The following is a 56,551-nucleotide window of genomic DNA, read 5'->3' as shown; positions in this document are numbered from 1 at the left end:
AATCCGCGAGCAAGCCTTCGAATAAAGAAACCATTTCCATTTCTTTATTGAGCACATATTGCAATGCGTCTTTCGGCAGCGATTTCGATTCCTGGTACATGACCACGAATTCATCCTGCATGTCGTCGATCAGCCCGTAATAATGGCCGATGGCTGTGACCAGCACTTCGAGTGATCCTTTTTCGATATCGAGTGCGTCGAAGCGCGCATGCACTTCGTCGTAAATCGAGTCACAGACGAGATACAGAACGTCTTCTTTGGTGCGGATGTATTCGTATAATGTCCCAATGCTGAAACCTGAAGCTTTTGCGATTTCTCTTGTCGTCGTCCGGTGAAAGCCCTTTTCTTTAAAAAGCGTGACAGCACCCCGGATCATCTGTGCCCGGCGCTTCGCAATCAGGCTTTCGTCTTTCACGGAGGACTGGACTTCACGCTTTCTGTTCATGAGCGATCCCTCCGCTTACTTCGTGACCATACGGGAAATGACCAAACGCTGGATTTCCTGTGTGCCTTCGTAGATTTGTGTGATTTTTGCGTCACGCATGAAACGCTCAACCGGATAATCTTTCGTGTAGCCGTAACCGCCGAATACTTGAACCGCTTCAACTGTGACTTTCATCGCTGTATCGCCCGCCATCAATTTCGCCATTGCCGATTCTTTGCTGTAGGACATTTTGTTCGACTCCAGCCAAGCCGCTTGATACGTCAACAAACGTGAAGCTTCGATCGAAGTCGCCATGTCTGCCAATTTGAATGAAATCCCTTGGTTGGCTGCAATCGGCTTGCCGAATTGCTCACGCTCTTTTGCGTAAGTGATTGACGCGTCCATTGCGCCTTGTGCGATGCCGACTGCTTGCGCTGCGATGCCGTTGCGTCCGCCGTCAAGCGTTTGCATAGCGATTTTGAAGCCTTGGCCAAGTTCGCCAAGCATATTCTCTTTCGGTACGCGGCAATTGTCGAAAATGATTTCTGTTGTCGGGCTTGAACGGATCCCGAGTTTCTTTTCTTTTTTGCCGACTGAGAAGCCTTCAAAGTCTTTTTCGACGATGAACGCAGTCGTGCCTTTATGCTTCGATTCCGGATCCGTTACTGCGAAGACGATGTAGATGTCCGCAATGCCGCCATTTGTGATGAAGATCTTTGAACCGTTCAAAATGTAATGGTCGCCGTCTTCTTTGGCGTTCGTTTTCATGCCGCCAGCATCCGACCCTGAAGCAGGTTCTGTCAGGCCGTAAGCGCCGATTTTCGTTCCTTCAGCCATCGGGCGCAAGTATTTCTGTTTCTGCTCTTCTGTACCGAATGTGTATACCGGCCAGCCAGCAAGTGACGTATGTGCGGAAAGTGTTACGCCTGTAGATGCGCAGACGCGGGACAATTCTTCAACAGCGATGCAATAAGCCAAGTAATCCGAACCGATGCCGCCGTATTCTTCCGGCCACGGAATGCCTGTCAGGCCAAGTTCCGCCATCTTGTCGAAAATTTCGCGGTCAAAACGCTCTTCTTCGTCGCGTTCTTCAGCCGTCGGCGCCACTTCTTTGTTCGCGAAGTCGCGCACCATTTTGCGGATCATTTCATGATCTTCACTCAATTGAAAATTCATTGTCAAATTCCTCCAATTAATTGTTTTATAAGCTATTTATTTTATCAATTGCTTGCTGATGACCATGCGTTGGATTTCGCTTGTGCCTTCGTAGATTTCCGTGATTTTCGCGTCGCGGAATAATCTTTCCACCGGATAATCTTCCGTGTAGCCGTAGCCGCCGAATACTTGGACCGCTTCGATTGCCACGTCCATCGCCGCTTTTGAAGCGAATAGCTTCGCAATTGACGCTTCTTTATTGCAATCTTTGCCGCGGGCGTAAAGGTCTGCTGCGTTGTAGACCAGCAATTTCGCTGCTTCGACTTGCGTCGCCATATCCGCTAATTTAAAGCCGATGCCTTGCTGCTGCGCAATCGGTTTGCCGAATTGGACGCGTTCTTTGGCGTAAGCGACGGAATGCTCATAAGCCGCTTCTGCAATACCAAGCGCTTGTGCAGCGATGCCGATGCGTCCGACGTTCAAGTTTGCCATAGCGATGCTGAATCCTTTGTTTTCTTGTCCTAATAGATTTTCAACCGGCACTTTCATATTTTCGAAAGTCAGCTGGACCGTGCGTGAGCCATGCATGCCCATTTTCTTTTCGTCTTTGCCGATGATCAAGCCCGGGTAATCCTTTTCAACAATAAAAGCAGAAATGCCGCGTGAACCGGCTTCCGGTTTAGTCGATGCGAAAACGATGTATGTATCGGCTTCGCCTCCGTTGGTGATGAACACTTTTGAGCCATTCAACACGTAATGGTCGCCCTGGAGCACGGCTTTCGTTTTCAAGCTTGCCGCATCCGAACCGGCTGATGGTTCAGTCAAAGCGAACGCACCCAGGTATTCGCCAGAAGCAAGCTTCGGCACGTATTTCTGGATTTGTTCTTCTGTGCCGAAGTTCAGGATCGGGTTTGTGCCGACTGAAGTATGGACAGAAAGAATAACGCCTATGACGCCGCTGACTTTCGATAATTCGTGGATGGCGATGATGTATGACGTAAAGTCCATTTCAGAGCCGCCTAATTTTTCAGGAGCCGTGATGCCCATCAAGCCGAGTTCCGCCATTTTTTTCAGGACTTCCCTCGGGAAATGTCCTTCTTCCATTTTTTCGATATACGGTGTGATTTCTTCTTTCGCGAAATCGCGCACCATGTTTCTCATCATCAATTGTTCTTCTGTAAATCGCAAATCCATTGCGGTTCCCCCTAAAGTTAGCTGTATTCGTAGAATCCGCGGCCAGTTTTCTTGCCGAGCCATCCCGCTTTAACGTATTGGCGCAGCAACGGGCTTGGGCGGTATTTGCTATCGCCGAAACCTTCGTGCAGCACTTCCATGATGTAAAGGCATGTATCAAGGCCGATAAAATCAGCTAGTTGCAGCGGGCCCATCGGATGGTTCATTCCAAGGCGCATAATGTCGTCGATTGCTTCTTTTGACGCGACACCATCTTGCAGAGTGAAAATCGCTTCGTTGATCATTGGCATCAAGATGCGGTTGGAGACGAAACCAGGAAAGTCATTGCATTCCACTGGCGTTTTTGACAATTTGACAGTCATTTCTTCGACCGTTTTATAAACTTCATCCGTTGTCGCAAGGCCGCGGATGATTTCCACCAACTTCATCACCGGTACCGGGTTCATGAAATGCATGCCGATTACTTGTTCCGGGCGGTTTGTCGCTGCCGCGATTTCAGTGATTGGCAATGATGATGTGTTCGATGCCAAAATCGCATGTTTCGGAGCCACTTCATCAAGCGTTTTGAAGATGGTGTGCTTGATTTCCATGTTTTCGACTGCTGCTTCGATAACGATGTCCGCATCGTGTGCGTCGTTCAAATCTAAGGATGGCGTGATGCGCCCGAGAATTGCCGTTTTTTCTTCTTCAGACAAACGGCCTTTTTCGACGTTGCGCGCCAAGTTTTTTGTGATGGCCGCGATGCCGCGGTCAAATGCTTCTTGCTTCATATCATTCAATTTCACGTTGAATCCTGCTTGTGCACATACTTGTGCGATGCCGGAACCCATTTGCCCGGCTCCGATTACCATTACGTTTTGAATCGCCATTATCAGTTTGCCTCCTGTTTTGGAACTTCGATCATGATTGCATCGCCTTGTCCGCCGCCTGAACAGATGGCTGCGATGCCGATGCCGCCTCCGCGGCGTCTCAATTCATAGGCAAGCGTCAAAATGATGCGTGCGCCGCTCGCGCCGATTGGGTGGCCGAGTGCAACTGAACCGCCATTGACGTTGACTTTTTCTGCATCCAATCCGGCAATTTTCGAACTTGCCAATGCCACTGCCGCAAACGCTTCATTAATTTCGAATAAATCGATTTCTTCCAGCTTTTTACCAGTTTTCTTCAGGATTTCATTGATGACAATGCCTGGTGTTTCCGGGAAACGGTGCGGCTCAATCGCCACTTCCGCGTGGGAAAGCACGTAAGCCAATGCTTTTTTGCCTTCTTTTTCCGCACGCTCTTCGCTCATCAGCACAAGCGCAGCTGCACCGTCATTGATGCCAGGTGCGTTGCCGGCTGTGATGGTGCCGTCTTTACCGAATGCCGGGCGCAATTTCGCCAAGGTATCCGTTGTCGTGTCTTCGCGCGGCGCTTCGTCTTGATCGACTTTGATTGCGTCGCCTTTGCGCTGTGGAATTTCAAGAACAGCAATTTCTTCTGCAAAATGGGCACGGGCGATGATTGCGCGTTCGTGTGAACGGGCTGACCAAGCGTCCTGCTGCTCGCGCGACAAGTCAAAGTCGGTTGCTGTCGAGTTGCCGTATGTTCCCATATGGACTTTGTCGGGATGGAACGAGCAAGAAAGTCCGTCATGCACCATGCCGTCGACGACTTGTGCGTCGCCCATGCGAAGGCCCCAACGAGCTTTCGGCAGATAATAAGGCGCATTCGACATCGATTCCATGCCGCCAGCGACGATCAATTCCTCATCGCCCAAGCGGATGAGCTGATCCGCCAAGGTTACTGAACGCATGCCTGACGCACAGACTTTATTGATTGTTTCCGTTTTTACGTGATACGGGATGCCTGCTTTTTTCGCTGCTTGGCGTGAAGGGATTTGTCCCTGCCCAGCCTGCAAAACGTTGCCCATAATGACTTCCTGGATATCTTCCGGATTGACGCCGGCACGGTTCATCGCTTCTTTGATCGCCGCTGCCCCTAAATCACTGGCGCTCATCGAACTCAAGCTGCCTCCGAATTTCCCGAATGCTGTACGTGCTCCATCAATAATCACTGTTTTTGCCATTTGTGTTTTCCTCCTTTTGAGTTGTAAACGTTTACAAAAAACGAAAAAAGATATGGGTTTTGCTTTAAATAAATCGTTATATCTTTAAGAAGATTTAAATCTGCTTCGTCGCAAAACATTGCCTCTGCTTCTGCATCGCTTCGCTAGCTTCGAAGCATTAAAGGGCGTTGCATCGCTGCGCTAGCTTCAGTGCCAAAATCCATTGTGTCACATAATACGTTTGCCTCTGCATCGCTTCGCTAGCTTCGAGGCAAACCATAATGCGCCATGATGTGGCGCATTATGGTTGACTGAACGCTCGCTCGGTTTGATTCCGAACAAAAAGGGAGTTTTTAGACTCCCTTTCATTTTTCTTGCTTTATGCTATTATCTTATACAATTTTCGCGCTTTTGGCAATTCTTATTGAACGATTGTTTCTTCCACTACTGGTGCCTGTTTGCCGATGACTGCCATTTCGAGCAGTTCTGCGACGTCGTATGTGCCGACTTCGTCTTCGACTTCTTTCGCTTTCGTGCCGTCGGACAGCATTGTCAGGCAGTACGGGCAGCCGGAAGAGATGATTGTCGGGCTGACTTCAAGTGCTTGTTCGGTACGGGCCACGTTGACACGGTGGCCTGCATCTTCTTCCATCCACATCAAGCCGCCGCCTGCTCCACAGCACATGCCGTCTTGGCGGTTGCGGACCATTTCGACAAGCTCGACGCCTTCGATCGCTTTCAGGATTTCACGCGGCGCGTCATAAACGTCGTTATAGCGGCCGAGGTAGCATGAATCATGGAAAGTGATTTTTTCATTGACCGGGAATTGCGGTTTCAAACGGCCATCCTGCACCAGTTCGAACAGCATTTCGGTATGGTGGTAGACTTCCGCTTTAAAGCCGAAATCCGGGTATTCGTTTTTAAAGATGTTATAAGCATGCGGATCAATCGTAACGATTTTCTTGATTTCCGCTTTTTCGAATTCTTTGATGTTTGCTGTCGCCAGTTCCTGGAACAGGAATTCGTTCCCTAGGCGGCGCGGTGTATCACCGGAGTTCTTTTCTTTATTGCCGAGAATCGCGAATTTCACTCCTGCTTCGTTCATCAGGCGGGCAAACGACAACGCGATTTTCTGCGAACGGCTGTCGAATGAACCCATTGAACCTACCCAGAAAAGGAACTCGAATTCTTCGCCGGCTTTGTCCATTTCTTTTACTGTTGGGATGTGTACGTCTTCACGTGCGTCTCTCCAGTTTTCTTTTTCTTTGCGGTTAAGGCCCCATGGATTGCCCTGCTTTTCGATGTTTGTCATCGCGCGCTGTGCATCTTTATCCATTTTCCCTTCCGTCATAACCAGGTAACGGCGAAGGTCGATGATTTTATCAACGTGTTCGTTCATGACCGGACATTGGTCTTCACAGTTCCGGCAAGTTGTGCACGCCCAGATTTCTTCTTCTGTGATGACATCGCCAATCAGGCTTGGGCTGTAAAGTTCATCGATTGAAATGCCTTCTGCTCCTGCAGCCATAGCGAGCTGGTTGCCTTGCGAATTATTGAATGCCATTGCCGGCACCCAAGGTTTCTGGCGCGTGACAACTGCTCCCGTATTCGTCAAGTTATCGCGCAGTTTCGTGATCAAGTCCATCGGCGACAGCATTTTCCCTGTGCCGGTTGCCGGACACATATTCGTGCAGCGTCCGCATTCCACGCAAGCGTAGAAGTCGATCATTTGGGATTGTGTAAAGTCGGTGATTTTGCCGACGCCGAATGACGGCATGGCGTCCTCGTCTTCTTCGTCTTCCATTTCTTCAAAATTAATCGGCTTCAAACGCCCGACATGATCGACGCGGTGGAACCATGTATTGACCGGCCCGAAAATCAAGTGGGCGTGTTTTGATTGCGGTACGTAAACCAGGAATGTTAATAGGAACAAGAGATGCGCCCACCACATAACATAGAAAATGGCAGCGGCTGCTGTTTCAGGAAGGCCTGAAAATAGGGTTGCAAATAACGAAGCGACTGGCTCTGTCCAGGCTCTGTCGTGATCCAACCAAACCATGGACGCGCCGTTTCCGACTAGCACTGACACCATCAAGCCGCCGATAAAAATCAGCACCAATCCGGATTTCCAGCCGCGTTTCAAGCGGACCAATTTTTCGATGTATCTTCTATAGAATGCCCAGACAACTGCGACAAGAATCGTCAGCGTAACGATTTCCTGGAAAAACGTGAATGCCGGGTAAAGCGGACCAAGCGGCAAATGTGCTCCAGGCACTAGCCCTTTGATGATGAAATCAATGGCGCTTGCCTGCACGAGCAGGAAACCATAAAAGAACATGACGTGGATTGTTCCGCTCTTCTTGTCTTTCATCAACTTCTTCTGGCCAAAGACATTGACCATGACTTTGCGCAGGCGTTCGTTGAAATTGTCTTCGAACTCCACTTTTTTGCCGAGCTTGATGAAGTCATAGCGCGTTTTCAGCAAATAGATGAATAAGTAAACTGCGTAGCCCGTGATTGCCAAAAACAGAATCCAGTTAGCAATAAGCAATGGTTCCATTGCGAAATCCCCCTTTTATATATATATTCCAAAAATTCCTTAAATAAATACTACGTGACAGCTGTTATAATGTCGATTGTTATTTCTATATTAGAATATGAATGAGCATTCAGTCAACCCAAAACTTGAAAGGGTTTTCATTTATTATTATACACATCGCCTTTAATTAATATAGCCCCTATATTGACGAAGAAATTGTGGATGTAAAAAAAGCATCGCGGCAAGGCGATGCGTTCAGTCTTTCCGTATTAATGGATACAGACAGGGGCCGAAATGTATTTCCAATGGCTTTCTTTCTTTAGAAGAAACGCCGATCAGCACGCAGCTGGCCGGTCCCGCAGAAGCTGCGGTGTCCACGATTTCCGAAACGTTCACTTTCTGTCCGAAAAGCAATTCTGCTTCCCGTGCGATTCCTTTAGAGCCGACGGGCCAAACACGCTGGATCAGCCCATTCGATAAAGCATCAGCAATCTTTTTCAATTCTGCCACCTGTTCACTTTGCTCAAGAACATCCTTGCCGACGAGCGGCTGGCCATAAATATACCAGGAAAGCCTGCTTGGCTGATCGAGTGCTGCCTTCCGCTTTCCAAACATTGTCACGGCAATACCGGATTGCAGCGTTGCCATATTGCTTTCAGAACTTCCCGCACATTGCGGCATCGCCCGGCTGATTTCTGCAAATAATTCCTCAATCCCTTGCACATAACGTTCCCACTGATCTTCCCCGCTGAAATTGTGAAGGAGAAGTGCTTCCGGCTCACTGCCGGCTGCCCATTGTTCGAGCAAGGCGACGCGTGCCGCGAATTTCGCCGTGATTGCATCAGGGGCAAAGACATTGTCCGCAGGCTTTTCGCCGATGGCTGCACTATTGTCCGAAGTCACAATCCAGTCGCCCAGCTCCAATTCGTGTCTCATAAGAGCACCTTTTCTTTAATGGCTGCCAGGACTGGCATGACTACGCTCGCTGCAGCGGCATTCAGCGAAGACGCGATTAACAGGCCTGGAACAGTTGCATAGAAAAATGCCGGCGACAGCAAAAAATAGAATGGAACGGCTGCCACTAGACCGTTAACCGCAATAAACGCAAGCCATTTACTTTTCCGCCAGCCTGCGTTATGCAGCGTGGCAAACAGCCAAACAGCCGCAAACATTTCAAGGGCAATCAGGCTGTGGAATGGCCCCAGAGGAAAGCCGCCCAGCATCGCTGACAGCAAATGGCCAATCGCCGCGATGAGCCCCGCGCCCCGTGCAGAGAAAAACAGCACCGCTGCAAGCGCCGGCATCGAATCCATCGCAATGGACGCAATGCCCAGCGGAATTTTAATCATGCCGCCGACTGCCGATAAACTGATAAACAACGCAAACAGCGCAATTTTTTTCGCCGGCATGTTATTCACTCTTTTTTCCGCGTCCGCCGTTCTTAAACACTTTTGCACTGCGGACGTATTCATTGTCAGGAACACCGGCGCGGCAATTGGCCACACGTGCAGCGGCAAATAAATAATCCGACAAGCGGTTTAAATAACGCTGGACGACCGGCGGAAAATCCTCACCTTTTTTCATCAGCGTTACAGTTTGGCGTTCCGCCCGGCGCGTGATGGTCCGTGCAATATGCAAAGTCGCCGCTGCTGGCGAACCACCCGGTAAGATAAAACGTTCCAGCAACGGGGGCTCATCCATCAAATCATCGATGCGCGATTCAAGAATAGCGACTGGCTGTTCGGTCATTTTAAATTGCGGTTCTTTTCGCACATCCGCTAAATCGCCGCCGCAATCGAATAATTCATTTTGAATCGCTTCGAGGTCTGCAAGCAGATCTGCATAGATTTCCGGATCCAATTCCGTCATCGCTTTGCCGATGAACGAATTCGCTTCATCGATCGTGCCGTATGCTTCGACGCGCGCATCGTCTTTATCCGCACGCGCACCAATCAAACCTGTCTGTCCTTTATCGCCCGTTCTTGTGTAAATTCTCATGCAAATCCGCTCCTTTTAAAGTTTCTGGTATGCCGTACCAAATCCGCGTAACCGATGCTGCCTGCAAAAATAATTGCTGGTACAAACGGCCAAGCACATCACGCAATTCCCGTTCGAGCGGGTCTGCCGGCACGATGCCCCGGTTGATGTCCGTTAAAATCCAGATTTGGCGGGGTCTCTGATGCGCTATGGCATCTTGTACCAATCGATTGAGCTCCCTTTCATCCGTACCATTTTCCAATTGCCTTTTCACCCAAAGTTCCAATCCGGCTACGACGGTTCCTGGAACAGCATCGCGAGGCAATTCTCCTTCGAACCAAGCTGCCTCATTGCATCCCGGAAGCCCTCTTACAAATTGGCGTTTGCCGTTAAAGGCGCCGCCGAATACGATATGCATTGTTGCCCCTCCTCATAAGCTTTCCTGCTTTGCCAAGTGATGCTATAGCGATGGCCATGAAGCGCAGTCTGCTGATTAAAAGCATGGCCGGTCGCTTTTGCTGCCAGATAGCGAAGCGGCCCACCGTGCGTCACGATCGTGAATTCATTTCCTTCCGGAAGCGAACGGACCGCTCTGTCAATGCGGATGGCGAGCTGCTTCAGGCTCTCGCCTTCCGGCGGCGCGGTTTCTTGCGGATCATCAATCCAATCCCGGTAGGTTTGGCAGTATTGCAATTGCTTATAGGTTTTCCGCTCCCATTTGCCGAAATGGCATTCCCGCCAGTCCGGATCGGCATGGTAAACCGCATTTGGAAAGAGTACTTTGGCGGTCTGCCGGCAGCGCATCAAATCGCTGCCCCACACGTTCCGGACAAAAGGATTGTTTTCGCCTTCAAATGGCAGCACCGGTTCATCCGTCCAGCCGATGTAACGCTTTTCTTTGTTGCCGGCTGTTGGTGCATGGCGAATCAGATGAAGAATAAACACATTGTCCATAACAAGATTTCGGCTCCTTCCACGTAAGCTCCGAACAGATCTCCCGTCATGCCGCCAAAGTTCCGCAAGCACCAGCGCCTGTATAATAATAGGAAAAGAAGAAAAACCGCCAAAACGGCAAATGCCACGGACCAGCCGCCCGCATACAAAAGCAATGCGGCTACAAGGAGCAGATAACTGGCGGAAGCCACTGAAAGCCATCGTTTTTCTGCTCGTTGTTGGAAGAAAGCAGCCAATCCATCTTTTTTAGCACTTTTCGTCCAATTGAATAAAATCAGCAAGCCGGTTCGGGAAAGCAGCGGAACAATCACCAGCCATATCAGCGGCAGATCTGAAAAAACTTCTGCAAGCACGATAATCTTTGCTGTGACTGCAAAGATAAGGACCATCGTTCCAAACGCCCCGATTCTCGGATCTCCCATAATTTCCAGCCGTTTTTCCCGTTTCTGATACGAAAAGTAGGCATCGGCCGTATCGGCCAGCCCATCCAAATGGAGGCCGCCGGTTGCCGCAAAGAAAAAGAATACGAGCAAAAATGCACCCAGCAATGGGCTGGCATCGGTGTATTCCTGAAACAAAAATGCCAGTGCCAGTGCAGCTGCCCCCATCACCGCCCCTAAAAGCGGCAACGCCATGTACATGACTGTAATGTCCCGCTTTTCCATGAGCAACGCTTTTTTCACCGGAACCACCGAAAAAAATTGAAAGGCGAGCGCAATTCCTGAACCGATATGCCCCCTCATTTGAACACCTCAATCAATTGCCTTACCGCTGGCCAATCAATATGGGCCTTTACATGCTCAGCCCACCGACCATAACGGTCGACTTCCACTGCAGCTTCCGGTTCCGGTAAATTTCTGCTCTTCCGGATCTGCGCCAAAAACGCATTCCGGCATTCCGCATGTGCAAAAAATCCGTGGAGATGCGTGCCGAGAATCTTGCCTGAAAGATAACCTTCTGTCCCGTTTTCGAAATAGATCAGCGGCGATGACGATTCTGCCGTTCTGCCGGCATGGATTTCATAGCCCTCCACGGCTGCTTCTTGACCGGAAAACCGCACTTTTCCGCTGCGCCTTTCGACGAGCTTCTCTTCCATGAAGACGGTCTCCATGCCAGCTATCAAACCCAATCCAACCTCAAGTTCGACAGCCGTGCCATCAATGCCGCTCGGATCGCACAAGAATTCCCCCATCATTTGATAACCTCCGCATAAGCCGACAATCCAGCATTCATGCTGAAGAGATTGCAACTTTTCTGCAAGCCCCTGCTGCTTCCAATGGCGCAAATCGGCAATTGTGCTTTTCGTGCCTGGAATGACCAAAATATCGGGTTGCCCGATGTCCTCCACCTTTTCAATCCACCGCAAGGCAACATCCAGTTCCATGAACAACGGCTCGAGGTCAGTGAAATTCGATAAATATGGATGTTTCAATACCGCGACATCCACTGCATTTTCACGGGTTTGCCTCACTAGCTCACGCACGCCAAGCGAATCTTCCTGTTCGATCCGGTGATCCGGCAAATACGGGATGACACCGAGCACCGGCAAACCAGTATATTCTTCCAAAAATCGGATTCCATCTTCAAATAACCGGATATCGCCCCGGAATTTATTGATGAGCAAACCTTTCACCCGCTCTGGATTCGGGACAAGTGCCAGCGTGCCGATGATGGACGCAAAGACGCCGCCCCGTTCGATGTCGGCAACAAGGATCACCGGCACATCGGCATATTCAGCCACAGCCATATTCACCAGGTCGCGGTCATTCAGATTGACTTCCGCCGGGCTGCCTGCGCCTTCAATGACCACATGGGTGAACGTTTTTTCCAAATTGGCAAGTGCCTGGGCAATCGCCGCTTGTCCTTGTTCGTAAAAACGCTGCCGGTAATCCATCCCATCCAGAACCAGCGTTTTTTTGCCGAACAAGACCACTTGCGACTTCATGCTGCTCTCCGGCTTCAGCAAAATCGGATTCATGTCCACCGTCGCAATTATCCCTGCAGCTTCCGCTTGAACGCCTTGAGCGCGCCCGATTTCTTCGCCTAACACAGTAACGTAAGAGTTATTGGACATGTTCTGCGACTTGAAAGGTGCCGCTTTCCTGCCTTCATCGGCAAGAATACGGCACAAGGCGGTGCAAATCATGCTTTTCCCGACATCTGATGAAGTTCCTTGGATCATTATGCCCTTCATGCGGTCACTTCCTTTTATAAGCAAATCCATTTTCCATTTCAAAAGCTTCCTCTGACTCAGCAACGAGCCACAGATGGATTCGTCCGAGCCAGCGCTGATAGGGTTCATCGCGTATAAAATCGTCCATGACTTCGTTCGATACCACAACCAGCACTTCAGAAACTGCTCGAATCTCTTTCAGCGTTTCTTGCAGCGCTGCCCATTTTTTCTCCATGCAGCCGGGCTGTGCCGCACAAGGCGTGCCGGTTTCCCAGCCTGCGTATAATTCATTGGCCAGCCAAGTCGTCACGCAATCCCAAAGGACCGCGTCTCCTGCTTTCAATCGGGGCAATGCAGCTTCAAGATGCAGCGGCTGTTCGATGGTTATCCAGCCACCATCGACGCGGTCTTGGCGATGCCGCTCGATCCGCTCTTCCATTTCTTTATCGTAGGCTCTTCCACTGGCAAGATAAATATTTCTTCGGGCTTTGGCGTGGAGAATCTTTTTCTCCGCCCATGCACTTTTGCCGCTGCGGACGCCGCCGCTGATAAAAATCATTTTGTTTCCAGCCATGCGCTGATCGCCTCCCGCAGCTGAATCATCTGTTTCGGCGCTTTCATGCCGATTCGGAACCACTCGCCTTCCATGCCGCGGAACGATTTTGTATGCCTTAGCACCAATCCCTTTGCCAGCATGTCCATGAAAAACTGTTCAGCATCCATTCCTTGCGGCAGCCGAAACGACAAGAAATTAACGGCCGAATCAGTCGCCTCACAGCCATGCTCCCGTAAAAATCGCTCCATTTGCTGCCGTTCCCGGTCTGCTGCTTCAACCACTTGCTTACGGTATTCCGCCTCTTCGAAGCAGCGGGATCCAAGATTTGCTGAAATCGCATTGACGTTCCAATGGGCAGCGCCTTGCTTGAGTTCCGCTATGATGGCCGGATCTGCCATGACATATCCGAGGCGCAGGCCGGGAATCGCATACATCTTCGTCATTGACCGGACAATAATCAGATTCGAAAACACTTTTTGCTGCCCGATAAAAGAGTGCTGCTCCCCCGCAAAGTCAATAAAGGCTTCATCCAATACCAGTTCACAGTTTTCTGCCTTGCATGCTTCTGCCAGAAAAACCAGCTCAGGATGTGTAAGCATCCTGCCGGTTGGGTTATGCGGGTTGCATAGATAAAGCGCTGCGCTGCCTGCGAGCTCTTTCGCCACTTTTTCCAGCTCCATGCGCCAGCCATTGTCTGCTGTTAATTGCACTGTGGCGATGTCAGCGCCTTCTGCCTCCAAGGTTTTCCGGTATTCGGAAAAAGCCGGCTCAATCAATACAACCCGTTTGCCACGATAACGGCGCGAGAGCCAAGTGAAAATCTCTGCAGCGCCATTTCCTGCCGCTAAGCAATGCGTTTCAAGTTCATGGTACGCTGCTGCCGCACTGCTAAACGGTTCCCCCTCCGGATCCGGGTAGCGGCGAATCTGTTCGAGCAGATCCGGCCAGGCTTGTTCCACAAAAGCTGGCGGCCCAAAAGGATGGACATTTTCGCTGAAATCCACAATCGAATGCGGCTGCTCCACTCCTGCTTGTTCAAATAGTTTGTGCGGATTTGCACCATGGTCAGGCAATTTCAATGAGAATTCCTCCTAATGCAAAAAGAATGAAAAACCAAATGGCCGCTGTTTGCATATGGCTGACGGCATCACGGATATGGGCAGCTTCCAGCCGATAAACTGGCGTCCCCATGCGAGCCCGTTCCGAAACGATGCCTTTATATGTATTGAAGCCGCCCAGTTCAATCCCCAATTGAATCGCTGTTGCTGCTTCCAACCAGCCGCTGTTCGGACTGGGATGCTTTTTGGCATCTGTGCGCCATTCGGTAAAACGTTGCCGTAGCGTCATGTTTCTTTTATTCTCCGTCAAAACCAAGATCAATGCTCCGGTAATCCGGCTCGGAATGAAGTTTAAAAGATCGTCCAGACGTGCTGAGGCAAAACCGAATTTCTCAAACTCCTGGTTTTTATAGCCCACCATCGAATCACATGTATTTGCCGCTTTGTAAAGCCACAATCCGGGAGCGCCAAGAAGGAAGGCCCAAAACAACGGAGCCGTCACGCCATCGCTCGTATTTTCCGAAACCGTTTCGACTACTGCCCGCGTAATTTCACTTTCATCCAATGCGTCCGTATCCCGGCCGACAATCCAAGACAGCTTTTCTCTAGCAAGTGTCCAATTTTCTTCAACCAAAGGTTTGTAGACTTCTTCTGCAGCGTCCTTTAAACTTTTTTGCGCCAACCCGGAAGCGATCAAGACGCCTTCTACGAAAATTCCCAGCACCCAATGAAATGCATAAGCACTTTTCACAAGCAGAAAAACGCTGCCGAATGTGATCGCTACAATAAGCGCTGTCATCAGGAAACCGTTGCGGAACGCGTGAGGCTCCTGGTTCCAGCGTTTCGTGAACCAGGTTATCCCTTTGCCGATCCAACGCACCGGATGCGGCCACGTTGGCGGATCACCCACAAGCCGGTCAATCACCATTCCAAGCGCGATCGCAGAAAGATGGCCGATCATTGCATTTTCGCCTTTCTGTAAAGCGCGATTGCTTCAATCGTGCATTGGTATACGCCCGATCCGATCAACCCGCCAAGCTCTGTAATCGGTCCGGCATAAGGAAGGATCGAGCCTTGCTGAGTCGCCGCCACCAGACAGCTGTCTGTGGATGTACCAGTCGCAATCGTTCCTGTCAGCGGATCTTTGACGCCTTCTTGATGCAGCGCTTTTGTTTTCGCTTCAGTAGCCGTAATCATCGCTTGGATGAATGCTTCATCCGACAAGGCACCATTGACCAAAATCCAGGTGTTGATTGTTCCGACTCCGAGTGGCCTTTCGATCGCTTTTGATACATCCACTGCATTGCCGACGCCAGCTGTCACGGCAATGACGACAGAACCGAACGAAGAAGGAAATTGTTTGATGATGACATGCTCCGTCTTTATAGCGGTCATCATGCCGACAGTATCGGTCGGCTTAAAGCCGCGCTCCTCGATAAAGCGGGTCATCTCGCCCACGCTGTCATCGATGTTGTAATCCATGTCCACATGGCGGTTAATAAAGGTCCGGTACCAGCCTGCTCCTGCGTTAATGACAGCGGAAGATACGGTTTTCAATGGCACATCGCTTTCGAACAGCACCATTTCCGCTGAAACAGAAAAGTCTTCTGCCCGGATCGCCGATGCCGCTCTCGGCCGTTCCACTCCCGGAAGCAGCGTAATCTGGGGTTTTGGCAATTCTGGGTGCGGATGGTTGCTGACTCGAGCTTGATAAACCTTTTCAATATCTTGTTCCCGCACTACTTCATGGGGTTCCCCGATGCGCATTACATGCCCTTTGTCGAGAAGCAACAATTGATCACAATACATGGAAGCGAGATTGATGTCGTGGAAAATGGAGATAATTGTCAAGTCTTTTTCAATTGCCTGCCGTTTGATCGTATCCAGCAATTCCCGCTGATGATTAATATCGAGGTGATTGGTCGGTTCATCCAATAACAGGATTTTGGCATTCTGTGCAAGCGCCTGGGCGACGAACACCCGCTGCTGTTCTCCGCCGGACAGCTGGTCAATCGGTGTGTGTTCATAATGCTGGATATCCATCAAGCGCAACGCCTCGGCAACCGCCGCTTCGTCTTCATGAGACCACGATGCAAACCAGCCGCTTTGGTGCGGATACCTGCCGAGCGACACGGTTTCCCGGACAGTATGGGCAAATGCGTGTGCATGCAGCTGCGGCAGAACAGCCATTTTCTTCGCCAATTCTTTCGCTCCGAATTCGCGGATAGCTCGCCCTTCAATTTCAACCATTCCACTTTTGGCCGGCAGCACACCGCTGATCAATTTCATCATAGTGGATTTTCCGCTGCCGTTCGGACCTAAAATACCCAGCATCTTGCCTTTCGGCACTTCGAAAGTAACGCCTTTAACAATGGTCTTGTCTCCATAGCCGCCGGTAAGTTCCGTTATTTTCAGCATGTTAAGCCACTCCTTTGCGCTGCCGGAAAAAGATGAAGGCAAAGACCGGCGCGCCAATAAATGCAGTAATTACGCCAATTGGCAATTCTGTAGGGGAAATGATCGTCCGCGATACAAGATCACAGACGATGAGCAACGCTGCTCCATTGATAAAAGACAGCGGCAGCACATGGCGGTGGTCCGAGCCCCATACGAGGCGCACCATATGCGGTACGACGAGGCCGACAAAACCGATGGTGCCCGAGACAGCGACAGCTGCTCCTGTCAGCACCGAACCGCTGATCAAAATCATCATCTTGCGCTTTTTCACATCGACTCCGAGGTGCTGCGCCCGTTCTTCTCCGAACAGCATGGCATTCAACTCCCTGCGGTTGAGCCACAGGATAAACGAGCCGATCAAGATGAATGGCAACGCCATTTGGACAAACGGCCAGCCGCGCATCGAAACGCTGCCGAGGAGCCATCCGATAATCTGGCGCAGCTCTTCACCGGTCAAAGCAATCATCAGCGAGATGAGCGAACCGAGAAATGAACTGAAAATGATGCCGGTCAAAATAACAGTTTCCATTTTCATTGCCTTGTCCACCAGCTTCGCAAACGCCATCACGGCGAGCATCGTCAAAAGTGCTCCTAACATGCTCATGACAGGCAATGTGTAAATGCCGAGAAAAGGGATGGAAATGCCGAAAAAGAGTGTCATCACGGCGCCGACTGAGGCACCGGAAGACACTCCTAACGTGTAGGGATCGGCCAATGGATTTTTGAGAAGCCCTTGGAATGCTGCACCCGCAATGGCCAGCGCGGCGCCGACAAGACCTGCCAGCACCACACGGGGCATGCGGATATTCCATAATATATTAGCTGCTCCTTCATCCGATGCCGGATTCCAAATGACAACCGGCGATATCGACACCGTCCCGACCGTTACTCCCAGCACCACGGCGCCTCCCAAAAGAAAAAGAGAGACGAAATAGGCAATTACTTTTTTACTCACTGAAAACCTCTGGATAAACCGTTTTTGCCAATTCCATCAAACCTGCCGTCAATCGCGGGCCTGAACGGGTTACTTGGTCTGAATCCACGTTATAAACTTCTTCTTCTTTCACTGCGGCTACTTCGGCAAAGCCGCTGCGTGCTTTAATTTTTTCTACAGCATCGGGCACATAGGCACCTTCTGTTGAGATGATCACTTCAGGATTCGCATCAACAATCGCTTCTGGATCCATGCTGACCCATCCTTCCTGATCGGCAGCGATGTTTTCAGCATTGATGATATCCAGCATTTCGTCGATGAACGTCCCGCTGCCCGTTGTGTAAATATCCGGTGTGCTTCCGACTTCGACAAATACGGATTTCGGTTCTTCAACCGCGCTTGCTTGTTCTTTTACTTCCGCTACTTCTGCTTCCATGTCAGACACCAATGTTTCCGCTTCTTCTGTTGCGCCAGTCGCTTGGCCGATGATCGAGATCGTTTCATACACTTCATCAAAACTGGTCGCTTCTTGCACCACATAAACCGGAATACCCGCGTCGCGAACTTGCTGAAGCCCCGCTTCTCCTACAGCAACTCCGGACTCATGCGCCAATACCACGTCCGGATTCAAGCTGATGATTTTTTCAACATTGAATTCCTGCCCGCCGATTTTCTCAACTTCTGCAGTTTCTTTCGGATAATTATCAAAATCAGACACGCCGACCATTTTGTCGCCAAGCCCAAGTTCATAAGCAATTTCTGTATTTGAAGGAATCATCGAGACAATCGCCTTCGGCTCTTCTTCAATTATCACTTCTTCGCCAACTGCGTCCGTCAATGTCACCGGGAATTCAGCTTCTCCCGCTGCCGGTGTTTCTGCCGGTGCAGTTTCTTCCTGTGCCGGTGCCGCTTCTTCTCCGCACCCTGCCAATAATAATGCCGCCAAACCTGTACTTAATCCAACTTGCCAAATCTTCTTCATCTGTGAAATCCTCCGTTTCTATTTTGAAAAGCGCAAGCGCCTGTCCAGTCCCGACAGGCTTAAGGCGAATCGCCGAAGCGGCGTATTTTGCCGCACAGGCGAGGCGGCTTAAGACCCCGAGGGACTAGGCGCTGCGTTTTTCAACAAAAAAATAAATCCCCCGCATATTCTGCGAGGGATTGAAAGGACGACATAAAAAAGCATGTACATCCAGCCGGTCCTCGCAGGCTATGTGGGCGTTGTCATAAAGGCAGGTCTCCTGGCTTGTGATCATCGCTTGCTGCGCCTTCCCAAAGTTTTGCTTCAGTGGCTTTGTTGCAGCTTGCTCTCACTTACAGTGGCGGGACCGCGCCGGAATCGAACCGGCTTCCCTTTTAACTCATGTTCTTAGACATAAGCACCTTTATGAATGAATATTCGATTGCCTTACACCAATAGTATACACGAAAAACTTTTCGTGTCGCTTACATTTTTTCCGGAGCGGAGACGCCGACAAGCTTCAAAGCATTGGCAATTGTCGTTTTCACTGCCGTAATGAGCGCCAATCGTGCACGTGTCATGTCTTCGTCTGAAGTGTCGAGGACTTTATTGGCATTATAGAAGCTGTGGAAGTTTGCCGCCAGCTCATGGATATACGTTGTGACGCGGTGCGGAGCACGCTGTTTCGCAGCATCTGCCACGACTTGCGGGAAATCACCGATTTTCTTCAGAACATCGATTTCTTTTTCCGAAGCCAAGAGGCTCAAATTGTCAGTTGATGCGGTGAAGCCTTGTTCTTCCGCTTGGCGCAGGATCGAGTTGATGCGCGCGTGCGCATATTGCGAGTAATAGACCGGGTTCTCGTTGGATTGCGAAACAGCCAAATCCAAGTCAAAGTCCATATGCGAATCGCCTGAGCGCATCGCGAAGAAATAACGGACAGCATCCAAGCCGACCAATTCCACCAATTCACGCATCGTCACCGCTTTGCCGGTACGTTTGCTCATCTTCATCTTTTCGCCGTCTTTGTACAATTGCACCATCTGGATGATGCTCACTTCAAGCGTGTCGCGGTCGTAGCCCAATGCTTCAATCGCCGCTTTCATGCGTGGGATATAGCCATGATGGTCCGCTCCCCAAATGTTGATCAGCTTATCGAAGCCGCGCGACAATTTGTCTTCGTGGTAAGCGATATCCGGCAATAGATACGTGAATGAGCCGTCGTTTTTGATCAATACACGGTCTTTGTCATCGCCGAATGTAGTCGAACGGAACCAAGTTGCCCCGCCTTCTTCAAAAATGTGGCCATTAGCGCGCAGCTTGTCCAATGCGATTTCGATTTCGCCTTTTTCATACAAAGACGTTTCCGAGAACCAGACGTCGAATTCGACGCGGAAATCAGCCAAATCTTTCTGCAATTTCGCAAGTTCCACTTTTAAGCCATGCTTGCGGAACGCTTCGAAACGGTCTTCTTTCGACAAGGACACGAATTTATCGCCGTGTTCTTTGACCAATTCTTCTGCGATGTCTTTGATATCCTGCCCGCGGTAGCCGTCTTCCGGCATGTTCAGCTCTTGGCCAAGCGCTTCAAAATAACGCGCTTCGATCGACCACGCCAAATTGTTGATTTGGTTGCCTGCATCGTTTATGTAGTATTCGCGTGACACGTCATAGCCGGCCATATCCAAAACGTTGCATAACGAATCGCCGACAGAAGAACCGCGTGCGTGCCCCAAATGGAGGTCGCCTGTCGGATTTGCCGAAACGAATTCCACTTGAATGCGTTCGCCGCCGCCTGATGTGCTGCGACCGTAATCTGCTTTCTGCTCAAGGACCAATTTTACAACGTCCTGCAAATAATCTTTTTTGATCGTGATGTTGATGAATCCAGGACCAGCGATTTCGATTTTCTCGATGTTCGCCGCTTCTTTGTCGACGTTTTCAACGATTGCTTCCGCAATGACACGCGGCGCTTTTTTAGCTACGCGCGCCAACTGCATCGCGATATTCGTCGCATAGTCGCCGTTCGCTTTGTCTTTCGGTGATTCCAGGAAAACATCCACCGGTTCTGCCGTCAATTCTGCTTTTTGAACTGCCTCGCTGATTGCTTGTTTGATTGCGTGCTGCACTTTTTCTACTGCATTCATTGTTTGCCCTCCGTAAATTGAATTTCCATTTCGTATTCGCCAACGTGACTCGAGCCCATCGCCAAATCGTAGCGGACTTTAAAATGTGCGTCGCTGGCCGAAAGTTCATGCGCTTTCGTCGTCAGCATGAACGAGCCGTGTTCGTTCGTTAAATTGCCAGTCTGTTCTGTATGCAATAAAAACGGCAGCCGCATCTGCAGGCCTCCGCTTCTCATAATCACGGCATCATGTTCCCCGATCTTCACTGTGGTCTTGATGTCCAGTTCATCCTGCCGCTCCTCATACTGCAAGTAACGCCGGTCATTTTTCACCGTCATCGTTCCTTCAGACCACATTTCAATCGTCTGTTCTTCCACGTCCGGCTGGCGGATTATGGTCGTCAGTTTGATTTTTACCAATTTTCTCATGCCGCCCCGCCTCCTTTAAGTAATAGCCTTTCCATTATAGCTCGATTCCGCGCTTGTTTTCAATTAAGGCTTTGGCGGAATATGCACAAAACACCCAAAAACGGGCAGAAATACAAAAAACCACTCCGAAGAGTGGTTTCACAGCCATCCAATAAAACCTGCTTTTGCATGGAATTATCTCTTGTACGTTTTCACAAAAGAAGGGCGCGCAAAGATGTTCGGCCTCTTGTCGATGCCGTCTGCCGTTCCACGCTTCGCATGCGCCTGGCCATAAGATTCCGACGCTTGCCAGTCTTTAAACGATTGTTCGTCTTTCCACATCGTCAGGATGATGTATGTATCTGAGTTCAGCGGCCGCAATACGCGGATAGCTGCAAAACCTGGCTCCCCTTCCACCTTGCCTGCCCGGTTCTGGAAACGCGATTCGAAAATCTCGCGGCCTTCATCCGTCACTGGAATATTATTGAACACAGCAAAATAGCCGTCGTTAATGTCGCCGACTGCATTCAATACTTCAAACGCTTCAAAACCTTGTGGCTGCTTCTCTCCTTCGCTTTCAAAAAGCACCGTCGATTCGCCATTGTCTGCCAGGCAAATCAGCTGTGCATTCGGAGCGGCGTCTAGCATTGCTGCCTCTTGGTCGCTGTTTCCCGTCCATTTATACAATTCCATTGCCAGCACCTCTTTCAATTCTTCATTCCCTTCTATTTTATCTCGTCTGCCCAAAAGAATCTATCGACAGCACCACTGGCAATTCCTTTACAAACCCGACTTTCGCCCTTTTTCACTAAATCCGAGTATTCGGATGAGCGGCTTGATCGTCAAGCCCTGGACGAGCAACGAAAACAGGACCACGGCGAATGTCAGGAGCAGCACCGTCTCCCTTCCATCAAAGCTCGATGGAAGGCTGAGCGCCAAGGCGATGGAAAGACTCCCTTTCACCCCGCCCCAATTCAGCAAGATCCGTTCCTTCCTATTGAGGCTTTTTGCTGGCATGGTGCTAAGGTACAGTGCAATGACCCGTGCTCCGATGACGATGAGAATCGCATAGAAAATGATTTCCCAATGCCCTCTAAAATCGATATTGCGGATTTCAAGGCCGACAATCAAGAAAATGAGCGAGTTCGCAATCAAAGCGATGACATCCCAAAAGGAATTGATATTCCGTTCAGTTATTTCTGTCATCCCGATTCGGGCGCCGTACTCACCGAAGACAAAACCGCCTGACAAGACGGCGATGACTCCAGAAACATGGAAATGTTCAGCAATGAAATAACTTCCGAAGAACAATAATGCAGATACGACGATTTCAAACGGATAATCATCATAGAACCGGATAATTTGCGAAAATATAAAACCAAGTATGAGGCCCACGATGACGCCGCCTACGGCAAAGCGCAGAAACAGCCAGACTCCGCTTCCGGCGCCAGCCCAGCCCATTTCGATATACGTCAATAAATACAGGGAAGATATCTGAAAGAGCACAATCGCAATGCCGTCATTGAACAGCGATTCCCCTTCCATGATGGTGGACAGCTTCTTGGATACCCCAGCAGATTTAAAAATGGACAATACACTGATCGGATCGGTTGCGCTCATCAAGGCAGCAAATGTAAAAGCCACGGCAATCGGCAGCCCCAGCAAAAAATGTCCGGCAAAGCCGATGATGATAAAGGAAAGTAAAGTGCCGCCCAACGCCATCCCGATCACCGTATTTTTCTCCTTGTATAAATCGTGGACCGGCAGTTTCAAAGTCGCATCGCCCAGGAGGATGGGCAGGAACAGCGAGATGATGATGACTTGGAAGACATTTGATTGCGTAATGAATGCTTCTGCCTGGTCGATCATAGGGATCGGCAAATTCACGATCCCTAAAAAGAGGCCGACCAGTACGAGCGCAATTGCATCCGGCTGCTTGATTTTCCTGGCAACTCCAACTACGGAAATCGCAATGGCCAGCAGTATCAGAATCTGGATAAACACTTCATTGAAATCATACATGCTCCCGCGCTCCCATCTGCCTTTTATCCCTTCCATTTCTCAAAAACTGAGCTTGTAAACATTTTAGCTAAATCAACTTGTTTACTTGTTGCCAAGCTGCTCAGCGTACCGAATGAAGTTTGCTTTCCTATTGTTTTTCCAACGCAGTCAATGCCCAAAAAATTTCCCATTTTCATCTCTAAGATCACTTCCAAGCAGGCTAGCTTTTACCGATGAAAGTTTCAAAAAGGCCGGCCTGGAAATTTCCAGGCCGGCCTTTTTTCGATTATTTTACCCAGCCAAGAATCATTTCACGGATGAGTTTGCTTGCAGTATTTGCAGTTTGGTCGGAATGGTCGTAGACCGGTGCCAATTCAACAAGGTCGAATCCAACAACATTGACGCCTGACGCGGCAATGGCGTGGATTGACGCGAGCAATTCGCGCGACGTGATGCCGCCCGCGTCGACTGTGCCTGTCCCTGGCGCATGCGCCGGGTCGAGAACATCCATGTCAATCGTGACGTAGACGCTGCGTCCTGCAAGTGTTGGCAACACTTGTTTCAACGGTTCAAGCACTTCGAATTTAGACAAATGCATGCCGTTTTCTTTCGCCCATTCAAATTCTTCTTTCATGCCCGAACGGATGCCGAATGAATAAACGTTCTTCGGTCCGATGTGGTCCGCGATTTTGCGGATCGGCGTGGAATGGGAATATTCTTCGCCTTCGTAGTTTTCTCGAAGGTCTGTGTGCGCGTCAAAATGGATGATTGCTAAATCGTCGTATTTGCTGGCAACGGCTTTCATGACCGGCAGCGACACAAGATGCTCGCCGCCCATGCCCATCGGGATTTTCCCGTCGGCTAAAAGCGTGTGCACATACGTTTCGATTTCAACAAGGGATTTTTCCGGATTGCCGAATGGCAGCGGAATATCTCCAGCGTCGAAGAATTTGACGTCGCCGAGTTCGCGGTCAAGGTACGGGCTGTATTCTTCCAGCCCGATCGATACTTCACGGATTTTATTCGGTCCAAAGCGCGACCCGGGACGGTAGCTGACTGTCCAGTCCATCGGCATGCCGTAAAGCACAGCTTTGGATTCTTCATAGTTCGGATGGCTTTTGATGAATACTTTGCCTGAATACGTTTCGTCGAAGCGCATCTTATTTACCTACCAGGTCTTTCACGAATTTCGGCAAAACGAAAGCCGCATTGTGCAATTCTTGCGTGTAATACTTTGTTTCGATGTCGTGGAAACGCTCAGCTGGAACCTCCAGCGGGTTGTATTTTTTCGAACCGATCGTGAACGCCCACAAACCGCTCGGGTAAGTCGGGATGTTCGCCAAATACAAGTTTGTGATCGGGAAAATCTCTTTGACGTCTTTTTGTACTTGTTCGATCAGGTCCGCTTTGAACCATGGGTTGTCCGACTGTGCGACGAAAATGCCGTCTTCTTTCAGCGCTCTCGAAATCCCCGCGTAGAAGCCTTTTGTGAACAGGTTGACTGCTGGCCCTACAGGTTCAGTCGAATCGACCATGATGACGTCGTATTTGTTTTCGGATTCTGCGATGTGCATGAAGCCGTCGCCGACGATTACGTCAACGCGTGAATCTTCAAGGCCCGATGCGATTGAAGGCAAGAATTTCTTCGAGTACTCGATCACTTTGCCGTCAATGTCGACAAGCGTCGCTTTTTTAACAGAAGGGTGCTTCAGCACTTCACGGATTACGCCGCCGTCGCCGCCGCCTACAACCAGAACGTTCTCAGGGTTTGGATGAGTGAACAATGGAACGTGCGCCACCATTTCGTGATAAACGAATTCATCTTTTTCAGATGTCATGACCATGCCGTCAAGGAACAGCATATTGCCCCATTCAGCCGTTTCTGCCATCTCCAAAAATTGGAAATCCGTTTGTTCGGTGTGAAGCGTTTTATTGATTTTCATCGTAATTCCGAAATTCTCGGTTTGTTTTTCTGTGTACCAAAATCCTGCCATCTATAATCAAACTCCTTTTCGCTCAATTTAAAACTCCTTAAAAAAGTATAAGTCTTTTCAGCAAAAGTGCAATATTTTTTTGCACACAGTCCTTTACCCGCTGCGCTTGGAGCTACACTCAAAATAAAAAGGTTTTCTGCAGAGGGAATTTTTCCCTTCACAGAAAACCTTTTTATCCTGATGATGCGGAGAAAGAGACATGAGGCATTGGGCTTGGGTTGTTATCGCAATGGCTCACGGCACTTGCTCGCACTTCAGGTGTCCTAGCTTTCTATTCAAAAGCTGTAGTTATAGTGTACTGCCTTTCTTTCCCAACTTCAACCGCCTGCAGAAAGCAAATACAAATGTCACAATTCAGTCAAAAAATTACCTTATTTACCCATTTAAATCTTTATGCAATTGTTCGCTGCTGCGCTCCCACATTTCCGGATTGTGGTTTTTCAAATAATCAGCGAGCACCTGCTTGGAAGCTTCATCCATTTGATCGACAACGATTTTGCGCTTCATCGATTTATCCATCAAATTGACATGTTCCGCCAAAACCTTGTAGCCGCGGCGTTTTTCGCGGTTAACGACCATTTCGCATGCCGTGACGCCCGCGTAATATGGGCCTGCCGGATTAAAGTCGATGGTGATCCAGATCAGCCAGTACGGCTTGCCCCCTTCCGAATCCTCGCGGTTGACTGTAAATTTGATGCCGCGCTCGACTTGGCTGCGTGCATGCATGGCGCCGATGTCAATGAATGCTTCCTTTTCTTCGATGTCGATAAACAGCGGAGAAACGTTTTCCAATGACAGCGAACCGATGCCGTAGCCTTTATGGCCGTCAGTCGGATCGTTCTTTATGATGGTGAAGCCTACTTTTTGTTTTGGTTTTTCTTCATTTGCCATGTGTCTATTTCCTCCGTTCTGATATGATAAAAGTATCTTCATAAGAGCTTCGCTAATTTTGAAGCTGATAAAAAAGGAGCTGTATCCATTATGCCATACGTAACTGTCAAAATGCTCGAAGGCCGCACAGAAGACCAAAAACGCGCGCTGGTTGAAAAAGTCAGCCAAGCCGTTTCCGAGACAACCGGCGCACCGATTGAAAACGTCACTGTCTTCATCGAAGACATGAAGAAAACCGATTACGGCGTTAAAGGGAAATTGTTTAGCGATATCTAAAATGCGGACACCCGCTCGGTTATACGAAAAAACTCCCGTTACGGGAGTTTTTTTTTGCCTGTCGTGAAACTTGCGACAGGCCTTTTCATTTCGCTTCAGGCGGACGCTTTCCGCGGGCACGGCTTCAGTCTCCTCGTCGCTATGCTCCTGCGGGGCCTTCACCTCGCGTCGCTCTGTCGCTTTGCTCCATCACTGCTCCCGCTGGAGTCGCCGCCTTCAGCTTCATTCAAAGGGTTTTCTTAATAACGATTCATTTCTTTAGTCGAAGAGCTAAAAAGATACATTATCTGCATTTTCATGCCGTTTCCAGATATGGAGCAAGGCAGCTCCGACTCCCGCGGGATAGCGAAGTGCCGAAATCCACTCGGGCGCTAGCACGAGTTAGTTCGGCGCAAGCCCGCAGGAAAGCGGCGCTGTTTTGCGGAATATCGGCATATAAAAAATTTTTAGCATTCAAGTGAAAGTTTTTTTATTGCCGCAATTCCGCTATAAACCCATAAGCTTCTTCGATTTCATCTGGCGTGAAATTCAGTTTCGCTTTGACGATGTGGAGTTTCTCAATCTGTTCTTCGCGTTCCATATGGTCAAAATACAGGAGGGTTGCCGTGAGTTCAAGGAAACGGCTGCTTTTGCCGTTCAGTTTTCCGGCGACTTCCGGTGAATCCAGAATCGACTCTTTCAGCGTCCCGCGGAAATCCGCACCTTCTTTCGTGACGGCATATTTATATTGGACGTATGACCCTTTGTCTTCGAGTTCCTCCGACAAAAAACCCATATCGCATAATTCCTCTACACGGGCTGTCAATTCTTCGGAATACGGTCCGTAAATGTGGAATTCGTATTTTTCCTGGAATGGCACACCCAGCTTCTTTAAGATGTAAATCATTTTCTGCATTTTTTTGCGTCCGGTAATCCCATCAGCAGTGGCAATGAAGTCCACGATTTTTGCGTGTTCCTGGAGCAACTATACCCCTCCTTCTTTAAGCATTTCCACGATTTGCTGCTTGATGGCTTTTTTCTTGCCGTCGACAAGCAATTCGGCAGGGAAATATAATTTATAGTCGGTACGCCGTTTGCCGGAGATCGCTTCGACGATCTGGGACAGGCGCGACAATTCCTTGATGTCGCCGTTCGGCATCAATAAGTGGATCGGCAAGCGCTCCCCTTCTTCGCCTGGGCGGTAAAAATCATAAGGCAAGTCTGACGTAGAGTCGTCGACCAAATAATAATCGGGATCAATCCCCGCTTTTTTAAACAAGCTGGCGAGTTCCCCGAGCTTCCGGTAATCTTTGCCCGGATCGAAATCGACGTATTGGAAGAGGCGCCGGTTGACGAACCGGTCGCTCATATCCGACAAAATAGGATCGCGTTCATTCATCCATAATTGGAAATAAGTCATCATGACGCCTTCATCAAGCGCCAAATAATCTTTCAATGTGAACGAACGGTCAAAGAATGCTGCGAAATGGGTTGGAGGCTGGGCAAATTCATAGCCGCTGTCATGTAATTCCTTCGCACGCTGCAAAATTTTCCGCAAAATGACTTCCGCGCTGCGCGCTACCGGATGGAAATAGACTTGCCAATACATTTGGTAGCGGCTCATGATGTAATCCTCAACCGCATGCATGCCGCTTGCTTTGATGACGACTTGATCTTCGAGCGGACGCATGACCCGAAGAATCCGCTCCATGTCAAAATGGCCGTATGAAACACCGGTATAATAAGCATCTCGCTGCAAATAATCCATGCGGTCGGCGTCGATCTGGCTGGAAATCAGCGACACTACTTGTTTATTGGAATACGTCTTGGCGATGACTTCCGCGACTTTTTTCGGAAAATCAGCGCTGACTTTCATTAGAATCTGATGGACTTCCGTGTCGCCGAGCAGAATCTCACGGGTGAAATTCTCGTGGTCGACATTGAACACTTTTTCAAATGAATGGGAAAACGGCCCGTGGCCCAGATCGTGCAACAGCGCTGCGCATAGCACGACAAGCCGCTCGCTTTCATCCCATTCAGGCCGCCCGTGGAACATATCATCTGAAATCCGGCGGACAATTTCATAGACGCCAAGCGAATGGCTGAAGCGGCTATGTTCGGCTCCATGAAACACCAGATAAGAGGTGCCGAGCTGCTTGATGCGCCGCAAGCGCTGGAATTCCCGAGAATTGATCAAGTCCCAGATGACTTGGTCGCGCACGTATATGTATCGGTGAACCGGATCTTTGAATACTTTTTCTTCCGCTAATTTCTGATTTGCATAGTCCACGGCGGCACCTCCACTTTTTCTGCGTGATTGTTTATTCTACACCAGCTGGCCTCGGTCATTCAAGGTCCGGCGACAGCATTTTTCGGTTGCGTTCCACAACGCGGTTCAAGTAAAAACTGTAAAGCTCCGTCTCTTCGGACATCAATGGCTGGGGTGCCGGCGAACCGAGCAAGCCGTGAAGATCGAGTACGACTTCCTGCACCGTCAACGGTTTGCCGAGCAATTCGCTGAGCGACGCCATCACGGACGGATTGATGTCCGGGTAGACTGCTTTCGTCTTCTCCCCTTGCAACCCCGCTTCGTAGAATCCACGAATCAATTCTGCGCGTTCTGCGCCCGACCCTTCGATGCATAAATACACTTGGACCGCGATGCCGCGGCGGATGCGGCGCTGGGAAATCCCGGCGAATTTGCGTCCGCCGATGCTCAAATCATACGAACCCGGGCAATACGAGCCGACGATTTCATACGCTTCGATCGGCGCTCCCGGAAACAAAGCCTGCACCAGTTCGACCATCATGTCATAGCCCGCCGGAATATCGATCGCGTTGTCCCTTTCAGACAGCACGAGTGATATGTTCAGCACGCCCGAATCCAAAACGACGGCAAGCCCGCCCGAATTACGCACGATTGGCTGATAGCCTCGCTCTTCCAGGTACTCCATGCCCGCTCCGATATGCGGCAGCCGGTGGTCCTGGATCCCCAATACGACTGTGTCGTCGTGGACCCATGTCCGGATTGCGGACGGACTTTTTCCTGAACCGACGAGTTCGCACAACAAGTCATCCGCTGCGAATGACTCCAGTGCCGAACGGTTCCGCGCGCTTAGGGACTGATCCCAGAAACGCCAATTTGTTTCTCCCATAAATGCTTCCATCTTGCTATCTCCTCTTTCATTGCATTCGCTTCCCTAAGTGTACCCGAGATAACGGCCACTGAAAACCCGCCGCGCCCTTGTCAAATTGGTGACAGCCATTTCTTTTGCAGGAACTCCGCCAGCGGGTATGATAAACTGATTCTGTGAGATTCAGATTAAAGGAGTGTTTGATAAATGAATGAAGCAGCTATTACATTAGACGGCTGGTACGTCCTGCATGACTTCCGCACGATGGATTGGGTTACGTGGAAAATGCTCGATGACGCCGAGCGCCAATTTGCCATCGACGAATTCCAAGCGTTCATGGAAAAAGTCAACACAGCCGATACGAATAAAACCGGCGCACATGCATTGTATTCAGTAGTTGGCCAAAAAGCCGACTTCATGCTGATGATGTTGCGTGAAACGATGGACGAATTGCACGAACTTGAAACGGAATTCAATAAATTGACGTTGAATGCTTACACGGTTCCTGCTTATTCATACGTTTCCGTTGTCGAACTTTCCAACTACCTGGCTGGAAAATCAGACGAAGATCCTTACCAGAACCCGCATGTCCGCGCACGCTTGTACCCTGAGCTTCAGCGTTCGCAGTACATCTGCTTCTACCCGATGGACAAACGCCGCGAAGGCAATGACAACTGGTACATGCTGCCAATGGACGAGCGCAAAGAACTGATGCTGTCACACGGCAAGATCGGCCGCAGCTACGCAGGCAAAGTGAAACAGATCATTTCCGGCTCTGTCGGCTTCGACGATTACGAATGGGGCGTTACGCTATTTGCAGACGACGTTCTCCAATTCAAAAAATTGATCTACGAAATGCGCTTTGACGAAGTCAGCGCGCGCTACGCAGAATTCGGTTCCTTCTACGTCGGCACTCGCTTAGACGCAGAACGCACCGCTAAATTCCTGGAAGTTTAATTGATCGATTGAAAACCGCCCTCTGGCGGTTTTTTATTGTTTTATGACGCTTTCCGCACCTCAAATGCACTTTTCCGCACCTAGTGGCGGCTTTTCCGCACCTCAATCACCTATTTCCGCACCCCAAAAATAAATTCAAGCCCTTTAATTGGAAAAAGCCCCCGCATGCGCGGAGGCTTCCTTAAAAAACGATTACAATGCTTTGGCAGCTGCGACGATCAGCATAATCCAGCCGGCGATGAACGCGACGCCGCCGATTGGCGTGATGGCGCCGAGTATGCTGATGCCGGTCAAGCTCAGCACATACAAGCTGCCTGAGAAAATGATGATTCCGGCAAGCATCAAATAACCTGCCCAGTTCAATGAACTCAGCGGCCCGAGCAGCGAAGAACTCATCAGGATGGCGACAACCATCAAGCCGATTGAATGGAACATCTGGTATTGCACGGCAGTCTGCCATGTATCCAAGTATTTATCCGCAACGCGGCCTTCAAGCAAATGCGCGCCGAATGCGCCGAATCCAACGGATAACAATGCATTGAGCGCTCCTGCGATCAAGAAAAATTTCATGGTTTCATTCCTCTTTCCAATTAAAATTCAAACAGCGAATCCCCGTTTGCATCGTCTTCTTTTAATTTATTGACAGAAGAGACGGTTTGCACCTGAGGAGACGCGAGCGGGATTGCCTGCGGCTTTTCGGCTGTCGGACGGTCGTCGTCGAGCAGCAAATCGCATAGCACACGGATGGCCGCGATGGATTCGCGCATTTTCGCGGGATCCGCTTTGCGCGCCAATGCCGTGTGTTTTTCAATCTCGCTTAAAATACGGGCGGCATCAATTGCCATGCCAAGCCCCCCTTTCCATTTCCGATCTTTCATAGTTTACCATGCACTTTGCCGCTTCGTCAGGCCAGGCAGAAATCGATCGGCGCTTCTCCGCGCTGTTCGAGCAAATGATTCACTTGCGAATACGGCCGGCTGCCGAAAAATCCTCGGCTGGCGCTAAGCGGGCTCGGATGCGGCGCTTCAATGATTGCGTGGCGGTCCAAATCGATGAATTGCTTTTTCTGTTGGGCCGGCCGTCCCCATAAGACAAAAATCACCGGTTCTTCGCGGGCCGATAATTTCCGGATGACTTCATCCGTGAATTGTTCCCAGCCTTGGCCGCGATGGGAATGCGCTTGGCCTTGCCGCACCGTCAGCACAGTATTGAGCATCATGACGCCTTGGTCTGCCCATTTTGTCAGCGTGCCGTCTTTGGGTGCGGCACAGCCCAGGTCCTCTTTCAATTCCTTGAACATATTGCGCAGACTCGGGGGATGCGGAACCCCGGGCTGCACCGAGAAACTCAAGCCGTGTGCCTGGTTCGGCCCGTGGTAAGGGTCCTGCCCCAAGATGACGACTTTGACGTCGCTGTAAGCGGTATGTTCGAACGCGTTCCAAATATCGTGTTTGTCCGGATACACCGTTTCGTGTTCGTATTCATGCTTCAGAAATTCCCGCAGCTTCTGGTAATACGGTTTGGCAAATTCGCCGCCGATGACTTCCTGCCAGTCATTATGAAAAATCTCTTTCGGCATCGCTTAACCCTCCTCAGTCTTTGAATTCTACTGATACGTCATAGCCGACGAGCTGGAACATTTCCTGCACCGAGCGTTCCCCGTTTTCTTCAGCACGCTCAAGCACGCCCTGGTCTTGCGCTTCTTTCAGGATCAGCTTTTGCGCTTCTTCCGCCAGATCGTATGCTTCCGAAATATCCGCTTTGTCGCGGAACAGCCCTTCATACGAGAAGACTCTCACTTGGTCCATGAACAATTCCGGCCCGCCGAGGAAGTCAGCTCTTGGCAACGTCAATGTCGCCGTTTTCGCTTCTTCATCCACTACGATGTCGTCTTCCGTCACTTCAGAAAAATCAATGCCTGCTTTGACCGATCCTGGGATGACCACCAGCAATTGCCGTTTTGTCCCTGGCAGCTCCAAGCCGATTTCCTGGCCGAACACTGCATTGTCCTGGCGTTCGATGATGGCTTTCGAGAACGCTTCCGCTGTCGATAATTCATTTAAATCTTGGATGCGCTCGAGGAACGCGCCTTTTTCTTCGGTGAACGTGCTGCCATTCAACATCCAGTACGCGCCCAACGGCAACGCGATGAATAGCAATAGCAGCAGCAGCGCCAACGCCAAGAACGTTTTGCGGAAAACGCCTGCCAACACTTTCGCTGATTTCCAGAATCCAGATGGATTTGAATCTTCTTTGCCTTTCACTTCTTGCAATAAACGCTCTATTTCTTTCAACTTCGAATCATTTGCCACGGTCTATCCCTCTTTCTTTTATTCAAATCAATGCGCCTCCGTGATACGATGGAGCAAAGGGGCGATTTGCATGGCCGATTGGCGGGAAAAAATAAAATCCGTTTCCAAAACCAAAGGAAGCAGCGCGCCTGAACGCGCCAAACGGCTCGGCATGGGATGCCTGGGCTCAGCTGTGCTCGCTGTTTCCATTCTAACATTGATCATAGCATTTGGTCTTTTCAAAAGCGGCAGCTGGATGGCAGGTTTTTTTGCTGCGGCATTTTTCCTTGTGAGCGCTGCCACAGCGGTGCTGCTCATTGTGCCCCATAAGTCCAATCCATTGTAAATACACTGATTTTTGATAAAATGAAGGAACCAAACATATTATTTATAAAGGGGATAAAATTGAATGGCTTTGAAAAAAACATTAACAATCGCCGGCTCGGATACTTCCGGAGGCGCTGGTATACAAGCTGATTTGAAAACTTTCCAAGAACACGGCACATACGGCATGAACGCGCTTACCGTTATTGTGACAATGGACCCGAACAATGGCTGGAGCCACGGCATCCACCCGATCGCGGTTGATACGCTGCAAGCCCAATTGGACACTGCCTTCTCGACAGGCATCGATGCTTTGAAAACGGGTATGCTGCCGACCGTCGAAATCATCAAACTGGCGGGCGAAGCGATTGCTGCATCCGGCATCCGCGACGTGGTCATCGATCCGGTCATGGCGTGCAAAGGCGAAGCGGAAGTCTTATTCCCGGAAAACGTCGACGCAATGATCAAATACTTGCTGCCGAATGCGAAAGTCGTGACACCGAACCTCGTGGAAGCTGGCCAGCTGTCTGGCGTCGGCATCCTGAAAACCGTTGACGATTTGAAAGAAGCAGCGGAAAAAATCCACGCACACGGTGCGGAGTATGTTGTCATCAAGGGCGGCAAACAATTGAAGCACGAAAAAGCGGCTGATCTTTTATTCGACGGCAAAACGCATTATTTACTGACATCAGAGAAAACAGAAACAACTTATAACCACGGCGCTGGCTGCACGTTCGCAGCGGCGATCACAGCGAACTTGGCAAACGGCCAAAAAGTCGAAGATGCTGTCCTGAACGCGAAGAAATTCGTTTCAGCGGCTATCGCCAATGGCTGGAAACTCAACGAATACGTCGGCCCGGTTATGCACGGTGCGGCCAATAAATTCGAAGAAACACCTGAAGTCCAAATGGAAAAAATCTAATCTTCTTCAAACACGCTGCTGCGCAAGCTATGTATCATAGCTTGCGCGGCAGTTTTTTATTTGCCGCTAACTTGTATAACATAGTAGTTGACGTCCGTTTTCTGGGATGCTATATTGTATTACAAGATAGAAAGTAACTTGCATTACACTATAGCTAAAGGAGGCCGGCCATGTCTTCCAGCCAAATGCTCAAAGGGATACTCGAAGGATGCTTGCTCGCAATCATCGGAAAAGGTGAAACGTACGGCTATGAAATGATTGAAAAACTGGAGCTATACGGCTTTACGATGATCAGCGAAGGTAGCATCTACCCAGTATTGATGCGGCTCCAAAAAGAAGGGCTCGTCGATTCGGTCATGAAAGAATCGCCTAGCGGGCCGAAGCGGAAATATTATACGCTGACTGCTGCCGGCAAAGACGAATACCAGGAATTCAAAGCCCGTTGGCAGCACATGTCCCAATCGGTCGATCGCTTATTAAAGGAGGAATTGTAATGGCACTGACAAAAGAAAGCGAAGAATTTATCGCAAACTTGAGAATGTATTTACTGACTTCCGGCAAAAACGACGAAGAAATCAACGCCATCGCTGATGAATTGCGAAGCCATTTGGAAGAAGCGGAAAGCCGCGGGAAAAACATCCGCAGCGTCACCGGCGATTCGCCTGAAGCGTATATGGAAAGCATTCGGAGCGAAATGGCGACAGACTTCTTCGGCATCGCCAAAATGATGCCGATGTTCATCCTGCTCATGCTCGCCTACTTCCTGACCGGTCCTGCCATCCGCGGCGAGCTGTCTTTCTCGATTCTGACGCTGATCACCTACCCGCTGGTCGCGTTTCTCGGCATCGGCGCTTATGTCTTCTTCTTCCGCAAAATGAGCGTACGGAAATGGAGCACGAAACGGGAAATCGCCGTCTTCATGGGCATCCAATTTACAGTGGTGCTGCTGTTTGCGGCAATGATGTTCCTGGACATCTTCCTGTTCGAACCGTTCTACATCCCCTCCCGTGAAATGGCTTGGGCCATTGCTGCAGCTGGAATTGCCGTGTTCATCGTCTCCGCTTTATGGAATAAAACATGGATCACGGTGGTCTTGCCGCTGTTTTTATTCGGACCGGACTTTGTTATGCAATTTATCGAAGTCGGGCAAGCTCGCCAGCTTATTATCAGTACATCGGTATTGTACGCCGGGCTCGCGCTGATTATCGCTTTCCTCTTTATCCAGAATAAAAAACAAAACCCTCACAAATTGTGAGGGTTTTTTGGTGTTTCAGCATTTTTCAAGAGAACCATGCGGCTTCGCAATTGTTCGCGGTTCCAGTCGACGATTGCTTCTTCTTGCGCCAGCGCCGAACTCTTTTTCGGGGCTTGAAGGTCTTTTGAACGCAAATAACCTTCGAGCATCAATGTGACCGCCAAAATCGACAAGGCGATGAACAACACCGGAAACAGCGGCAGCCACGGCGAACCTTGGAGATAGCGGAATGTCGAACCGAACAAGCCGGACCATTCAAACGAAATCGACATCGGCGGATCGCTGAACATCGGGTCATAGCTGATCTTCGTGCCGCCCAAAAATAAATTCAGCAAACTTAAATGGGCCAGGACGATGAATGTTTCGATCACTTGCTGGCCGTACAAAACCGCCAGCTTTTCCCGCATCTGCGGATACAAATGCTTGCGGATGATCCGCGTCTCCCCCGCTCCAATCACTCTTGCTGCCGTGACGTATTCCTGACGGTAAAGTAATGCGGCTTCATTGCCAATCAAGACTGCCACAATCGGCATGGTCAGCAAAGCCATGAGAACTACTTGGATGGCAATTCTTTCCCATATGGTGTTGGTGAATCCGCCAAGCGGCATCCACAGCACCGGGTACAGGATGTAAGCGGCAAAAAGCGTCAGCGGAATATAATGGAGGGAATCAGCCAAACCGCCGATCCACGCGCGCTGACGCTGCAAATACGTCGCCATCATATAACCAAGCGGCACAGCGATCAGCATGCGCAATGCAGCAATCGCCAACGCAGCAAGGATCGTATACTTGCCGCCAATCATCAATTTGCCCAATAAATCATAGCCATACTGATCGGTTCCCAACGGAAAATTCCACTTGGGGGAAATCGGCGGCCCTTCTACTGTGCGCCCGTTTTCCGTCACGAAGAAAATCTGCCTCGGCACATTGCCCCAAAGCCATTCATAAAGAAAGCTGCCGCCCAGGAAAAAAGAAAGAATGGCGAACCCAACGAGAAAATAAGGCTGCTTCCACATCTAAATCGCCTCCTTTCCGCGCAGATGCCGCAACACCAGCCATTCGCCGATGCTGTAAAGCAAGAAAATCGGCAGGAAAAAGCTGAAAATGGAGACTAGGAACACTTCCGGTGAAATATTGTCTTTCATGAACAGCATGATACCCGGAATATTGAACATCAATTCCAGCACGAACAAATTCGACAGCATGAACCAAATCGTCTTCTTGGATTGAAAAAAGACACTGATAATCGCATTGCGGAACATATGCACCCAGATGACGAATACTTTGGAAAAGCCGAGCGAACGAGCAAGCTCGATGTACATCTTCCGCTCTTCGTCCTGAAATGTCAGCATGCACAAGCGGTATAATTGGATCATCGGCAATAAAGCCAGGCATAGCACCGGCAGCCAATAAATGTGGTCACCTTGGACGACCGCAATTTTGGAAATCAACACGTTCGTCTGCAAATAGACGGCAATGACAGCGAGCTGGGCCAGCATGATGACCAAAAGATCCGGCAGTGACTCCAGGAAATACAGCGCCATCTTGATGCGCTGCCGCGCCTTTTCTTTCAGCAGCATCGTCAGCACCGTGAATGTGATGGCAAAGAAAATGGCCACCGCGAACGCCAGAAACAGCAGCTCCAATGAATAGATGATATACTCGCCAATTGTCGGGAACAGCGGGATTTCCCGGTTCGTCCTCATATTCAGCACCGTGAATTCCTGCAGCGGCCAAAGCCCGCGCAGCACCGCTTCCAACGCCCCAATATATTCCGCGAGCCGCAATTCGCCGGCCACCAGCCCGCCGATCAGCACCGGAAAGCCGCTGACGAGCACGATGCCCACAACGGAAAAAACAAATTTGATCATTAATTTCATGTATTCCACCCTTTAACATCTTTTCGAATAAATCCGAAAATTCTCTTTTCCATATAATAACATTATTTTGCATCCCTGAATCATCCTAATCGCATTCTTCCGCGATTTTCCCTATACTAAAAGAATACGGATTGCATGAGGAGTGAAAACAATGGAATTAGTCGAAGTTAAGAAACTGCAAGTCGAACTGGATGCGTTCGCCAAAAAAGATGTCTATCTGCATTTGGAAACGACCAACGGTTCATACGCAACTCATTTCAATGAAGGCTTTTTTAATGCCGGCGCCTTTATCCGAAATGTAGTCATCAATTATGAGCTAGGTAAAGTGGTTGGCGACAGCCCGCACCGGGTCGGCTTGAAATTGCCGCACGGCTGGGTCTACGCGCAAGGAATCACCCATTACGAATTGGATGAGCAGGGGCGCCTGCTGCTCGCCGGACATGACGGAACAGGAAAACTGGCGGTCGCGCTGCAAATCAGCGAAACACCGTTCAGTTATTAAGGAGGGAAAACTAGATGGCAATTGAAAAAGAACGTCAAGTACTGGTCGTCTTCCCTCACCCGGACGATGAAGCGTTCGGCGTTTCAGGAACGATCGCCACTCATATTCTGCAAGGGACTCCGGTTACATACGCCTGTTTGACACTTGGTGAGATGGGCCGCAACCTAGGCAACCCGCCTTTCGCAACCCGCGAATCTTTGCCGAATGTCCGCAAAAAGGAATTGCTCGGCTCTGCCGAAGCGATGGGGCTGACGGATTTGCGCATGATGGGATTGCGCGACAAAACAGTCGAATTCGAAGATGACGAAAAAATGGTTAAAATGATGGCTGACTTAATCGAAGAATTGAACCCTTCGCTCATCATCACATTTTATCCGAATTTATCCGTCCACCCGGACCACGAAGCAACTGCACGTGCAGTCGTCCGTGCGGTCCGCCGCATGAAAGACCGGCCGAAGCTGCATTGCGTCGCTTTTGCCAACGAAACACTCGAAGTTCTCGGACATCCGGACATTGTACACGATGTCACGGCGGTACGGGACCAAAAAATGAACGCCATGAAAGCACACATTTCCCAAACGTCTTGGATGCTTGAAGAAATGGAATTGAAGTTATCCCAAGGCGACAAGGAAGCGGAAAATTGGCTTACCAAAGAACGTTTCTATAATTATCGCTGGGATGAAGATTTCGAAGAATCATTCTAACGAAAAAACACCCCCTTTTTCTTTTTGAAAAAGGGGGTGTTTTTTCTTTCTGTTATCAGATAATATAAACATTGGCATGAAAGCACTTTCAGAGGGGAAAGTGCTGTATAATTACTGCTCATCACGTGTTTTAATGCACAAGGAAAAGGGGTTTATTCGTGAAAAAGTTTTCAACTTCGACCTGGTTATTATTCTTAATACCATCATTGCTAGGTATCCTATTATTCATCATTCCAGTTCCAACTGAGGATGGTTGGATGGTCACTATCGCTTTGTTAGCCAATCTTGTAGCAGGATTCATTGAGCCAATTGCACCTTGGATCATGTTGGTCATCATGCTGATAGCAGCTATCGGATCTTTGGTCTTTATCACCCGCCGAGTAAAAGAAGGGCATAAGGTTTCCTTTTTTGACCGTTTGTTCAACGTCAATTTGTTCTGGACGATTGTCCGCATCATCGGTGCAGTATTCGCAATCATGGTATTGTTCCAAGTCGGACCAGAAGCCGTATGGAGCGAAAATACAGGCGGTCTGCTTCTTTCCAGCACTGGCCTGTTGTCATTCTTGTTCACCATCTTCCTGTTTGCTGGCTTGTTCTTGCCTCTTTTGATGAATTTCGGGCTTTTGGAATTCTTCGGAACAATGATGGTGAAAATCATGCGTCCTGTTTTCCGGCTGCCTGGCCGTTCATCCATTGATGCTTTGGCTTCATGGGTTGGCGATGGAACAATCGGGGTTTTGTTGACCAACACGCAATATATCCAAAATAAATACACGCAGCGTGAAGCGGCAATTATCGGAACCACCTTTTCAGTTGTTTCCATTACGTTTGCAATTGTCGTTATTCAAGAAGTCGGCCTTGGCCAATATTTCTTACCCTACTATGGAACGGTCATCCTTGCTGGCGTCATCCTTGCCTTGATTATGCCGCGTATTTATCCGCTTGCACAGAAATCAACGAATTTCATGAATGGCGATCCACAAGATTCCCAATCGGAAGAAGTGCCTGAAGGATATAGCGTTACTTCACACGGAATTGAGAATGCGTTAACCAAGGCTTCAGAAAGCAAATCGGTTTCCAAATTCTTCAAAGACGGCTTTAAAAATGTTTTGGATATGTGGATAGGCGTTGCCCCTGTCGTCATGGCGTTTGGCACTGTGGCATTGATGCTTGCTGAATTCACACCCATCTTTTCTATTCTAGGAACACCATTCGAACCTTATTTAAATTTGCTGGGCATTCCAGAAGCAGAAGAAGCTGCCCAATTGATGGTGGTTGGATTTGCTGATATGTTCTTGCCTGCAATTCTCGCTACTGGAATCGAATCGGAATTGACGCGCTTCGTCGTGGCAACCATGTCTGTCACCCAGCTGATCTACATGTCAGAAGTCGGTGGATTGCTGCTCGGTTCCAAAATTCCGGTCAACATTTGGGACTTGATTGTCATCTTCGTATTGCGCACGGTCATTGCTTTGCCGATCGTTGCCGGAGTTGCACATCTTCTATTCTAATGAAACCAAAAAAGCTGGAAGCGAAATATCGCTTCCAGCTTTTTTCTATTTGCTGTTCTTTAGACGTGCATCAACTTTTTTTTGAGCTTCACCAGCATATCCGATGTCATCGCATCCAAGTCATACTGCGCTTTGAAGCCCCATTCGTTCTTCGCCGCTGAAGCGTCAATGCTGTCCGGCCAGCTGTCGGCAATCGCCTGGCGCACCGGGTCGACATCGTAGGACATTTGGAATTCCGGGACGTGCTTGCGGATCGATGCTGCAATCTGCTCCGGCTCAAAGCTCATGGCCGTTACGTTGAATGCGTTGCGGTGAATGAGTTTCGCCGGGTCGGCTTCCATCAAATCGACGATTGCCTGCAGCGCATCCGGCATATACATCATGTCCATGTACGTTCCTTCAGCGATATAAGACGTGTAACGCTGTTCTTCAATCGCTTTGTAATAGATGTCCACTGCGTAATCCGTCGTGCCGCCGCCTGGCTGTGCCACGTAGGACACCAATCCAGGAAAGCGGACGCCGCGTGTATCGATGCCGAATTTCTGGAAATAATAATCGCATAATAATTCGCCGGCCACTTTGTTGACGCCATACATCGTCGTCGGGCGCTGCAGCGTGTCTTGCGGCGTATTTTTCTTCGGTGTCGAAGGTCCGAATGCACCGATCGAGCTCGGCGTGAAGAATTGCATGCCAAGTTCGCGCGATGCTTCAAGCGCATTGACCAAACCGCCCATGTTCAAGTTCCACGCAAGAAGCGGCTTTTCTTCAGCCGTCGCAGACAATAATGCCGCCATGTGCATCATCGTGTCAGCTCCGAAGTCTTTTGCCAAATCATGCATTTTTTGGGCATCCGTCACGTCCAAGACGCTGAATGGCCCGCTTTGCTCGCCGCCGTTGCGGATATCCGTCGCCAATACGTTGTCCGCACCGTAGATTCCGCGCAGTTTTTCAGTCAATTCCGATCCAATCTGTCCCAGTGCACCAGTAATCATTATACGTTCCATCAATAGCACTCCTTTCGAATAAAACAATTGTCCTCTGTAGAAACACATTATTCGTGTTGTTATTGGCGTTTCGTTAAGCTTCTCTATGAAGCCATTATAAATTGTTCTCTTTAAAAATACAATGCCTTTTGCATTTCAAGTCTTTCGAACTTGCAGGTTGATGTTGTTGAAAAATGCACTTTAATGGTGCTATAATAAGTCAGCACTTAATAAAGACGGCTCCAATCACTGGACCAAAAATGTTGAAACCTTTTTTTTAATCTTAAAACCTAGTATTCCGCTTGGTATATATATTTTTCAATCTTGCGGCAAAGCGGCTTAATGAGTAAAAAAAGTTTTCAGCGAAAAATACAGGAAATCGAGGGGATTAATTTATGAAGAAGTTTACATTGGGTTTATTGGCATTAATCGGCGCGGTGCTGTTATTGGCAGCTTGCGGCAGCAACACAGCGAATCCGGAAACCAGCAGCGGCGAATCCGACAGCGCTGAAGAAGATTTGTTGGCGAAAGTGAAAGAAGAAGGAACATTGACGATTGGCACGGAAGGAACTTACCCTCCTTTCACTTTCCACGATGAAACCGGCAAATTGACAGGATTCGACGTTGAGATTGCGGAAGAAGTGGCGAGCCGCTTAGGCGTCGAAGCTGAATTCCTGGAAACACAATGGGATGCGATGTTTGCAGGACTTGACGCAGAACGCTTCGATATGGTCGCGAACCAAGTCGGCATCAACCCTGAACGCCAGGAAAGCTACGAATTCTCAGATCCATACATCACTTCAACGGCTGTTTTAGTCGTACCGAAAGATTCAGAAATCCAGGCTTTTGAAGATTTGGAAGGCAAATTGTCCGCCCAGTCATTGACGAGCAATTACGCAGAAACGGCAAAATCGTTCGGCGCTGAACTTGAAGGCGTTGAAGGATTCAACCAAGCCATCGAATTGCTGAACTCCGGCCGCGTTGATGCAACGGTAAACGATAACTTGACGGTCTTGGATTTCTTGAAGCAGCGCCCGGAAGCCAATATTGAAATCGTTGACGAAGCGGATGATGCAGCACAAAGCGCATTGTTGTTCCGTAAAGGCAGCGGTCCGATGATCGAAGAGGTCAATAAAGCGTTGGCTGAAATGATCGAAGACGGCACGTACGAAGAAATCTCGAACAAATGGTTCGGCGAAAATGTACTTGAATAGTATTTTTACAGATCCGGTGCGCCTCGAGCGGCTGATGGACATCTCCCAGTCTTCCTGGCTTCCGTTGATTGAAGGGATGATCCAGTATACGATTCCACTGTCATTCATCGCCTTTGTACTGGGGCTTGCCATTGCCGTGCTGACGGCGCTTGCCCGCATTTCGACAATCAAGATTTTCCAGGTGATTGCCCGCGTTTACGTTTCGATCATCCGCGGCACGCCTTTATTGGTCCAATTGTTCATCCTGTTTTACGGTTTGCCGACAATCGGCGTGGTCATTGATCCGTTCCCGGCAGCCATTATCGGCTTTTCGCTGAATGTCGGCGCTTATGCATCCGAAGTGATCCGGGCAGCGATCCTGTCCATTCCGAAAGGCCAATGGGAAGCGGCGAACACGATCGGCATGAGTTACGCCCAATCGCTGCGCCGCGTCATCCTGCCGCAAGCGGCACGGGTATCGATCCCTCCCCTTTCCAACACGTTCATCAGCTTGATCAAAGACACGTCGCTGGCGTCGCTGATTCTCGTAACGGAAATGTTCCGTGTGGCGCAGCAAATCGCTGCGACCAATTACGAATTCCTGTTGTTATACGGGCAGGCGGCATTGATTTATTGGCTGGTCTGCTTCCTCTTGTCGCTCGGGCAAGGCAGGCTGGAAAATCGATTCGACCGGTACGTTTCGCGCTAATAAAGCACACCATGCAGTAAGGAGCAAAATATGATTTCGATTAGTGATTTGCACAAGAAATTCGGCAAGCTGGAAGTGTTGAAAGGCATCGACTTGAAGCTTGAAAAAGGCCAGGCAGTTGTCGTCATCGGCCCTTCCGGCTCCGGCAAGACGACGTTTCTTCGCTGCCTGAACATCTTGGAAGTTCCGTCTGAAGGCGTCATCACGATTGACGAGCAGACAGTGGATTTTTCCAAGCCTGTTTCGAAAAAACAAGTGAACGCGTTCCGCAAGCAGTCCGCGATGGTCTTCCAGCATTACAATTTGTTCCCGCACATGACCGCGCTTGAAAACGTCATGGAAGGGCCGGTCATCGTCCAAGGGATCGACAAAGCAACAGCGCGCAAGAAAGCGCAGGCATTGCTCGAGAAAGTCGGCCTGGCGGACAAAGCGGACGAATACCCGTTCCAATTGTCTGGTGGACAGCAGCAGCGCGTCGGCATTGCCCGCGCGCTGGCGCTTGAACCGAAAGTGATGCTGTTCGACGAACCGACTTCAGCGCTTGACCCTGAACTCGTCGGCGAAGTGCTGCAAGTTATGAAAGACTTGGCGGCTGAAGGCATGACGATGGTCGTCGTCACCCACGAAATGCGTTTCGCACGCGGCGTGGCGGACGAAGTCTTGTTCATGGACGGCGGCGTCATTGTTGAACGCGGCAAGCCGGAAGACATTTTCAGCCATCCGAAAGAAGCACGCACCCAGCAATTCCTTAGCTTGATTTCCAATACAGATGCCATTTGAAAACACGCTGCCCCTTCGGCAGCGTGTTTTTTCGTGGATAAATATGCTTTGAAGCTGTTATTTATTCTTCTTTATTTGAAGTCGCGGGCTTGCGAACAGTATACTGAAGGTATTATGTGAAAGAGGAGTGGCTCCATGAAAACTGGAATTTACGAAGCGATTGACGCGTTACAAGAAGAAATGACGGCAACCCGCCGCCATCTGCATATGCATCCGGAGCTGTCCCATCAGGAAGTCGAGACACCTGAATTTATTGCCAACGAGCTCCAAGCACTTGGCATCGAAGTGCGCCGAGGCGTCGGCGGCCGCGGGGTAGTCGGCACGATCCGCGGCGGCAAGCCCGGCAAGACAGTTGCATTCCGTGCCGATTTTGACGCGCTGCCGATTGACGATAAAAAAGATGTTCCGTATAAATCGACGGTTCCCGGCGTCATGCATGCCTGCGGGCATGACGGGCACACGGCCGCCTTGCTAGGCTTTGCAAAAGCGATGGCCGCTGTCAAAGATGATTTGCCCGGCACGATTGTGCTGATCCACCAATTCGGCGAAGAAACGCCGCCCGGCGGCTCCCGCGCCATGATTGCGGATGGCTGCCTCGACGGCGTCGAACTGATTTTCGGCGCGCATGTCCAAAGCAGCATGCCATACGGAAAAGTTTTCGTCCGCGACGGTTTTTTACAGGCGGCGGAAGATACGTTCAAAATTGTCATCCGCGGCTCCGGCAGCCACGGTGCAGAACCGCAGCTTGGCGTCGACCCGATTCTGGCGGCGAGCCACGTCATGATTGCGCTGCAATCGATCGTCAGCCGCAATGCCGATCCCTTACAGGAACTCGTTGTCACTGTCGGCAAATTCCATGCCGGCGAAGCGGATAACGTCATCCCGAGCGAGGCGGTGCTCGAAGGCACCATCCGCGTCTTCAATCCCGAACTGCGGCAGCTTGCCAGAGAGCGCCTGGCGTCGATAGCGGAGAATGTTGCGCGTGCGATGGGTGCAGCTGCAGAAGTGGCGCTTGAAGCCGGCTACGACTCCCTGTGGAACCATGCGGAGGCGATGGATATGGTGCGCGCTGCAGCCCGCAAAACCGTCGGCGAGGATGCGCTGGTGGAGATCGACCCGATCATGCCGGTCGAGGATTTCGCTTATTACACGCAACAGGTGCCCGGCGCGTTCTTCTTTGTCGGCGCCAAGATGGCAGATGATGCGCTAAGTTTTCCCCATCACCACGAAAACTTCGATTTCAATGAAGGCGCGATGGCAATTGCGGCAAAAGTCTTTGCTGCAGCTTATTTTGAAGCGCAGGAGATGTAAAATGGCGTGAAGTCTGTGCCTGTTTCAACGCCAGAAGCGTATTTATTGATTAATAGAGCGTATTTCCAGGTTACTAGAGCGTATTTTCGAACTTATAGAGCGTATTCTACCCTTTACAGAGCGTATTTCATCACCCCATAAAAAAACCCGCCAACATGGCGGGTTTTTCACATTTTTAATTGATAACACCGAGTTCTTTGCCGACTTTTTTGTAAGTGGCGATGGCGTCATCGAGCATTTCTTTCGTGTGCGCCGCAGTTGGCATATTGCGGACGCGTCCGGTGCCTTTTGGAACCGTCGGGAAGACGATCGATTTTGCGTAGACGCCTTCTTCGAATAAACGCTTCGAGAATTGCTGCGTCAGTTTTTCGTCGCCGATGATGCATGGCGTAATCGGTGTTTCGGACTCGCCGATATTGAAGCCCAGCTCTTTCAAGCCTTTTTTCAAGTAGTCACCGTTGTCCCATAGCTTGTCATGCAATTCCGTCGAATCCATGATCATTTGCAAGGCGCCGATGATTGCCGCCACGTCGCCCGGTGGAACAGCCGTCGAGAACAAGAACGGGCGTGCGCGGACTTTCAGCCAATCGATGAGGTTTTGTTTGCCGGCTACATAACCGCCGACAACGCCGACCGCTTTCGACAGCGTACCCATCTGCAGGTCCACTTCTTTTTCAAGGCCGAAATGCTTCACCGTGCCTTTTCCTTTGCCCGTGACGCCTGAACCGTGCGCGTCATCCACATAAGTGATCAAGTCGAATTCTTTCGCGATTTCCACGATTTCCGGAAGCTTCGCGATATCGCCGTCCATCGAGAAGACGCCGTCCGTGATGACCATCACTTTATTGTACAAGCCGGATTCAGTCGCTTCTTTCGCTTTTTGGCGAAGATCGTCCATGTCCGAATGCTTGAACGCGATGATTTTCGCGCGCGACAAGCGGCAGCCATCGATGATCGATGCGTGGTTCAACTGGTCAGAAAGAATCGCGTCATTTTTGTCCATGACACCTGAAATCGCCGCCATATTGCAGTTAAAGCCTGATTGGAATGAAATCGCCGCTTCTGTTCCCTTGAATTCAGCCAGCTTTTCTTCCAATTTCACGTGGATGTCGAGTGTGCCGTTGATCGTGCGGACTGCACCTGCGCCGACTCCGTATTTATCGATGGCGTCTTTCGCCAGCTTTTTCAACTCTTCGTTTGTAGCCAGACCCAAATAATTATTAGAAGACAGGTTGATCAAATCTTTGCCACGGACCTTGATGATCGGTCCATTCGGTCCTTCAACCGGGTCGATTTCGTTGTATAATCCCTGTTCTTTCAATTCGCCCAGGTTTTCATTTAAAAATGCATCCAATTTTTTTGACAATGCGATCTTCCTTCCATCCTGTATTAGTTCACTCCCCTATCATACCGCAATTGAGGGCAAAAGAAAAAGCGGACCGGGGTCCGCTTGCTTCTTACTTCTTGCCTTTTGCTTTGCCTTTATTTGATTTGTACTTCACTTCATACGTGAATTCTTTCGCTTCTTTTTGGCCTTCAGCTGCCGCATAAGAAGTGATCATTTTCACATTGCCTTCACGAAGCACTTGCTGCAGATCCAATGCTTCTTTATCCGTTACGTTGAATGGATCAACATTGACGACGCGCTGCTGCCCGTTTTTCTTCGTTTGGATGAATGTCGTCGTGAAGTCGACATACTGGCCTTTCAATTGGCCAAGCGACTGGAATTGGTCTGTTGAAGTTCCGTCAGCCGAGAAATCGCCCAATTGAACGTTTTTGATGAACCAGCCTGTATCGTTATAGCCCCAGTCCGTCATGTTGCGGAATGAAACCAGGACGTCTTGTCCAGCATACGCTGAAAGATCGAATGTTTCAGTGGACCAGTTTAATTTGTGCCCAGTGAATCCAGGAACGTTTTCTTTGATGGTAGGGTAGCCTTCTTCCACTACATCGCTGCGTGTGTTTTCATTCGCCAATGAAGTCCAAGTTTCGCCGTTGTCCGTAGAGACTTGTACCGCTGCATAGTCCCACTGTTCTTCAATGTCGTAGTAATGATCGAACGTCAACGTTGCGTTATCCGTTGGAACCGTTGCTCCGAAGATCAATGCCTGATCCGCTTCGTCGCCGTTGTTCGCGTGCAATACTTGCTCAGATGCGTCTAATGGGTTAGCAGTTGTCTGCCATTGCAATGGAAGGAAATCAACGCCATCAAATTCCATGCCGCGTACGTCCGTCCCGAAATTGAATTCTTTAAAGTCGCCGCCCCATGCAGGAACGCCTTCTTTTTCAAATGTTTTCGCTTTTTCGAAGTCGACCGTTTTGCCGCGCTTATCGCCAGCTGTGCCTACAGGCAGTTCACGCAAGTCGATGCTGTCGAAGTTATAATCGCTGCTTACGTCAGAGTTGTCCAACGCCAAAGCCGCCATGAAGTCCTGATAGACTTCTGTGAACGTTTTGTCAGAACCGTAGCGCTTCAATGTTTCGTTGACGCTCGTCATGCCTTGAGTCGTCCCGTCGACAGCCAATTCACGGATGAATTCTTTGCCGAATTTATCAAACATATAAAGTGTGAACAAATAAGTCTGCCCGTAATCTGCGATTGTTTCCGGACCAGTTTTCGCTGTTCCGTGCTCATCCCAGTTTACTAATGAGTTTTCCGGATGATCCAGGTAGAAGTTGATTGAACCTTCGCCATGGCCATAGCCGCCAAGGAATTCAGAGAATGTAGACATCCCTTCGTTCAACCACGTTTCTTCCGCGCCATCGTTGTCCGCTTGGATCAAATGCTGCAATTCGTGGATTGTCGTTGCGAAGAACGTGTTCTCCAAACGAGTTGCCCATGAGTTCGTATCGATTGTGATGATGTTACGGTCTGTATAGTTTTCAAGCGTCTGCCAGAAGAATCCAGCCACGAAGAATGGGTATGAAGGATTGTTCCAGCCTTCATCCTGAACGTTGTCGACAAGCATGATCACTTTGTCAGATCCTTCGTAATAGCCTTCAGGAAGGCCGACCATGCCTGGAAGCGGCGAATTCGAGCCGTCCAATGTATCCGGTGTACCGAAGAAGTCTGTCGCTACAGGATAGATGTTGCTGTCGAATTCAGCTTTCAATTTATCAACTTGCGCTTGCGTAACCACGTCAGCCGGCTTCGGGTTGTTTGGTCCGTATGCCAAATCGTTCGCTACCCAGATTTCAACGTTATCTCCGACGCTGCGAAGCGTGAAGTCTTTAAATTTCAAGTTTCGGTTAAGGAATTTTTTCGTTCCGCCGTCAAATGTAAACGGGCTATCAGCTGCCGCTTCTTCCACGCCGTCAGCTGTTTCATCATCTAGTGCGCCTGCTTGCGCTTTGATCTTTTTATCTGCTTCCTTTTGGAACTCCGGATCCAATGTCATTTGGTTCAACTGTTGGTCGATATCGATTCTTTCACCGTATTTTGCGCTGTTCCAATCTATAGTCGACGGCACCGCTTCTACCGGTGCTGCTGTTGCTGCTGGTGTTAATAAAGACAGTGCCAACGCACTGGCTGAAATGACTGATGCCCATTTGCTTTTACTCATGGATGTGACCTCCTGTAATTGTCAGAATTTTACCGCTGGTTAAAATAATAACATGTTAGACTATTCAGAAGAATATGCTAATGTAATTATTTCGGAGGTCGAAGTTTAAGTTCATATCGGCTATAAGTTTTACCATAAATAAAATATAATTGATAAATATAGTAAATAAATGTTTTAATCGAATGAAAAAACCGCCTCATGGGCGGTTTTACCTCAGCTTAAAGCTTCAGACAAATCTTCTATTAAATCTTCTACATCTTCTATTCCGACAGAAATGCGTACCAAACCGTCGCCAATGCCAAGTTCAGCGCGGCGTTCTGCTGGAATCGAAGCATGCGTCATTTGGGCAGGCACCGAAATCAGGCTCTCGACCGCTCCTAAGCTTTCGGCGAGCGTGAAGTATTTCAATTTCGCAAGCAGTTCACCCGCTTTTTCACGGCTGCCGACATCAAACGAGATCATGCCGCCAAAACCAGCCGACTGTTTCTTCATCAATTCGTGGCCGCCATGGGAAGGCAAACCAGGGTAAATGACTTTCCCGACTGCCTCGTGGCCATCAAGAAACTCTGCAATCCGCTGTGCGTTCGTGCCGGTTTCTTCCATGCGGATGCCCAAGGTTTTCAAACCGCGGATCAATAGCCACGAATCCTGAGGCCCCAGAATTGCTCCGATTGAATTCTGGACAAAATGCATTTCTTCTGCCAGTTCAGCTGTATTGACAACAACCAGTCCGGCCACAACATCACTGTGTCCGCCGATGTATTTCGTCGCGCTATGCAAGACGATATCTGCGCCCAACGGAATCGGGTTCTGCAAATACGGCGTCATGAATGTATTATCGACAATCGTCAGCAAACCTTTCGATTTTGCAAAAGCCGAAACCGCTTCGATATCCGTCACTTTCAACAACGGATTTGTCGGCGTCTCAATGAAAATCGCTTTCGTATTTTCTTGGACAGCCGCTTCCACTGCCGCTAAATCGCCTGTGTCGACAAACGTGAACTCGAGTCCGAAGCGGTTCAGGACTTTATTGACGACCCGGTAAGTTCCGCCGTAAACATCGTCGGTCAAAATCACGTGGTCCCCCGCTGAAAACAGCATCATGACGGAAGAAATCGCCGCCATGCCTGAAGCGAACGCAAAGCCCGCATGCCCGAATTCGACATCCGCAATCAATTCTTCGAGTGCATGGCGCGTCGGATTGCCGGTGCGCGAATACTCGTAGCCTTTGAATTTGCCGACCGCTTCTTGCTTGTATGTGCTCACTTGGTAAATCGGCGTGGATACAGCGCCTGTCGCCTCGTCTCCAAAAATGCCGCCGTGAATCAATCTCGTTTTCGGTTTCATGAATGATCCTCCTCAAAAGTTCTTCCGTAAATGTTCTGGCTCATATAGCGCTCGCTTGAATCCGCGAACACCGTGACAATATGGCTTCCCGGTTTTGCGGCGGCCGCTTCTTTCAATGCTGCCTGGAAAGCGGCGCCCGAAGAACTGCCGACAAGCAGGCCTTCTTTAAGCGCCAATTCTTTCACTGCCGCAAACGCATCCCGGTCCAAAATCGAATGGATCGCGTCAAAATAAGCTTCGTCCATATAAGCAGGCAAAATTTCCATGCCGATGCCTTCCGTCAAATGCGGACCTGACACCCCTTGAAGAATCGAGCCTTCCGGTTCCACAATGACCGTTTTGATTTTTTCATTTTGCGCTTTCAAAAAACGCGATGTACCCATGAATGTGCCGCCTGAACCCGCACCTGCAACAAAGACATCGATGGCACCGTCCAGCCCTTCCCACAGTTCCGGACCCAATGTGCGGACGTAAGTTTCCGGGTTTGCCGGATTGGAGAATTGCGACGGCGAAAAAGCGCCGAGCTCTTCGGCAAGCTGTTCCGCTTTTGCAATCGCGCCTTTTATGCCTTCGGCAGTTGGCGTGTTGATGACTTCCGCACCAAGCGCACGCATCAAGCCCTGCTTTTCCTGGCTGAATTTTTCCGGTACGACGAATTTCACCTGGTAGCCTTTGCCGATTGCGGCGATCGCCAGGCCGATCCCGGTATTCCCGGCAGTTGGCTCGACAATCGTGCCGCCCGGCTTTAAGAGCCCCCGGCTTTCAGCATCTTCAATCAAAGAAACACCCAGGCGGTCTTTGACGCTGCCCCCCGGGTTGAAAAATTCAAGTTTGGCAAATATCCGGCAGTTGTTCGGAATCTCGACATGCGTCAATTCCATTAATGGTGTGTTGCCGATTAATTGCTGTATGCTGGACGCAAATTTCATGTCAATTCCCCTTATACCGTTTCTTCAACGAATACTTGGCGCCATTCGTCTTTTTTCGCAAGCATTTCACGCGCCAATTCTTTCGCGCCTTCCAAACTATGGCTCGCAGCCCAACCGCATTGCACTTCGTTGCAAGCCGGCACTTCGTCCGCTTCGATCACGTCATTCAAGGTGTTTTCCAAAATAACCAGAATGTCATCGAAATCGTCATGGTTGATGACCGATAAATAAAATCCGGTCTGGCAGCCCATCGGCCCGATGTCGATGATCTGGTCGGAATGGTTGCGGCTATGTTCCGCCATCATGTGTTCCAAAGAATGCAGGCCGGGCATTTCCATGTGCTCTTTGTTCGGCTGCTTGAAGCGGAGATCGTATTTGCGGATCACGTCGCCGTTTGCCCCAGTCTTCTCCCCCGCTAAACGCACGTAAGGCGCAACTACTTTTGTATGGTCCAAGTTAAAGCTTTCAACATTCATCTTTTTCATGAGATCGTCTCCTTTGGGTGTGGTGGTTTTTGTATGACCGAGCTTAACGCCCGTCTTCGCTTTTCTTTGTCCAGACTCCGATGGCCAGCTCCTCGGACATAAGCCGTCCCTCCGGCGCGGCAAAAGCGCCGCATCGGCGGTCCGTCTTCTGCCTTTCGGAGCTCAACGGCCGTCTTCGCTTTTCTTTGTCGCATCAATCAGCCACACATATTTATTCAATTGTGTGAATTCCACGGTGAATCCTGCGTCTTCGATCAATTCTTTGAGTATGGGCAGCGTCGTGTAATACTCGCGCTGCAAATCTTCTACAAGGTTAGCATAAGCCCGTGCCTCTTCAAATTCAATTGTTTGCTGTTTTATTTCAGAAGATTCGAACAGGGTATCTGCAAAAACGACTTTTCCGCCTGCCGGCAGTTTTTGTGCATAGAGTTTAAAAGCCTGCGCTTTTTCCGCATCCGTCAAATGGTGGAATGCGTAGGAGCTGGTGAAAGTCATCACTTCTCCTGTGAGCGGGAAGTCCAGGAAATCCCCATCGAATAGCGCAAGTTCCGGCAGCTTTTGCGAAGTGGCTTCGCGCATTGCTCCGTTCGGTTCAATGCCGGTCACGTGCATGCCGCGCTCAAGCATTTTCTGCGTCAGATTGCCTGTACCAACGCCGAACTCCACGACCGGGTTAATCGCCAAATCGGCTGTTGCCCGCAGGATGCCATCGTAATGCTTGAAAACGTCTTCGTATTCTTTATCTTTTCCTTCGACCGATTCGTCATAAGTGTGCACCCATTCATCGAAAATCTCTACGAACTCTCGTCCCATATATAAACCCCTTTTACTGTAATTGTCGTGATGCTGCTATTGCTCTGAGGCGCTGTTGAAAACTGGCAATCGGCTTAATCATTATAATGCCTATTGAATTACTTGGTTTTATTTATAACATAAAAAGTGCAGGGATTCAACTTCCCTGCACCTGGTTTTAGATTTTTAAAATGGGTGGGACATCCGTACCTTTTTCGATAATTCGTTTTAATAGCCTTTCGAATTGCGGCAATGAGATCTGGACGATTTTGCCGGTGAACAACGCGACGGCAATCGTTCCGATTCCGACGGGCCCACCGAGCAGCCAGCCGATGAATGCCACTGAGACTTCCATCGATGTCCGGATGACGCTGATGCTGAGCCCGGTTTTTTCAACCAACAGCAGCATGAGGCTGTCACGCGGCCCCGCTCCGATGCGCGGTGCCACATACAAACCGACGCCGTAGCCGCCAATGAACAGGCCAATCATGAACATCGCTATTTGGGCGCCCAGCGTTTCAATATCCGGAATCATCCAATTGAAGATGTCGATGAAGATACCGATCAGCAACATGTTCAGGAATGTGCCGATTTGCGGGATCTTGCGGGTGAACACCATCGTTGAAACGATGACGGCCAAGCCGACCAAAATCGCCCACGTGCCGATTGTCAGTCCGAAATTCTTAAATAGACCGACATTCAAAACATCCCATGGCCCGATGCCCAGCCGGTCCGCCTTGATGATCATCGTAAATCCCAGCGCCAAAACAATCAGTCCGCTAATAAAAAACAGCCAACGGTAAAATAATGCACGTCCCATTCAGATCCTTCTTTCTATTGCATAGTGAGAGCCCACCCATTCAAACGAATGGATGGGCTTCTAATCAGCCCGCCGCAGTTACGTCGGCATATTGGCCGTTCATGGTTTTGATCAAATCTTCCGGAGCCAGCTTCAGCTGCATGCCGATCTTGCCGGCGGAGACGATGATTTCGTCCAAGCTTTCGGCTTGCCGCGCAAGAAATGACGGAAATGGCTTTTTCATGCCGAGCGGCGAACAGCCGCCGCGGATATAGCCCGTCAAATTGAGGATTTCCTTCACCGGCACCATCTCGATTTTCTTTTCGCCGGCGGCTTTCGCTGCGGCTTTCAGGTCGAGTTCTTCCGCTACCGGGATGATAAAGACATAATGCTGTTTCGAGCTCCCGGCAGCGACAAGCGTTTTATAGACGGTTTCTGCCGGATAGCCGATTTTCGCCGCCACCGAGACGCCGTCGATCTTGCCGTCCTGCGGATCGTATTGGAGAACTTCATGCGCCACGTCCTCTTTATCGAGAATGCGCGCCGCGTTGGTCTTCGCGACTTTCTTCGCCATGAACTGCACCTCGCATGCTTCTTTTGTCTTTAGCATATCATTTATACAGGCGGAATTTAATCGTTCTGCCCCAATAATTTCTTCAATGCGTCCGCCATCGCTGTATTGGCCGGCGCTTCGTCTTGCTGGTTCAAGAATTTATTGACATCTTTTTTGTTTGCTTTGGACTGGTTGCTGTTGCGGCGCTTTTCGAATGCCGACAGCTTTTCCCGGTGCCCGCATTTGCAGACGAAAATCTTGCCGTCGCCTTCCCCTTGCATTTCCAACTTTTTATGGCAGTTCGGGCAGCGTGCATTCGTCTGCATCGCCACTTGTTTTTTGTAGCCGCATTCGCGGTCCTGGCAGACATTCATCTTGCCGCGCTTGCCGTTGACTTCAAGCAGCGGTTTGCCGCAATCCGGGCACGTCTTGCCGGTGATGTTGTCGTGCTTGAATTTCTGGTCGCTTTTCTTGATGTCCGATACCGATTTCTCGGCGAATTGGATCATTTCTTTCATGAATTCTTCCTTCTTCAGCTCGCCTTTCGCGATTTGCGTCAGCTGCTGCTCCCAGTTCGCTGTCAGTTTCGGCGACTTCAGGTCTTCCGGCACGAGCTCCAGCAATTGGCGCCCTTTCGAGGTGATCGTCAAATCCTTGCCTTTCTTTTCAATCAAGAACGTATTGAATAATTTATCGATGACGTCCGCACGCGTTGCTACGGTACCGAGCCCGCCGGTTTCGCCCAGCGTCTGGATCAGCTCTTTCGATTCGCCTGCCATGAACTGCGCAGGGTTTTCCATCGCACCAAGCAATGTCCCTTCATTGAAAAATGCCGGCGGTTTCGTTTTGCCTTCCGTCAGCGCAACACCTTTGATGTGGAGCTTCTGCCCTTTTTCAAACGGCGGCAAAGTCGTATCGCCGTTTTCCTCATCATCGGAATACACGCGTTTCCAGCCTTCATTGCGTATCGTATTGCCTTTCGTCTGGAACGTCTCGCCGCCCGCTTCGATGGCCACCGTCGTCTGGTCGTATTCGTACATCGGGTAAAAGACGGCAAGAAAGCGCTTGGCGATCATGTCGTATAATTTATGCTCTTTGTCGGAAAGGTTGTGCATCTGCGGTGTTTCCTCGGTCGGGATGATGGCGTGGTGATCGCTCACCTTGCTGTCATCGATGACACCTTTTTGCGGCGCGACCGGTGATTTCAGGATCGTTGCCGCAAGCGCGCGGTAAGGCCCGGTCTGCACAGCTTTGACGCGGTCTTTCAATGTGTCGCGCATGTCGGACGTCAAATGCTTCGAATCCGTCCGCGGGTACGTAACGATTTTGTAGCGCTCGTATAAATTCTGCAGCGTGTTCAGCGTCTCTTTCGCCGACCAGCCATAGCGCTTATAGGCTTCTTTCTGCAATTCCGTCAAGTCGAATAAAGGCGGCGCCGGCTGTTTCTTCGGCGTCACTTTGATGTCCGTGACGATGCCTTCGTGTGTGTTTTCGAGTTTATTGAACAGCTTATCGATTTTATCTTTGTCGAACGATTGCGGCGACTTGCCGTCCGTCCACGTAAACGCCGCTTGTTCAGCGACTGCCTGCAGCCCATAATACGGCTTCGGCTGGAAGCTGCGGATTTGCCGTTCGCGTTCGGCAATCATCGCAAGCGTCGGCGTCTGCACGCGTCCCGTCGATAATTGGGCATTGTACTTCACCGTCAATGCGCGCGTCGCGTTTATGCCGACGACCCAGTCAGCTTCCGCCCGGGCCACTGCCGCCTGGAATAAATTCTCATACGCTTTGCCGTCTTTCAGGTTGTTGAAGCCGTCGGTGATCGCTTTGTCGGTGACCGACGAAATCCACAAACGCTTGACCGGCTTGTTCGTTTTCGTCTTCTCCAAAATCCAGCGCGCCACGAGCTCACCTTCGCGCCCCGCGTCGGTCGCGATGATGACTTCATTGACATCGCCTCGCGCCAATTGCGCTTTCACTGCGTTGTATTGCTTCATCGATTGCTTGATCGGCACCAGTTTGAATGGCTGCGGAATGATCGGCAGGTTCTCCATCTTCCATTCCTTGAAGTCGTTGTCGTATTGTTCCGGCTGCGCTTGCGTCACCAAATGGCCGAGCGCCCACGTCACAATATACTGTTTGCCTTCCAAATAACCGTTGCCTTTTTGAGCGCATCCCAGCACGCGTGCAATATCGCGCGCCACCGATGGCTTTTCTGCAAGTATGACTGATTTCATATTTCCTTCACCCTCATTTCTATAGCGTCTATTATAACATCTTCCGGTTTTGCTGGGTTGTCGCGGGGGTTGTGAGCGGCTAGAAGCGTATTTTCGTTGTAATGGGGCGTATTTCTCCCTTTATAGAGCGTATTTCGTTAGTTATAGAGCGTATTTCTCCCTTTGCAGAGCGTATTCCATTACACAATCAAATCCTGTTGATATCGCCTTCCGGAAAAGGTATAGTATGTTAAATTCAGACGAAAGGAATGATGTATTTGCTTCTAATCGAACGGCATCGCCCTTACAGGCTCATCTATCAGGAAGCGTTGCTCGCGCGCACTTCATCCGCGCATAAAAACTACCCGCTTTTGAAAGAAAAAATTCGCAGGCGCTCTGCGGGATTTGCTGGCGAGCTTCAATTTGACAGAGTTTGCGCGGAATACCATGCTAGCATGCATTTCAACATCATCCCTGATTTCAAAATACCCAATTATCAAATTGATGCAATATGCATCTTCCCATCTTTCATTCTCATTGTGGAAGTGAAAAATATCAGCGGCCTCATCCATATGGACGGCGATAAAAGGCAGTTTTCACGAACCTTGAACGGCATCATCACAGGCATGAATAACCCGGATGACCAGCTTTACCGGCATGAAAAGCTGATCCGCAGCTTGATTGGCGGCAATACACCGATCATCGGCATCGCCGTCTTCACAAATCCTTCGGCCGTATTGGAAATCAAGAATATCAAGCGGCGTGTGATTCATCTCTCGGGGCTTCCCTTTGTACTGGATGAATTAGTTTCCCACTACCGGACAGCGCCGAAAATCGATAGTGAACACTACACCGAACAGCTCATTTCCATGCAATCCCCTTTGCAGCACTCTATTCCACCAACTATCCCTCATCCTCTTCTCGAAGGTGTCTTCTGCCCCCACTGCCCTTCCATTAAAATGAATTACTCCCGCAATTATTGGCGCTGCCCTGGATGTGCCATCAAACTGGCAGATGCCCATCTGACAGCGCTGCAAGATTACCGCCTGCTCATCGGCCCGACCATTTCCAATCGCGAATTCCGCAAATTCACCGGCATGAAGTCGCGCACGAACGCGTGGATCGTTCTGCAAAGCTGTAATTTCCAAACGATTGGCAATAAAAAAAGTCTGCGCTACGTAATTCCTGAAATGGATCTCCGAAGAAGCATGAAATAAAGGCTAGAAGCGTATTTTCGAAGTAATGGGGCGTATTTCTTTGCTTATAGAGCGTATTTTGTCAGTTATAGAGCGTATTTCTCCCCTTATA

Annotated in this window: 59 protein-coding genes and 1 riboswitch (1 of these 60 cut by a window edge); of the genes, 14 read left to right on the top strand and 45 right to left on the bottom strand. The window is 49.7% G+C overall.

Annotated elements, in window-relative coordinates; translation table 11 throughout:
* The 26 genes from QMA09_RS06195 to QMA09_RS06070 all read right to left on the bottom strand — a co-directional run.
* A protein-coding gene (locus QMA09_RS06195; RefSeq protein WP_135500805.1) for a TetR/AcrR family transcriptional regulator crosses the window boundary here: on the bottom strand, nt 1–445 show its 5' portion. It extends 200 nt beyond the left edge of the window; 445 of the gene's 645 nt are visible here — the first part of the coding sequence; the start codon lies at nt 443–445; its stop codon lies off the left edge, out of view.
* Nucleotides 446–460: 15 nt separating this feature from the next.
* Nucleotides 461–1,600 carry an acyl-CoA dehydrogenase gene (locus QMA09_RS06190; protein WP_290212452.1) on the bottom strand — a complete coding sequence of 380 codons (1,140 nt, stop codon included), beginning with the start codon at nt 1,598–1,600 and terminating at the stop codon, nt 461–463.
* Between the two features lie 36 nt (nt 1,601–1,636).
* Complete coding sequence (locus tag QMA09_RS06185; protein WP_290212451.1) at nt 1,637–2,773, bottom strand: acyl-CoA dehydrogenase; 1,137 nt, start codon at nt 2,771–2,773, stop codon at nt 1,637–1,639.
* 17 nt (nt 2,774–2,790) lie between these two features.
* The gene (locus QMA09_RS06180; RefSeq protein WP_135500808.1) at nt 2,791–3,642 is read right to left on the bottom strand and encodes a 3-hydroxybutyryl-CoA dehydrogenase; all 852 of its coding nucleotides are present in this window, start codon (nt 3,640–3,642) and stop codon (nt 2,791–2,793) included.
* Nucleotides 3,643–3,644: 2 nt separating this feature from the next.
* Nucleotides 3,645–4,841: an acetyl-CoA C-acetyltransferase gene (locus QMA09_RS06175; protein WP_290212450.1), complete on the bottom strand. Its 1,197-nt coding sequence runs from the start codon at nt 4,839–4,841 to the stop codon at nt 3,645–3,647.
* 400 nt (nt 4,842–5,241) lie between these two features.
* Nucleotides 5,242–7,380 (bottom strand): (Fe-S)-binding protein, encoded by a 2,139-nt coding sequence (locus tag QMA09_RS06170; RefSeq protein WP_290212449.1) that lies wholly within the window; start codon nt 7,378–7,380, stop codon nt 5,242–5,244.
* 234 nt (nt 7,381–7,614) lie between these two features.
* Complete coding sequence (locus QMA09_RS06165; protein ID WP_290212448.1) at nt 7,615–8,295, bottom strand: alpha-ribazole-5-phosphate synthase; 681 nt, start codon at nt 8,293–8,295, stop codon at nt 7,615–7,617.
* Nucleotides 8,292–8,768: an ECF transporter S component gene (locus QMA09_RS06160; protein WP_290212447.1), complete on the bottom strand. Its 477-nt coding sequence runs from the start codon at nt 8,766–8,768 to the stop codon at nt 8,292–8,294. Before QMA09_RS06160 ends, QMA09_RS06165 begins: the two co-directional genes overlap by 4 nt.
* Before the next feature lies 1 nt (nt 8,769).
* Nucleotides 8,770–9,357 carry a cob(I)yrinic acid a,c-diamide adenosyltransferase gene (locus tag QMA09_RS06155; RefSeq protein WP_290212446.1) on the bottom strand — a complete coding sequence of 196 codons (588 nt, stop codon included), beginning with the start codon at nt 9,355–9,357 and terminating at the stop codon, nt 8,770–8,772.
* On the bottom strand, nt 9,329–9,754 hold the full coding sequence (locus QMA09_RS06150) for a bifunctional adenosylcobinamide kinase/adenosylcobinamide-phosphate guanylyltransferase (protein WP_290212445.1): 426 nt from the start codon (nt 9,752–9,754) through the stop codon (nt 9,329–9,331). Before QMA09_RS06150 ends, QMA09_RS06155 begins: the two co-directional genes overlap by 29 nt.
* Nucleotides 9,706–10,290, bottom strand: a complete 585-nt coding sequence (locus QMA09_RS06145; RefSeq protein WP_290212444.1) for a histidine phosphatase family protein — start codon at nt 10,288–10,290, stop codon at nt 9,706–9,708. Before QMA09_RS06145 ends, QMA09_RS06150 begins: the two co-directional genes overlap by 49 nt.
* On the bottom strand, nt 10,263–11,033 hold the full coding sequence (cobS, locus tag QMA09_RS06140; protein ID WP_290212443.1) for an adenosylcobinamide-GDP ribazoletransferase: 771 nt from the start codon (nt 11,031–11,033) through the stop codon (nt 10,263–10,265). Before cobS ends, QMA09_RS06145 begins: the two co-directional genes overlap by 28 nt.
* Complete coding sequence (locus QMA09_RS06135) at nt 11,030–12,484, bottom strand: cobyric acid synthase (RefSeq protein ID WP_290212442.1); 1,455 nt, start codon at nt 12,482–12,484, stop codon at nt 11,030–11,032. The genes cobS and QMA09_RS06135 overlap by 4 nt, the downstream gene beginning before the upstream one ends.
* Before the next feature lie 4 nt (nt 12,485–12,488).
* Complete coding sequence (locus tag QMA09_RS06130; RefSeq protein ID WP_290212441.1) at nt 12,489–13,037, bottom strand: bifunctional adenosylcobinamide kinase/adenosylcobinamide-phosphate guanylyltransferase; 549 nt, start codon at nt 13,035–13,037, stop codon at nt 12,489–12,491.
* Nucleotides 13,019–14,098: a threonine-phosphate decarboxylase CobD gene (cobD, locus tag QMA09_RS06125; protein WP_290212440.1), complete on the bottom strand. Its 1,080-nt coding sequence runs from the start codon at nt 14,096–14,098 to the stop codon at nt 13,019–13,021. The genes QMA09_RS06130 and cobD overlap by 19 nt, the downstream gene beginning before the upstream one ends.
* A complete protein-coding gene (gene cbiB, locus QMA09_RS06120; RefSeq protein WP_290212439.1) occupies nt 14,085–15,038 on the bottom strand; it encodes an adenosylcobinamide-phosphate synthase CbiB in 954 nt (317 codons plus the stop codon). Before cbiB ends, cobD begins: the two co-directional genes overlap by 14 nt.
* Nucleotides 15,035–16,495, bottom strand: coding sequence for an adenosylcobinamide amidohydrolase (locus tag QMA09_RS06115; RefSeq protein ID WP_290212438.1), 1,461 nt, complete (start codon nt 16,493–16,495; stop codon nt 15,035–15,037). Before QMA09_RS06115 ends, cbiB begins: the two co-directional genes overlap by 4 nt.
* 1 nt (nt 16,496) lies before the next feature.
* Nucleotides 16,497–17,474: a FecCD family ABC transporter permease gene (locus QMA09_RS06110; protein ID WP_483313545.1), complete on the bottom strand. Its 978-nt coding sequence runs from the start codon at nt 17,472–17,474 to the stop codon at nt 16,497–16,499.
* A gap of 7 nt (nt 17,475–17,481) precedes the next feature.
* Complete coding sequence (locus QMA09_RS06105) at nt 17,482–18,450, bottom strand: ABC transporter substrate-binding protein (protein WP_135500822.1); 969 nt, start codon at nt 18,448–18,450, stop codon at nt 17,482–17,484.
* 232 nt (nt 18,451–18,682) lie between these two features.
* Nucleotides 18,683–18,870: riboswitch (cobalamin riboswitch) on the bottom strand.
* Nucleotides 18,871–18,914: 44 nt separating this feature from the next.
* Complete coding sequence (gene argS / locus QMA09_RS06100; protein WP_290212436.1) at nt 18,915–20,576, bottom strand: arginine--tRNA ligase; 1,662 nt, start codon at nt 20,574–20,576, stop codon at nt 18,915–18,917.
* Nucleotides 20,573–20,983 (bottom strand): YwiB family protein, encoded by a 411-nt coding sequence (locus QMA09_RS06095; RefSeq protein ID WP_290212435.1) that lies wholly within the window; start codon nt 20,981–20,983, stop codon nt 20,573–20,575. The genes argS and QMA09_RS06095 overlap by 4 nt, the downstream gene beginning before the upstream one ends.
* A gap of 174 nt (nt 20,984–21,157) precedes the next feature.
* Nucleotides 21,158–21,655: an antibiotic biosynthesis monooxygenase family protein gene (locus QMA09_RS06090; protein WP_290212434.1), complete on the bottom strand. Its 498-nt coding sequence runs from the start codon at nt 21,653–21,655 to the stop codon at nt 21,158–21,160.
* 87 nt (nt 21,656–21,742) lie between these two features.
* The gene (locus tag QMA09_RS06085; RefSeq protein WP_290212433.1) at nt 21,743–22,984 is read right to left on the bottom strand and encodes a cation:proton antiporter; all 1,242 of its coding nucleotides are present in this window, start codon (nt 22,982–22,984) and stop codon (nt 21,743–21,745) included.
* A gap of 265 nt (nt 22,985–23,249) precedes the next feature.
* Complete coding sequence (gene speB / locus QMA09_RS06080) at nt 23,250–24,122, bottom strand: agmatinase (protein ID WP_135500826.1); 873 nt, start codon at nt 24,120–24,122, stop codon at nt 23,250–23,252.
* Between the two features lies 1 nt (nt 24,123).
* Entirely contained in the window at nt 24,124–24,957 is an 834-nt protein-coding gene (gene speE, locus QMA09_RS06075) for a spermidine synthase (RefSeq protein ID WP_135500827.1), read from the bottom strand.
* Nucleotides 24,958–25,332: 375 nt separating this feature from the next.
* A complete protein-coding gene (locus QMA09_RS06070; protein WP_290212431.1) occupies nt 25,333–25,848 on the bottom strand; it encodes a YwhD family protein in 516 nt (171 codons plus the stop codon).
* Nucleotides 25,849–25,938: 90 nt separating this feature from the next.
* On the opposite strand from QMA09_RS06070, the gene QMA09_RS06065 reads away from it, so the two are divergent.
* Nucleotides 25,939–26,124 carry a 2-hydroxymuconate tautomerase gene (locus QMA09_RS06065; protein WP_135500829.1) on the top strand — a complete coding sequence of 62 codons (186 nt, stop codon included), beginning with the start codon at nt 25,939–25,941 and terminating at the stop codon, nt 26,122–26,124.
* A 469-nt stretch (nt 26,125–26,593) separates the two neighbouring features.
* Here QMA09_RS06065 and QMA09_RS06060 read toward each other — a convergent pair whose 3' ends face one another.
* The 3 genes from QMA09_RS06060 to QMA09_RS06050 are packed head-to-tail and all read right to left on the bottom strand — an operon-like array spanning nt 26,594 to nt 29,270.
* On the bottom strand, nt 26,594–27,088 hold the full coding sequence (locus tag QMA09_RS06060) for a YwgA family protein (protein WP_135500830.1): 495 nt from the start codon (nt 27,086–27,088) through the stop codon (nt 26,594–26,596).
* Complete coding sequence (locus QMA09_RS06055; protein ID WP_135500831.1) at nt 27,089–28,393, bottom strand: HD domain-containing protein; 1,305 nt, start codon at nt 28,391–28,393, stop codon at nt 27,089–27,091. It abuts the gene before it with no gap.
* A 55-nt stretch (nt 28,394–28,448) separates the two neighbouring features.
* Complete coding sequence (locus tag QMA09_RS06050; RefSeq protein WP_290212430.1) at nt 28,449–29,270, bottom strand: lipoate--protein ligase family protein; 822 nt, start codon at nt 29,268–29,270, stop codon at nt 28,449–28,451.
* Nucleotides 29,271–29,444: 174 nt separating this feature from the next.
* Here QMA09_RS06050 and hemQ point away from each other — a divergent pair, with 174 nt between their 5' ends.
* The gene (gene hemQ, locus QMA09_RS06045) at nt 29,445–30,194 is read left to right on the top strand and encodes a hydrogen peroxide-dependent heme synthase (protein WP_290212429.1); all 750 of its coding nucleotides are present in this window, start codon (nt 29,445–29,447) and stop codon (nt 30,192–30,194) included.
* A gap of 192 nt (nt 30,195–30,386) precedes the next feature.
* On the opposite strand, the gene QMA09_RS06040 is transcribed toward hemQ, so the two are convergent.
* The 4 genes from QMA09_RS06040 to QMA09_RS06025 are packed head-to-tail and all read right to left on the bottom strand — an operon-like array spanning nt 30,387 to nt 32,506.
* Nucleotides 30,387–30,764, bottom strand: a complete 378-nt coding sequence (locus tag QMA09_RS06040; protein WP_135500834.1) for a DUF423 domain-containing protein — start codon at nt 30,762–30,764, stop codon at nt 30,387–30,389.
* Between the two features lie 20 nt (nt 30,765–30,784).
* Nucleotides 30,785–31,039, bottom strand: coding sequence for a YwdI family protein (locus QMA09_RS06035; RefSeq protein WP_290212428.1), 255 nt, complete (start codon nt 31,037–31,039; stop codon nt 30,785–30,787).
* Between the two features lie 59 nt (nt 31,040–31,098).
* The gene (locus QMA09_RS06030; RefSeq protein WP_290212427.1) at nt 31,099–31,773 is read right to left on the bottom strand and encodes a uracil-DNA glycosylase; all 675 of its coding nucleotides are present in this window, start codon (nt 31,771–31,773) and stop codon (nt 31,099–31,101) included.
* Nucleotides 31,774–31,786: 13 nt separating this feature from the next.
* Entirely contained in the window at nt 31,787–32,506 is a 720-nt protein-coding gene (locus QMA09_RS06025) for a DUF4230 domain-containing protein (RefSeq protein ID WP_290212426.1), read from the bottom strand.
* A gap of 70 nt (nt 32,507–32,576) precedes the next feature.
* Between QMA09_RS06025 and QMA09_RS06020 the strand changes: the two genes are divergently transcribed.
* From QMA09_RS06020 to QMA09_RS06005, 4 genes are all read left to right on the top strand, one after another.
* On the top strand, nt 32,577–32,831 hold the full coding sequence (locus QMA09_RS06020) for a hypothetical protein (protein ID WP_290212425.1): 255 nt from the start codon (nt 32,577–32,579) through the stop codon (nt 32,829–32,831).
* A gap of 63 nt (nt 32,832–32,894) precedes the next feature.
* A complete protein-coding gene (thiD, locus tag QMA09_RS06015) occupies nt 32,895–33,731 on the top strand; it encodes a bifunctional hydroxymethylpyrimidine kinase/phosphomethylpyrimidine kinase (protein WP_290212424.1) in 837 nt (278 codons plus the stop codon).
* Between the two features lie 170 nt (nt 33,732–33,901).
* Entirely contained in the window at nt 33,902–34,225 is a 324-nt protein-coding gene (locus QMA09_RS06010; protein WP_290212423.1) for a PadR family transcriptional regulator, read from the top strand.
* On the top strand, nt 34,225–34,986 hold the full coding sequence (locus QMA09_RS06005) for a DUF1129 family protein (protein ID WP_135500841.1): 762 nt from the start codon (nt 34,225–34,227) through the stop codon (nt 34,984–34,986). The genes QMA09_RS06010 and QMA09_RS06005 overlap by 1 nt, the downstream gene beginning before the upstream one ends.
* On the opposite strand, the gene QMA09_RS06000 is transcribed toward QMA09_RS06005, so the two are convergent.
* Nucleotides 34,974–36,002, bottom strand: coding sequence for an ABC transporter permease (locus QMA09_RS06000; RefSeq protein WP_290212422.1), 1,029 nt, complete (start codon nt 36,000–36,002; stop codon nt 34,974–34,976). The two genes, QMA09_RS06005 and QMA09_RS06000, sit on opposite strands and share 13 nt — an antisense overlap.
* Nucleotides 36,003–36,866 carry an ABC transporter permease subunit gene (locus tag QMA09_RS05995; RefSeq protein WP_290212421.1) on the bottom strand — a complete coding sequence of 288 codons (864 nt, stop codon included), beginning with the start codon at nt 36,864–36,866 and terminating at the stop codon, nt 36,003–36,005.
* A gap of 151 nt (nt 36,867–37,017) precedes the next feature.
* Here QMA09_RS05995 and QMA09_RS05990 point away from each other — a divergent pair, with 151 nt between their 5' ends.
* The 3 genes from QMA09_RS05990 (at nt 37,018) to QMA09_RS05980 (ending at nt 39,583) form a co-directional block, all read left to right on the top strand.
* Nucleotides 37,018–37,368 carry a YojF family protein gene (locus QMA09_RS05990; RefSeq protein ID WP_135500843.1) on the top strand — a complete coding sequence of 117 codons (351 nt, stop codon included), beginning with the start codon at nt 37,018–37,020 and terminating at the stop codon, nt 37,366–37,368.
* A 14-nt stretch (nt 37,369–37,382) separates the two neighbouring features.
* Nucleotides 37,383–38,072, top strand: coding sequence for a bacillithiol biosynthesis deacetylase BshB2 (gene bshB2, locus QMA09_RS05985; RefSeq protein ID WP_135500844.1), 690 nt, complete (start codon nt 37,383–37,385; stop codon nt 38,070–38,072).
* A 158-nt stretch (nt 38,073–38,230) separates the two neighbouring features.
* Nucleotides 38,231–39,583, top strand: coding sequence for a YjiH family protein (locus QMA09_RS05980; protein ID WP_290212420.1), 1,353 nt, complete (start codon nt 38,231–38,233; stop codon nt 39,581–39,583).
* Nucleotides 39,584–39,642: 59 nt separating this feature from the next.
* On the opposite strand, the gene QMA09_RS05975 is transcribed toward QMA09_RS05980, so the two are convergent.
* On the bottom strand, nt 39,643–40,587 hold the full coding sequence (locus QMA09_RS05975; RefSeq protein ID WP_290212419.1) for an L-threonine 3-dehydrogenase: 945 nt from the start codon (nt 40,585–40,587) through the stop codon (nt 39,643–39,645).
* Between the two features lie 374 nt (nt 40,588–40,961).
* Here QMA09_RS05975 and QMA09_RS05970 point away from each other — a divergent pair, with 374 nt between their 5' ends.
* The 4 genes from QMA09_RS05970 (at nt 40,962) to QMA09_RS05955 (ending at nt 44,559) form a co-directional block, all read left to right on the top strand.
* Nucleotides 40,962–41,780: an amino acid ABC transporter substrate-binding protein gene (locus QMA09_RS05970; protein ID WP_290212418.1), complete on the top strand. Its 819-nt coding sequence runs from the start codon at nt 40,962–40,964 to the stop codon at nt 41,778–41,780.
* Nucleotides 41,767–42,468, top strand: a complete 702-nt coding sequence (locus QMA09_RS05965; protein ID WP_135500848.1) for an amino acid ABC transporter permease — start codon at nt 41,767–41,769, stop codon at nt 42,466–42,468. Before QMA09_RS05970 ends, QMA09_RS05965 begins: the two co-directional genes overlap by 14 nt.
* A gap of 30 nt (nt 42,469–42,498) precedes the next feature.
* Complete coding sequence (locus QMA09_RS05960; RefSeq protein ID WP_290212417.1) at nt 42,499–43,248, top strand: amino acid ABC transporter ATP-binding protein; 750 nt, start codon at nt 42,499–42,501, stop codon at nt 43,246–43,248.
* A 135-nt stretch (nt 43,249–43,383) separates the two neighbouring features.
* Nucleotides 43,384–44,559, top strand: coding sequence for a M20 metallopeptidase family protein (locus QMA09_RS05955; protein WP_290212416.1), 1,176 nt, complete (start codon nt 43,384–43,386; stop codon nt 44,557–44,559).
* A gap of 175 nt (nt 44,560–44,734) precedes the next feature.
* Here the strand turns inward: QMA09_RS05955 and QMA09_RS05950 are convergent, their stop codons facing one another.
* From QMA09_RS05950 to QMA09_RS05910, 9 genes are all read right to left on the bottom strand, one after another.
* Nucleotides 44,735–45,925 (bottom strand): glycine C-acetyltransferase, encoded by a 1,191-nt coding sequence (locus QMA09_RS05950; RefSeq protein WP_290212415.1) that lies wholly within the window; start codon nt 45,923–45,925, stop codon nt 44,735–44,737.
* A gap of 91 nt (nt 45,926–46,016) precedes the next feature.
* Nucleotides 46,017–48,122 (bottom strand): immune inhibitor A domain-containing protein, encoded by a 2,106-nt coding sequence (locus QMA09_RS05945; RefSeq protein ID WP_290212414.1) that lies wholly within the window; start codon nt 48,120–48,122, stop codon nt 46,017–46,019.
* A 213-nt stretch (nt 48,123–48,335) separates the two neighbouring features.
* The gene (locus tag QMA09_RS05940; RefSeq protein ID WP_135500853.1) at nt 48,336–49,469 is read right to left on the bottom strand and encodes a bifunctional cystathionine gamma-lyase/homocysteine desulfhydrase; all 1,134 of its coding nucleotides are present in this window, start codon (nt 49,467–49,469) and stop codon (nt 48,336–48,338) included.
* Nucleotides 49,466–50,398, bottom strand: coding sequence for a PLP-dependent cysteine synthase family protein (locus QMA09_RS05935; RefSeq protein ID WP_290212413.1), 933 nt, complete (start codon nt 50,396–50,398; stop codon nt 49,466–49,468). Before QMA09_RS05935 ends, QMA09_RS05940 begins: the two co-directional genes overlap by 4 nt.
* 11 nt (nt 50,399–50,409) lie before the next feature.
* Complete coding sequence (locus tag QMA09_RS05930) at nt 50,410–50,883, bottom strand: S-ribosylhomocysteine lyase (RefSeq protein WP_135500855.1); 474 nt, start codon at nt 50,881–50,883, stop codon at nt 50,410–50,412.
* 162 nt (nt 50,884–51,045) lie between these two features.
* Nucleotides 51,046–51,696: a class I SAM-dependent DNA methyltransferase gene (locus QMA09_RS05925; RefSeq protein ID WP_290212412.1), complete on the bottom strand. Its 651-nt coding sequence runs from the start codon at nt 51,694–51,696 to the stop codon at nt 51,046–51,048.
* A 157-nt stretch (nt 51,697–51,853) separates the two neighbouring features.
* Nucleotides 51,854–52,495: a YczE/YyaS/YitT family protein gene (locus QMA09_RS05920; RefSeq protein ID WP_290212411.1), complete on the bottom strand. Its 642-nt coding sequence runs from the start codon at nt 52,493–52,495 to the stop codon at nt 51,854–51,856.
* 64 nt (nt 52,496–52,559) lie between these two features.
* A complete protein-coding gene (ybaK, locus tag QMA09_RS05915) occupies nt 52,560–53,048 on the bottom strand; it encodes a Cys-tRNA(Pro) deacylase (RefSeq protein ID WP_135500858.1) in 489 nt (162 codons plus the stop codon).
* A gap of 56 nt (nt 53,049–53,104) precedes the next feature.
* Nucleotides 53,105–55,264, bottom strand: a complete 2,160-nt coding sequence (locus tag QMA09_RS05910; RefSeq protein ID WP_290212410.1) for a DNA topoisomerase III — start codon at nt 55,262–55,264, stop codon at nt 53,105–53,107.
* 257 nt (nt 55,265–55,521) lie between these two features.
* On the opposite strand from QMA09_RS05910, the gene QMA09_RS05905 reads away from it, so the two are divergent.
* The gene (locus QMA09_RS05905) at nt 55,522–56,460 is read left to right on the top strand and encodes a nuclease-related domain-containing protein (RefSeq protein ID WP_290212409.1); all 939 of its coding nucleotides are present in this window, start codon (nt 55,522–55,524) and stop codon (nt 56,458–56,460) included.
* Nucleotides 56,461–56,551 lie beyond the last annotated feature (91 nt).

The sequence above is a fragment of the Planococcus sp. APC 3906 genome (assembly GCF_030407685.1).
Lineage (GTDB): Bacteria > Bacillota > Bacilli > Bacillales_A > Planococcaceae > Planococcus > Planococcus koreensis.
Note: the sequence above shows the minus strand (reverse complement) of the source record. Positions and strands in the feature narration are given on the sequence as shown.

Excerpts from the sequence above, each read along its gene's own strand:
- QMA09_RS06115 (WP_290212438.1), bottom strand. The coding sequence starts at position 16,495 with ATGCTGAAAATAACGGAACTTACCGGCGGCTATGGAGACAAGACCATT.
- QMA09_RS06030 (WP_290212427.1), bottom strand. The coding sequence starts at position 31,773 with ATGCCGAAAGAGATTTTTCATAATGACTGGCAGGAAGTCATCGGCGGC.
- speB (WP_135500826.1), bottom strand. The coding sequence starts at position 24,122 with ATGCGCTTCGACGAAACGTATTCAGGCAAAGTATTCATCAAAAGCCAT.
- QMA09_RS06170 (WP_290212449.1), bottom strand. The coding sequence starts at position 7,380 with ATGGAACCATTGCTTATTGCTAACTGGATTCTGTTTTTGGCAATCACG.
- QMA09_RS06095 (WP_290212435.1), bottom strand. The coding sequence starts at position 20,983 with ATGAGAAAATTGGTAAAAATCAAACTGACGACCATAATCCGCCAGCCG.
- thiD (WP_290212424.1), top strand. The coding sequence starts at position 32,895 with ATGGCTTTGAAAAAAACATTAACAATCGCCGGCTCGGATACTTCCGGA.
- QMA09_RS06190 (WP_290212452.1), bottom strand. The coding sequence starts at position 1,600 with ATGAATTTTCAATTGAGTGAAGATCATGAAATGATCCGCAAAATGGTG.
- QMA09_RS05975 (WP_290212419.1), bottom strand. The coding sequence starts at position 40,587 with ATGGAACGTATAATGATTACTGGTGCACTGGGACAGATTGGATCGGAA.
- QMA09_RS06005 (WP_135500841.1), top strand. The coding sequence starts at position 34,225 with ATGGCACTGACAAAAGAAAGCGAAGAATTTATCGCAAACTTGAGAATG.
- cbiB (WP_290212439.1), bottom strand. The coding sequence starts at position 15,038 with ATGATCGGCCATCTTTCTGCGATCGCGCTTGGAATGGTGATTGACCGG.
- QMA09_RS05955 (WP_290212416.1), top strand. The coding sequence starts at position 43,384 with ATGAAAACTGGAATTTACGAAGCGATTGACGCGTTACAAGAAGAAATG.
- QMA09_RS06150 (WP_290212445.1), bottom strand. The coding sequence starts at position 9,754 with ATGCATATCGTATTCGGCGGCGCCTTTAACGGCAAACGCCAATTTGTA.
- QMA09_RS06000 (WP_290212422.1), bottom strand. The coding sequence starts at position 36,002 with ATGTGGAAGCAGCCTTATTTTCTCGTTGGGTTCGCCATTCTTTCTTTT.
- QMA09_RS06040 (WP_135500834.1), bottom strand. The coding sequence starts at position 30,764 with ATGAAATTTTTCTTGATCGCAGGAGCGCTCAATGCATTGTTATCCGTT.
- hemQ (WP_290212429.1), top strand. The coding sequence starts at position 29,445 with ATGAATGAAGCAGCTATTACATTAGACGGCTGGTACGTCCTGCATGAC.
- QMA09_RS06130 (WP_290212441.1), bottom strand. The coding sequence starts at position 13,037 with ATGGCTGGAAACAAAATGATTTTTATCAGCGGCGGCGTCCGCAGCGGC.
- QMA09_RS06180 (WP_135500808.1), bottom strand. The coding sequence starts at position 3,642 with ATGGCGATTCAAAACGTAATGGTAATCGGAGCCGGGCAAATGGGTTCC.
- QMA09_RS06155 (WP_290212446.1), bottom strand. The coding sequence starts at position 9,357 with ATGAGAATTTACACAAGAACGGGCGATAAAGGACAGACAGGTTTGATT.
- QMA09_RS05930 (WP_135500855.1), bottom strand. The coding sequence starts at position 50,883 with ATGAAAAAGATGAATGTTGAAAGCTTTAACTTGGACCATACAAAAGTA.
- QMA09_RS06085 (WP_290212433.1), bottom strand. The coding sequence starts at position 22,984 with ATGTATGATTTCAATGAAGTGTTTATCCAGATTCTGATACTGCTGGCC.
- QMA09_RS05995 (WP_290212421.1), bottom strand. The coding sequence starts at position 36,866 with ATGAAATTAATGATCAAATTTGTTTTTTCCGTTGTGGGCATCGTGCTC.
- QMA09_RS06145 (WP_290212444.1), bottom strand. The coding sequence starts at position 10,290 with ATGGACAATGTGTTTATTCTTCATCTGATTCGCCATGCACCAACAGCC.
- QMA09_RS06175 (WP_290212450.1), bottom strand. The coding sequence starts at position 4,841 with ATGGCAAAAACAGTGATTATTGATGGAGCACGTACAGCATTCGGGAAA.
- QMA09_RS06035 (WP_290212428.1), bottom strand. The coding sequence starts at position 31,039 with ATGGCAATTGATGCCGCCCGTATTTTAAGCGAGATTGAAAAACACACG.
- QMA09_RS06090 (WP_290212434.1), bottom strand. The coding sequence starts at position 21,655 with ATGGAATTGTATAAATGGACGGGAAACAGCGACCAAGAGGCAGCAATG.
- QMA09_RS06185 (WP_290212451.1), bottom strand. The coding sequence starts at position 2,773 with ATGGATTTGCGATTTACAGAAGAACAATTGATGATGAGAAACATGGTG.
- QMA09_RS05940 (WP_135500853.1), bottom strand. The coding sequence starts at position 49,469 with ATGAAACCGAAAACGAGATTGATTCACGGCGGCATTTTTGGAGACGAG.
- QMA09_RS06105 (WP_135500822.1), bottom strand. The coding sequence starts at position 18,450 with ATGAAGAAGATTTGGCAAGTTGGATTAAGTACAGGTTTGGCGGCATTA.
- QMA09_RS06135 (WP_290212442.1), bottom strand. The coding sequence starts at position 12,484 with ATGAAGGGCATAATGATCCAAGGAACTTCATCAGATGTCGGGAAAAGC.
- cobS (WP_290212443.1), bottom strand. The coding sequence starts at position 11,033 with ATGAGGGGGCATATCGGTTCAGGAATTGCGCTCGCCTTTCAATTTTTT.
- QMA09_RS05920 (WP_290212411.1), bottom strand. The coding sequence starts at position 52,495 with ATGGGACGTGCATTATTTTACCGTTGGCTGTTTTTTATTAGCGGACTG.
- QMA09_RS06050 (WP_290212430.1), bottom strand. The coding sequence starts at position 29,270 with ATGGAAGCATTTATGGGAGAAACAAATTGGCGTTTCTGGGATCAGTCC.
- QMA09_RS06070 (WP_290212431.1), bottom strand. The coding sequence starts at position 25,848 with ATGGCAAATGAAGAAAAACCAAAACAAAAAGTAGGCTTCACCATCATA.
- QMA09_RS06020 (WP_290212425.1), top strand. The coding sequence starts at position 32,577 with ATGGCCGATTGGCGGGAAAAAATAAAATCCGTTTCCAAAACCAAAGGA.
- QMA09_RS05925 (WP_290212412.1), bottom strand. The coding sequence starts at position 51,696 with ATGGGACGAGAGTTCGTAGAGATTTTCGATGAATGGGTGCACACTTAT.
- QMA09_RS05960 (WP_290212417.1), top strand. The coding sequence starts at position 42,499 with ATGATTTCGATTAGTGATTTGCACAAGAAATTCGGCAAGCTGGAAGTG.
- QMA09_RS05990 (WP_135500843.1), top strand. The coding sequence starts at position 37,018 with ATGGAATTAGTCGAAGTTAAGAAACTGCAAGTCGAACTGGATGCGTTC.
- QMA09_RS06160 (WP_290212447.1), bottom strand. The coding sequence starts at position 8,768 with ATGCCGGCGAAAAAAATTGCGCTGTTTGCGTTGTTTATCAGTTTATCG.
- speE (WP_135500827.1), bottom strand. The coding sequence starts at position 24,957 with ATGGCAGGATTTTGGTACACAGAAAAACAAACCGAGAATTTCGGAATT.
- QMA09_RS05910 (WP_290212410.1), bottom strand. The coding sequence starts at position 55,264 with ATGAAATCAGTCATACTTGCAGAAAAGCCATCGGTGGCGCGCGATATT.
- QMA09_RS05970 (WP_290212418.1), top strand. The coding sequence starts at position 40,962 with ATGAAGAAGTTTACATTGGGTTTATTGGCATTAATCGGCGCGGTGCTG.
- ybaK (WP_135500858.1), bottom strand. The coding sequence starts at position 53,048 with ATGGCGAAGAAAGTCGCGAAGACCAACGCGGCGCGCATTCTCGATAAA.
- bshB2 (WP_135500844.1), top strand. The coding sequence starts at position 37,383 with ATGGCAATTGAAAAAGAACGTCAAGTACTGGTCGTCTTCCCTCACCCG.
- QMA09_RS06065 (WP_135500829.1), top strand. The coding sequence starts at position 25,939 with ATGCCATACGTAACTGTCAAAATGCTCGAAGGCCGCACAGAAGACCAA.
- QMA09_RS05965 (WP_135500848.1), top strand. The coding sequence starts at position 41,767 with ATGTACTTGAATAGTATTTTTACAGATCCGGTGCGCCTCGAGCGGCTG.
- QMA09_RS06010 (WP_290212423.1), top strand. The coding sequence starts at position 33,902 with ATGTCTTCCAGCCAAATGCTCAAAGGGATACTCGAAGGATGCTTGCTC.
- QMA09_RS05935 (WP_290212413.1), bottom strand. The coding sequence starts at position 50,398 with ATGAAATTTGCGTCCAGCATACAGCAATTAATCGGCAACACACCATTA.
- argS (WP_290212436.1), bottom strand. The coding sequence starts at position 20,576 with ATGAATGCAGTAGAAAAAGTGCAGCACGCAATCAAACAAGCAATCAGC.
- QMA09_RS06165 (WP_290212448.1), bottom strand. The coding sequence starts at position 8,295 with ATGAGACACGAATTGGAGCTGGGCGACTGGATTGTGACTTCGGACAAT.
- QMA09_RS05945 (WP_290212414.1), bottom strand. The coding sequence starts at position 48,122 with ATGAGTAAAAGCAAATGGGCATCAGTCATTTCAGCCAGTGCGTTGGCA.